Annotated in this window: 39 protein-coding genes; 13 read left to right on the forward strand and 26 right to left on the reverse strand. The window is 36.8% G+C overall.

Annotated elements, in window-relative coordinates; translation table 11 throughout:
* Window positions 1-234 (forward strand): F420-dependent methylenetetrahydromethanopterin dehydrogenase (locus ACJMML_RS08445; RefSeq protein WP_405306886.1); only part of this gene is annotated, 234 nt, incomplete at its 5' end.
* 169 nt (window positions 235-403) lie between these two features.
* Complete coding sequence (locus ACJMML_RS08450; RefSeq protein WP_405306887.1) at window positions 404-3,736, forward strand: hypothetical protein; 3,333 nt, start codon at window positions 404-406, stop codon at window positions 3,734-3,736.
* Between the two features lie 20 nt (window positions 3,737-3,756).
* On the opposite strand, the gene hisB is transcribed toward ACJMML_RS08450, so the two are convergent.
* From hisB to ACJMML_RS08505, 11 genes are all read right to left on the reverse strand, one after another.
* On the reverse strand, window positions 3,757-4,335 hold the full coding sequence (gene hisB / locus ACJMML_RS08455; RefSeq protein ID WP_405306888.1) for an imidazoleglycerol-phosphate dehydratase HisB: 579 nt from the start codon (window positions 4,333-4,335) through the stop codon (window positions 3,757-3,759).
* 39 nt (window positions 4,336-4,374) lie between these two features.
* Window positions 4,375-4,578, reverse strand: coding sequence for a 4Fe-4S binding protein (locus tag ACJMML_RS08460; RefSeq protein ID WP_292600098.1), 204 nt, complete (start codon window positions 4,576-4,578; stop codon window positions 4,375-4,377).
* Between the two features lie 9 nt (window positions 4,579-4,587).
* The gene (locus ACJMML_RS08465) at window positions 4,588-5,280 is read right to left on the reverse strand and encodes a TOBE domain-containing protein (protein ID WP_405306889.1); all 693 of its coding nucleotides are present in this window, start codon (window positions 5,278-5,280) and stop codon (window positions 4,588-4,590) included.
* 119 nt (window positions 5,281-5,399) lie between these two features.
* Window positions 5,400-6,959 (reverse strand): flippase, encoded by a 1,560-nt coding sequence (locus ACJMML_RS08470; RefSeq protein WP_405306890.1) that lies wholly within the window; start codon window positions 6,957-6,959, stop codon window positions 5,400-5,402.
* 49 nt (window positions 6,960-7,008) lie between these two features.
* The gene (locus ACJMML_RS08475) at window positions 7,009-7,593 is read right to left on the reverse strand and encodes a flavodoxin family protein (RefSeq protein ID WP_405306891.1); all 585 of its coding nucleotides are present in this window, start codon (window positions 7,591-7,593) and stop codon (window positions 7,009-7,011) included.
* A gap of 90 nt (window positions 7,594-7,683) precedes the next feature.
* Entirely contained in the window at window positions 7,684-11,685 is a 4,002-nt protein-coding gene (locus ACJMML_RS08480) for a DUF3344 domain-containing protein (protein WP_405306892.1), read from the reverse strand.
* 140 nt (window positions 11,686-11,825) lie between these two features.
* Window positions 11,826-19,022, reverse strand: a complete 7,197-nt coding sequence (locus ACJMML_RS08485) for a DUF3344 domain-containing protein (RefSeq protein ID WP_405306893.1) — start codon at window positions 19,020-19,022, stop codon at window positions 11,826-11,828.
* Between the two features lie 238 nt (window positions 19,023-19,260).
* Window positions 19,261-19,593 carry a DUF2149 domain-containing protein gene (locus tag ACJMML_RS08490; protein ID WP_303738583.1) on the reverse strand — a complete coding sequence of 111 codons (333 nt, stop codon included), beginning with the start codon at window positions 19,591-19,593 and terminating at the stop codon, window positions 19,261-19,263.
* A gap of 8 nt (window positions 19,594-19,601) precedes the next feature.
* The gene (locus ACJMML_RS08495) at window positions 19,602-20,243 is read right to left on the reverse strand and encodes a MotA/TolQ/ExbB proton channel family protein (RefSeq protein WP_405306894.1); all 642 of its coding nucleotides are present in this window, start codon (window positions 20,241-20,243) and stop codon (window positions 19,602-19,604) included.
* A gap of 7 nt (window positions 20,244-20,250) precedes the next feature.
* Entirely contained in the window at window positions 20,251-20,958 is a 708-nt protein-coding gene (locus ACJMML_RS08500) for a DUF2162 domain-containing protein (protein WP_303738585.1), read from the reverse strand.
* A gap of 9 nt (window positions 20,959-20,967) precedes the next feature.
* Complete coding sequence (locus tag ACJMML_RS08505; RefSeq protein WP_405306895.1) at window positions 20,968-26,112, reverse strand: cobaltochelatase subunit CobN; 5,145 nt, start codon at window positions 26,110-26,112, stop codon at window positions 20,968-20,970.
* A gap of 174 nt (window positions 26,113-26,286) precedes the next feature.
* On the opposite strand from ACJMML_RS08505, the gene ACJMML_RS08510 reads away from it, so the two are divergent.
* Complete coding sequence (locus ACJMML_RS08510) at window positions 26,287-27,138, forward strand: phosphoserine phosphatase (RefSeq protein WP_405306896.1); 852 nt, start codon at window positions 26,287-26,289, stop codon at window positions 27,136-27,138.
* On the opposite strand, the gene ACJMML_RS08515 is transcribed toward ACJMML_RS08510, so the two are convergent.
* From ACJMML_RS08515 to ACJMML_RS08530, 4 genes are all read right to left on the reverse strand, one after another.
* Window positions 27,135-27,416 (reverse strand): zinc ribbon domain-containing protein, encoded by a 282-nt coding sequence (locus ACJMML_RS08515; RefSeq protein WP_303738588.1) that lies wholly within the window; start codon window positions 27,414-27,416, stop codon window positions 27,135-27,137. The two genes, ACJMML_RS08510 and ACJMML_RS08515, sit on opposite strands and share 4 nt — an antisense overlap.
* Before the next feature lie 51 nt (window positions 27,417-27,467).
* Window positions 27,468-28,721 (reverse strand): bifunctional 5,6,7,8-tetrahydromethanopterin hydro-lyase/3-hexulose-6-phosphate synthase, encoded by a 1,254-nt coding sequence (locus ACJMML_RS08520; protein ID WP_405306926.1) that lies wholly within the window; start codon window positions 28,719-28,721, stop codon window positions 27,468-27,470.
* 52 nt (window positions 28,722-28,773) lie between these two features.
* Window positions 28,774-30,597 (reverse strand): threonine--tRNA ligase, encoded by a 1,824-nt coding sequence (locus tag ACJMML_RS08525; protein WP_405306897.1) that lies wholly within the window; start codon window positions 30,595-30,597, stop codon window positions 28,774-28,776.
* A 272-nt stretch (window positions 30,598-30,869) separates the two neighbouring features.
* Window positions 30,870-39,617, reverse strand: coding sequence for an Ig-like domain repeat protein (locus ACJMML_RS08530; RefSeq protein WP_405306898.1), 8,748 nt, complete (start codon window positions 39,615-39,617; stop codon window positions 30,870-30,872).
* Window positions 39,618-39,911: 294 nt separating this feature from the next.
* Here ACJMML_RS08530 and cfbB point away from each other — a divergent pair, with 294 nt between their 5' ends.
* Both cfbB and ACJMML_RS08540 read left to right on the forward strand, forming a co-directional pair.
* Window positions 39,912-41,261, forward strand: a complete 1,350-nt coding sequence (gene cfbB / locus ACJMML_RS08535; protein WP_405306899.1) for a Ni-sirohydrochlorin a,c-diamide synthase — start codon at window positions 39,912-39,914, stop codon at window positions 41,259-41,261.
* Window position 41,262: 1 nt separating this feature from the next.
* Window positions 41,263-42,321 (forward strand): oligosaccharide repeat unit polymerase family protein, encoded by a 1,059-nt coding sequence (locus ACJMML_RS08540; RefSeq protein ID WP_405306900.1) that lies wholly within the window; start codon window positions 41,263-41,265, stop codon window positions 42,319-42,321.
* A gap of 29 nt (window positions 42,322-42,350) precedes the next feature.
* Here ACJMML_RS08540 and ACJMML_RS08545 read toward each other — a convergent pair whose 3' ends face one another.
* Window positions 42,351-43,283 carry a restriction endonuclease gene (locus ACJMML_RS08545; protein ID WP_405306901.1) on the reverse strand — a complete coding sequence of 311 codons (933 nt, stop codon included), beginning with the start codon at window positions 43,281-43,283 and terminating at the stop codon, window positions 42,351-42,353.
* A 258-nt stretch (window positions 43,284-43,541) separates the two neighbouring features.
* Here ACJMML_RS08545 and surE point away from each other — a divergent pair, with 258 nt between their 5' ends.
* On the forward strand, window positions 43,542-44,318 hold the full coding sequence (gene surE, locus ACJMML_RS08550) for a 5'/3'-nucleotidase SurE (protein ID WP_405306902.1): 777 nt from the start codon (window positions 43,542-43,544) through the stop codon (window positions 44,316-44,318).
* Window positions 44,319-44,323: 5 nt separating this feature from the next.
* Here surE and ACJMML_RS08555 read toward each other — a convergent pair whose 3' ends face one another.
* Window positions 44,324-44,467 carry a hypothetical protein gene (locus ACJMML_RS08555; RefSeq protein ID WP_292600343.1) on the reverse strand — a complete coding sequence of 48 codons (144 nt, stop codon included), beginning with the start codon at window positions 44,465-44,467 and terminating at the stop codon, window positions 44,324-44,326.
* Window positions 44,468-44,543: 76 nt separating this feature from the next.
* Here ACJMML_RS08555 and ACJMML_RS08560 point away from each other — a divergent pair, with 76 nt between their 5' ends.
* Window positions 44,544-44,741, forward strand: coding sequence for an LSM domain-containing protein (locus ACJMML_RS08560; RefSeq protein ID WP_292600341.1), 198 nt, complete (start codon window positions 44,544-44,546; stop codon window positions 44,739-44,741).
* On the opposite strand, the gene ACJMML_RS08565 is transcribed toward ACJMML_RS08560, so the two are convergent.
* From ACJMML_RS08565 to ACJMML_RS08585, 5 genes are all read right to left on the reverse strand, one after another.
* Window positions 44,738-45,742, reverse strand: a complete 1,005-nt coding sequence (locus ACJMML_RS08565) for a methanogenesis marker 12 protein (RefSeq protein ID WP_405306903.1) — start codon at window positions 45,740-45,742, stop codon at window positions 44,738-44,740. The two genes, ACJMML_RS08560 and ACJMML_RS08565, sit on opposite strands and share 4 nt — an antisense overlap.
* A gap of 55 nt (window positions 45,743-45,797) precedes the next feature.
* Complete coding sequence (ilvC, locus tag ACJMML_RS08570; RefSeq protein ID WP_405306904.1) at window positions 45,798-46,790, reverse strand: ketol-acid reductoisomerase; 993 nt, start codon at window positions 46,788-46,790, stop codon at window positions 45,798-45,800.
* Window positions 46,791-46,910: 120 nt separating this feature from the next.
* The gene (locus ACJMML_RS08575) at window positions 46,911-47,438 is read right to left on the reverse strand and encodes a carbonic anhydrase (RefSeq protein WP_296784004.1); all 528 of its coding nucleotides are present in this window, start codon (window positions 47,436-47,438) and stop codon (window positions 46,911-46,913) included.
* Window positions 47,439-47,441: 3 nt separating this feature from the next.
* Window positions 47,442-47,927 carry an acetolactate synthase small subunit gene (gene ilvN / locus ACJMML_RS08580; RefSeq protein ID WP_405306905.1) on the reverse strand — a complete coding sequence of 162 codons (486 nt, stop codon included), beginning with the start codon at window positions 47,925-47,927 and terminating at the stop codon, window positions 47,442-47,444.
* Window positions 47,928-49,622: an acetolactate synthase large subunit gene (locus ACJMML_RS08585; RefSeq protein WP_405306906.1), complete on the reverse strand. Its 1,695-nt coding sequence runs from the start codon at window positions 49,620-49,622 to the stop codon at window positions 47,928-47,930.
* Window positions 49,623-49,722: 100 nt separating this feature from the next.
* On the opposite strand from ACJMML_RS08585, the gene ACJMML_RS08590 reads away from it, so the two are divergent.
* Both ACJMML_RS08590 and ACJMML_RS08595 read left to right on the forward strand, forming a co-directional pair.
* On the forward strand, window positions 49,723-50,055 hold the full coding sequence (locus ACJMML_RS08590) for a DUF2085 domain-containing protein (RefSeq protein WP_405306907.1): 333 nt from the start codon (window positions 49,723-49,725) through the stop codon (window positions 50,053-50,055).
* Window positions 50,045-50,290, forward strand: a complete 246-nt coding sequence (locus ACJMML_RS08595; protein WP_405306908.1) for a zinc-ribbon domain-containing protein — start codon at window positions 50,045-50,047, stop codon at window positions 50,288-50,290. The genes ACJMML_RS08590 and ACJMML_RS08595 overlap by 11 nt, the downstream gene beginning before the upstream one ends.
* Here ACJMML_RS08595 and argF read toward each other — a convergent pair.
* Window positions 50,287-51,195 carry an ornithine carbamoyltransferase gene (gene argF / locus ACJMML_RS08600; RefSeq protein ID WP_405306909.1) on the reverse strand — a complete coding sequence of 303 codons (909 nt, stop codon included), beginning with the start codon at window positions 51,193-51,195 and terminating at the stop codon, window positions 50,287-50,289. The two genes, ACJMML_RS08595 and argF, sit on opposite strands and share 4 nt — an antisense overlap.
* Before the next feature lie 127 nt (window positions 51,196-51,322).
* Window positions 51,323-52,633 carry a phosphoribosylamine--glycine ligase gene (gene purD / locus ACJMML_RS08605; RefSeq protein ID WP_405306910.1) on the reverse strand — a complete coding sequence of 437 codons (1,311 nt, stop codon included), beginning with the start codon at window positions 52,631-52,633 and terminating at the stop codon, window positions 51,323-51,325.
* A 209-nt stretch (window positions 52,634-52,842) separates the two neighbouring features.
* On the opposite strand from purD, the gene ACJMML_RS08610 reads away from it, so the two are divergent.
* The 4 genes from ACJMML_RS08610 (at window position 52,843) to ACJMML_RS08625 (ending at window position 55,938) form a co-directional block, all read left to right on the forward strand.
* Window positions 52,843-53,508, forward strand: coding sequence for an Ig-like domain-containing protein (locus ACJMML_RS08610; protein ID WP_330026426.1), 666 nt, complete (start codon window positions 52,843-52,845; stop codon window positions 53,506-53,508).
* A 129-nt stretch (window positions 53,509-53,637) separates the two neighbouring features.
* Window positions 53,638-55,008, forward strand: a complete 1,371-nt coding sequence (locus tag ACJMML_RS08615; protein ID WP_405306911.1) for an MATE family efflux transporter — start codon at window positions 53,638-53,640, stop codon at window positions 55,006-55,008.
* Complete coding sequence (locus tag ACJMML_RS08620; protein ID WP_405306912.1) at window positions 54,998-55,408, forward strand: MarR family winged helix-turn-helix transcriptional regulator; 411 nt, start codon at window positions 54,998-55,000, stop codon at window positions 55,406-55,408. Before ACJMML_RS08615 ends, ACJMML_RS08620 begins: the two co-directional genes overlap by 11 nt.
* Window positions 55,405-55,938, forward strand: a complete 534-nt coding sequence (locus tag ACJMML_RS08625) for a nitroreductase (RefSeq protein WP_405306913.1) — start codon at window positions 55,405-55,407, stop codon at window positions 55,936-55,938. Before ACJMML_RS08620 ends, ACJMML_RS08625 begins: the two co-directional genes overlap by 4 nt.
* A gap of 13 nt (window positions 55,939-55,951) precedes the next feature.
* Here the strand turns inward: ACJMML_RS08625 and ACJMML_RS08630 are convergent, their stop codons facing one another.
* Both ACJMML_RS08630 and ACJMML_RS08635 read right to left on the reverse strand, forming a co-directional pair.
* Entirely contained in the window at window positions 55,952-56,557 is a 606-nt protein-coding gene (locus tag ACJMML_RS08630) for a hypothetical protein (protein WP_405306914.1), read from the reverse strand.
* Window positions 56,547-57,596 carry a helix-turn-helix domain-containing protein gene (locus ACJMML_RS08635; RefSeq protein ID WP_405306915.1) on the reverse strand — a complete coding sequence of 350 codons (1,050 nt, stop codon included), beginning with the start codon at window positions 57,594-57,596 and terminating at the stop codon, window positions 56,547-56,549. The genes ACJMML_RS08630 and ACJMML_RS08635 overlap by 11 nt, the downstream gene beginning before the upstream one ends.
* Between the last annotated feature and the right edge of the window lie 75 nt (window positions 57,597-57,671).

A 57,671-nucleotide genomic window follows, 5' to 3' on the forward strand; every position in this document is an offset into this window, starting at 1 on the left:
TACGAAATGGCTGGATCCGTTGCTAACTTAGACATGAAAGGTTGTTTCATGACTAAAGGTTTCGAAAACTTCATCCCATTAGTAGCTGCTGCTCACGAAATTGCTGCATGCGCTGCTAAATTAGCACAAGAAGCAAGAGAAATCGAAAAAGCAAATGATACTGTTTTAAGAACCCCTCACATGAAAGAAGGAAACCCAGGTTGTAAAACAGACTTAATCTCAAAACCAGAATAAGTAGTTTAATTACTACTTTATTTTTTTCTTTTTTTTAACCGACCATCCAAACAGACCATCTTATCTACTGATTTTTAATATATTGCACCCTATCTGTAATTTACATTTAGATAATTTAATAACTATTGAATTAAAAAAATAGTATTAGTCTTGGATATGGGGTGTTATTTTGAAAATTTTTAAAATATTAATGGTTTTCATTCTGCTAATAATGATGATTAGCACCGTGAATGCAGCGGACAATGCCGTTCAAAATGACACTGAATCCATTGGTGAGTCGCCTGATGCATTAAACGGGGAATCCCGCAATGGAGATGATATTTATATAACTCCAAATGAAGGAGATGAAAACGCACTGAATTCAAACGGCACCGAAAATCATGAAGAGATCCCATATGACAACAAATACTATCTTTTCAGGGGCGACTGCTGGACCACAAACAACAATTTTGAATCAAGTGCATCAGTTACCAGCGAAACACCACATGACCTGACCGTTACCGGAACTTTCCGTACCGAAAATGACATTATCGGATTATACTGGAATTCAAAAGATCCCATTCAGCATCCATATATAAGCTATGGAAACCGCAGCAATTATTCTGGCGTGACATTGGACTTTGACTATGAGATGACCGGATGCATGGATTTCTCAAACAGCAGGATAAACATCATAATTGCGGCCAATACCGGAGAAACCTATTTCATCACAATGAACCGCTTTATTGAAAACCATCACGTCAGCATAGATTTCAATAATTTAACATTGCTGCCGGGAAATTCCTATCTGGACAGGAACGGGCAGGGAGTAATCGTTGACAGGGAAACAAAACTGGATGTGACAAACCTGAAATACATCATGCTTTCACTGCTTCCCGCAAATTTCGTTGAAAGCAGCACACAATATAGAATTACCGAAAATGAAAATTTCACCTGTAAAATATCCAACATAACCGTCGGCAATGGGGAAATCAGCAACGAACAGTTGCCGTTAAGCCCTCATCAGTACAGACTCTGTGAAGATTATGACGATATCTACAATCTTAATCCAATGAGGATCAGCAAGGAAATGAGAAAATTAGGCTATGTCGGATGGGCTGACCTATACATTGGCGCTTCATACTTTTATGAGAAAAGAGGCATTGTTGGAGACGTGATTTCTGATATGGGATTCAACCACAACAGAACCGAAAAAATGGTCTTAGATAAAAACGTGCCATTGAGCACTGCATTTAGATCCTGGTTGGACTGTTATTCCAGTGAATTGAAAAAGAATGGTGTTGAAAACCTCATCATAAGTCTTTCCATGGAGAATATGCAATGCCCTCAAAGCTGGAGGCAAATGGATGCAAACGGCAATTTTGCCATGACCGGATGGAGCCCGTCAACATTCTTTTACAGCCCATGCAATGAGGATGTCATTCAATATATGCAGATGGTAAGCGAAGCATGTCTGGACATTATTGTAAACAATGGATTCAGACCTATTCTGCAGATGGGCGAATCCTGGTGGTGGTGGAATGAAAATCAACAGCCAAACCAGTCCCCATGCTTCTATGACAATTCAACAAAAGCCAAATATTTAGCAGAACACAGCACTGCCCTACCTGAATATTACAATGCCAAGGACAGTGAATATAACCGGTCAGTCATGAACTGGCTGAATCAGCAGCTGGTACATTACAGCGATGCCCTTCGTGAAGTCGTCAAGGGCGAAAAGTATATCGACGGATTATATATGGCCTTGTTCTTCCCACCAAGCGTTACTGATACCGATAGAGTTCCTCCAATGATGATAGATGCAAATTACCTGGTTGATGCATATTCACCTTCCAAACTGGACATTCTCCAGATTGAGGATTACGATTGGGTAATCTCTGAAAATCCGCATCACCAAGAGGCATACACCATAGGGCAGGAATTGGGATTCAGTGCAGACAGACTGCATTATTTCGGAGGATTTGTTGAAAATCCCGAATATGCGGACCAATACTGGAAACTGATAAATCAGTCAATGGACGATGCACTGGAAAATGGATTTGAAGAGGTCTTTGTCTGGGCAGGGCTGCAGGTTCGAAGGGACAATAAAATCATCGGCCATGATGAGGATAAAATATTAAGCGGTTTAACATCCCCAACAGTAACTTCACCGGATTATGTGAGCGTTGACGAAAAATTCGCAATTACAATCCATGCAAACGAATGGGTCAACGGTACCTTAAATGTATATGACTACAGCAATGGCGAAAAAGGAATATTGCTGGCTTCAGATGCAATAACCAATGGAATCTCATCAATCGAATTGTCAAGCAAAACCACAGGTTTAAACAAATTTTACTTGGACTTTGATACTTCCGGCGGAGAATATCACCTGATTGAAGGGGTTTATGTAATTGAAAACTCAGAAAACATCACAGCCGACATTCCAACTGAAGTTGAAAGCGGATTCGGTGTGAACATTTCATTCAAAGCTCCTGACAGTCCATTTAACTCACTATCCATTTCCATTGATAGAAACCTGCCTACTTACTATCAAGTGGAAAACGGCAAATTCACAATAGCGATTTCAGACCTTCCGTCAGGATATCATAAAATTTCACTGAAATACAATGATAAAATCCAATTGGGAGAGGCATACTCCAATACCTTTACAGTCAATGTAGGTTCAAGAACACTCATTGAAGCGAATAACATGACCGTCACTTATAATTCAAATGAAAAACTGATTGTCTATTTAAAAGACAGCGAAGGCCATGCAGTACAAGGAAAGGAGATTTCAATTAATTTGAACGGAATAAATCATACTGCAGCTACCGATGACAACAGAAAGGCCACATTTATAATCGACCTGATTCCAGGCCATTACACCGCTGAAATATCATTCACCGGAGATGACGGTTATTTATCTTCATTGGCGAATGCCCACATTACCATAAATAAAATTGGCAGTCAGATAACAGCTCCTAGCATAAGCACCACATACAATGTTGCAAAAAACCTGGTTGTTACACTTAAAGATGACAAGGGCAATGCTTTAGCAGGACAAAACGTTGCTGTTAAGCTGAACGGCAAGGTTTACAATAAAATAACAGATGCAAAGGGACAGGTTAAGATATCCGTAAGTCTGCCTGTCAAGGAATATCCTGTAAAAATCACATTTGCAGGAAGCGCCATCTATAAATCTTCAGCAAGAACCGTCAAGGTAACGGTTGGGAAGGCAACTCCAAAGCTTACTGCATCTTCCAAAAAATTTAAGGCCAAAGCAAAAAGCAAAAAGATAACTGCGACATTCAAGAACAACAAAGGCAAGGCAATGAAAAAAGTAAAACTCACCTTGAAAGTTAAGGGCAAAACATACAAGGCAACCACAAACACCAAAGGCAAAGCAACATTTAACCTTAAAAAGTTAAGCAAAAAAGGAAAATACAGTGCAGTTTTCAAATATGCTGGAAATTCAAACTATAAGCCAGTAAGTAAAAAAATTAGAATAACTATAAAATAAAAAAAGAAAAGTATTATTGATTATAATACTCCTTTTGTAGAGGGAATCTGATCATGCTCTATCTTGATTGCCTCTTTTAAAGCTTTCGCAAATGCCTTGAAGACTGCCTCGGCCTTGTGGTGGTCGTTTGCACCTTCGACTGTTCCGTAAATATTCAATTTTGCGCTGGATGAGAATGATTCGAAAAAGTGAATTATGACATCGGAGGTCATGTCCCCTATCTTTTCATTCTTAAAATCAAGGCTCATGTTGCAGTAGCTGCGTCCGCTTATATCGATTGCAACTGTTGAAACTGATTCATCCATAGGAACTATGGCATGCGCCATCCTTTTTATGCCTTTCTTATCGCCAATTGCTTCAAGAAACGCTTCGCCCAAAAGGATTCCAACATCCTCTACTGTGTGGTGATCGTCTATTTCAATATCACCTGCAGCCTCAACATCCAAATCTATCATTGAATGTTTGGAAAATGATTCCAGCATGTGGTTGAAAAAGTTAACGCCTGTCTGGATGTTATACTTACCTTCTCCATCCAAATTCATACTTATTGCAATATCGGTTTCTGATGTTTTCCTTGAAACATTTGAAATTCTAGTCATAATCTAACCTACAAAATAATTAATTTTAGCTTCAATAATTTAGGCATCTTCGCCTGGACGTATAATTTTAATGCAGTCTGTAGGGCATTCCATGGCACATAGTGTACAAACATGACAATATCTTAAATCCAATATACGTGCAACCCTACCAACCTTCCAAATTTTAGCAGATTTGGGACAAATCTCAGCACAATTTCCACATCCAATACATTTATCTTCATCGACTAAAATTTGCAACGGCATAATATCACCTTATAATTTTAAAGTAGCAACTGACATTGCTTTAAATCCTATATAAACCTCTTTACCAATGTTAAGGCTCAATTCTTTTTCTGCAGACACTGTAATGTCACAGCACAAAGTAACTCCGCCGACATTTATTTTGACACGGATAATTTCACCCTCTAACCTCATTTCAACAATCTGCCCTTTCAGGATATTACGGATACTTGAGGTCTGCGGCTCCAACATCAAAAAGATGTTGTCATAACTTATCAAGGCCAATATCTCATCGCCGATTTTGTAATTCCTGTTCAATGGAGCATTGATTTCAAACTCCTCATTCTTGATGGTCATTACGCCTTTGGCATCATTGATGTCGACAATTGTGGCTTCGATTTCATTGACATCCTTGTGAAGCTCCATGATTGCATTGATCTTTTTGCATTCCTTTAAAATGGAGTATCCCTCATCGGTCAGGGAAGTTCCTCCGCCCCCACCTTTTCCGCCTTTGGTGGTGCTTACAACCTTAACGTCAAGAGTGGATTCAATCTTATCAATATAATTTAAAGCAGTCCTGTAGGAAACATTAATCTCCTTAGCAGCTGCTGTTAGAGAACCAGTCTCTAAAATAGACACAAGCAAGTTGTACTTTTTGCTGTCAAGCAAAAAGGAATTGCCATCCACATTAATTTTATATTCAACACCTGCACTAACATCAGTCATTATAAATCCCCCGAAATATAACAATAATATTTTTATTTATCATATTTAAATATGTTTTCTATTTAAATTAGATTGACATGTTCGAAAATAATTTCAAGAAAAAATTCACATCGCCGAAATCAGTCCCTAAACTCCAATCTTTCAACAAAATTCAGGAGTTTGTTAATGATTTTTGACAAAGGACCTAAATTGTTTGAAAAGTCCCTTAAACTTTCTATATCATCCTTTTGGAAGAACTTGACCAAAATCAATGCAAAGAAATAGACAACCATGCACACAACGATGCCTGGGAATAGCCATAATGTGCTTTTTGGAATGAAGAATGCAACTACACCCATTATCATTGCAGCAACTATTATTTTAACAATTGCCATGGTAGGAGCCTTTGTCTTTGTGAGTCTGAATACGAAAAATACACATGGAATCATCATAAACAAGCATGCAATAGTGGTTGCAAGGGCTCCACCTGCAATACCCATAGTCGGAACCATGGCCCAATTCAATACGCTTGTAACGATTGCTCCACCAATTAGAATATACATTGGAATTCTAGGATTTCCGATACCCTGAATGATACTGGTTGAAATTGAAAATATTGAATAAAAAGTCATACCTATTGACAAAATCGCCAAGGCTGATGCACCGGCAATGTAGGCAGGATTCTTAAAGTATAGAATCGCAAGGGTAGGAGTCGCAAACAATGCAAGGCCGACACACATCGGCACAACGAATAAGAGTGACAACTTATAAGCTTCAGAAACATATTTCTGCAGAGCGGAAATATCCTTGAGCTTAAAAGCTTCAGATGAAGCAGGCAAAATAGTAGTTGCAATGGAAATTGATATGATTAAAGGCAAACGGGAAATTGGATCTGCCGCTGCAAAAAATCCGATGTCGTTAAAAGTCAAAAACTTACCCATTACAATAGTACAAATGTTATAAATGAGCATTTCCGCAATGGCTGTGATGATAACAGGAATTGAAAACTTGACCAATGTTGTTGCAAGCTTCAACTCGTCCCGCCTTGTGAATATAAAGTCATCACTTGCTTTTGGAATGTATTTGCCCATGTGAAACTTAAAAATATAGATTGCCGCAACCACAGATAATGAATAGCCTAAAACAGTACCCCATAAAGCTCCGACAGTTGAAAGGCCTATCAAAACAAATGCGGTAGCAAACAAGATCATACCAAGCTGCTCAACAGCACGGGTATACACGATATACTCCATCTTATAGACGCCCTGAAACGCCCCTCTAAAAGCGCCCACAATTACGCTGAATGGAGTGATTAAACCAACAATCTGCAAAGGTATCAATGCAGCAGGCTTCTGCAAATAAGTATAAGCCAAAAAAGGAGCTACGACGAATATCATCATCACTCCAAAGAACAATCCTAGAAAAACCATTATCTTCAAGGCCGTATAAATAGTTTGACGGGCCATATCCTTTTCATCAACCGCCTCATATTCAGCGACATATTTTGCTATCGCTGGAGGAAGCCCACCTGCAGATAATGTCTGGAAAATTCCTTGAAAAGGCAGAGTGATTCCTAAAATACCATAGGCGGTAGGACCTAAAAGTATCGCCATTAAAAAACGATAAATATAACCTCCCAAACGGAAAATTATATTTCCTATGAAAATTATCAGACTCCCTCTTACCAACTTATTTGCCATAATATAACCTAAAAAGAGTTATTACATATATGTAACTTAATTTTACTATTTAAATGTACTTATTTAAGAAATTTTCAAACTCCCTAAGGGTCCTATCCAATGACTCCATGCCATATGAATCCCTCTTTATTTCATCAATTGAGTCCTGTGACCAGAAAGAAGCCCCCAGATTGGAACCGAAAGGCCCTCCGCTTACCGGGATTATTCCATGTATCATGAAATATGTGATGTTGGCCAGATGGGCAAAATCCTGCCCTCCTGTACGGTCGCCTCCGACTGCGATACTCATTCCAATCTTGCCTCTCAGGAGATTGTAGTCGATAGCTTCCAAAGCTCTTGTCCTATCCATTATTGCTGAAAGATTTGATGAAATGGATCCTGAATGAATCGGAGTGGCCAATATTATGCCGTCCGCATCCTGGAGATTCCTGTATACCCCATCCATATCGTCCTGGATGATGCATCTTTTGTTTTCCAAACAGTAATCACAATGCATACATGGCTTGATATCCTTCGCCTGACAGGTAAACATTTCAGTTTCAAAATCATGGCTTTTCAGTATGTGCAAAGCGTGTGTCAACACATAATGAGTTGTATCATTTCTCGGACTTGCGCAAATTCCAAAGATTTTCATAAAAATATTTTTGGTTTGGATAGTAAAAATATTTTAGCAATTTCTTGAAAAGGCTTTGAAAAAAGAAATGGAAAATAGAGAAATTAATCCCTATTTTTTAATTTTAATTGTAGATTTTTTATTAATTGCATATTTATTGTTTCCGGATGAAATTACAACTTTATGTTTGCCAATTTTTAGTTTTTTAGTATTTAATTTAGCAATACCTTTAGCATTTGTTTTAATTTTATAAGTTTTGGCCTTCTTACCTGTGAAAACCTTAACCTTAACAATGATGCCCTTAACTACTTTTTTTGTTGCCTTGTTTTTAACAGTGACTGTAAAGTATTTAGATTTTTTATAATTAGCAGTTAATTTTTTAGCAGAAACGATTGTATTTGCTTTAGAAACTTTAATTGAAGAAACAGTTTTTAAAATGCTGTATTCAGCATTTGATGAAGTAATTTCAACTTTATGATTACCAATATCCAATGTGGATGCTCCAGTGAATGTTGCAATACCTTTAGCATTAGTTTTCAAAGTTTTGGTTACATATTTACTGCCAGTGAAAATTTTAACTGTTAGTTTTAAATTATCAACAGGATTTTTATTAGCATCTAAAACCTTGATATCAAAAGTTTTGCCGGAACCATATGTGGTTGATACTGCTGTTGGAATTACAGTAGCTTTCATTGCCTCATCCCCACTATCCCCAGGAGCTTCTTTGGTGATTACAATAATCTGTTGTAATGCCAATAAATAAGAGTTTGTTGAAACAAAAGAAATCAAATTGGTATCCGCAATTGAATTGGTGATATCTAATGCATACAGATTTGTTGAATTGGTATTTCCATCCCATACGTCCTCATTTAATTGATTATTGAAAATAACATTACCTTCGCCTTTTTGAGCTCCTGCAGCAAAGATATATAGTTTAGCGCCCATTTTTCCACTTGAATTAACATTAAATACTGAATCTACTTTAGATTCCCTATTTAATTCATTGAAGTCAGTGAAAGAAAGTAAATCAGCATCATTTGAAATGTAAACTTCCTTGATGGTTTTGCTTCCAGTTGTATTGTACATGTAAATTAAGGTTGACGGATAAACAAATGGAATATTTGATTTCTTATTTAAAGCGAATGAATTGGAACCCTCCTTAATTGATTGGCTTACATCATAAACCAATACTCCGTATCCATAATCTGCCTCGCTTCCAAAGTTGATTTGATCCCTGTACAATAAAATAGGATTTATTTCAACATTATTGAATTTTGTTGAAAACATGTTTAAATCTTCATTTAAACCTTCATAAGGATTGAAATAACTATAAGGAACATAAATTAATGCTTTTACAAAGTTGGAATTAGCAGGTAAAGTTACAGTCCACCCATCTATTCTAGAAGTGGCGTAATTATCAAGATAGGAAGTGAAATCCTTGACATCAATAACAATATCCCCAGTTATTGTTCCATTAAAGAAAGGATTAAATGCATTTGAAGGATAAGAGAAATCTTTTCCCAAGTAACCATCATATAATATCGGAGCACTAATTGAATATGAACTAATCTTTTCTCCGTTGAATATTATTTCAGCAGTGTAGTTGACTTTATCATTGTCCCCACCATAAACTGTATTTGCATCAATAGGCCTGAGGGTTGGGTCTGCAAATGATATTGTAGTGCTTTTACCATTTAGAACAATGTCTTGTGAACCTATGAATGCACTATCAGCATAGAGATTAATTGTAAATTCACCACTTCTTGTGTTTTTAATTCCAATGTATACTTTGTTAGAAGTGCCCGCAAAGGCAACATTATCATATTCAGTGTTTATTGAAGAAACGGAAGTCTGTATTTTTTTAGTCAACACCATTATTTGCTGCAATGCAAAGAGTCTGTAGCCAGGCACATTTGAATAAGCGCCAACAGTGACATTGTTGATATCCTTAACTGTTCTTTTAATATCTAACTTTTTCAAAGAGGTTTGCCTGCCTTCAATTGTCCATTTGGTTCTTTCACCATTAAAAACAATGTATGCATCGTCCCCAGAATCATCTGTTGCAGCAAAAACGTAAAAGTCAGCAGATTGAACCAATTCAGAACTGACATTGAATCTGGTATTCAATTCGACTGGCCTATTGGCTACATTATAAGAATTTTCAAGAATATCCGCAGTATTATCGATATAAATAAATTTTAAGGTATCGCTACCGGTCTTGTTATACATATATATTAAAGTACTTGGATTTAATGCAGGATATTCGTCAAATTTCTTGAGGAACAATGTATTATCACCATTTCTAAGATATTCAGTCACATCATAAATGAAAACACCATATCCATATACTGCATAAGGATATTCAGTTGTAAATGCATGAAGAATATTGGATTGATCCCTATAATATCCGCATACGTTCAATTTGTTTCCGTTGAATGTGGCCTCAATCAGATTTTCATTTTCTGTAATGTTATTGAGATAATTTGGAATATAGTAATTATAAGGAACATAAATAAATGCCCTAACGAGATTAGACCCGCTAGGCAATTCCAGATTCCAAACATCGGTTCTGTTTAAATCTTTTCTATCCAAGTAGGTGGTCTCATCTTTAACCTTAACTACAATATCCCCAGTGATTGAAGCATTGTATGAGAATGGAATGTCATAACCTGTTTCATATGCAAAATCTTTACTTAAAAGACCATTGTAAAGAATAGGAATTAGACTGGAAAACGAATTGACCATTTCTCCATCATAATACAATAATAAAGTGTAATTAGTTTTATCATGATTTGCCTTATAATCAGTGTTTTTGTCAACAGCCCTGATTGTAGGGTCAGTGAGATGAACTGTTGTAGCCACCAATTTTTGCAAATTAACGTTAACGCTGTCCACTTCCACACCATCAACCAATAACTTAAGGTTATAAGTTCCTGCATTATTCACTTTAACGGAAGCGGTTATGGTATTATTGGTACCTGCATAAACAAGGATGATTGGAGTTGTTCCTAATGAAAACTCTGTTCTGAATGAGAGTTCCTCACCGCCGACGGACTCTCTAGAATAATAGCTGTTGTCAACGACCAAAAGGGACATGGCCTCTTTAAATGAAGCCCATCCGGAAGAACTGGCTGTGCATTCCAAATACAACTCAGAGTCAAACAATTCAGTCAAATCCCACTCATGATATTGATAATAACTTCCATCAATGTAAACATCCCCATAATCCTCCTGAGAAATTAGAGGCATACCGTTCAACTCATAAAACGCATCATTACTTGAAAGCCCAATATTTGTAAGAGTTGCTTTACCATATTCCCCAAGTTCAAATTCGCCGGCATCAAAAGAAACAGCAGTCTTGGCATTTGTCCATGCTTGACCTGCATTAAACTGGTAGAATACCTCATCATCATCACCGTCATCATATGCAAGAATTAGAGATACCAATTTAATCCTGCCGTCGAATTGCCTGTTTCCAGGCAGGGAAAGAACATCAACAGACACTGAAGTCCCATTCAATCCTTGAACCATATCCGTTATATTATAAAAGATCATATAATCAGAATAGACTTTGTCTATATAATCATTCAAAACAAATCTTGTGCCGTCAATCACTCCACTTGGATACCACAAATATTCTGAATGAGTGGAAGTGGCATTAACAGTGGCTATAGTAGTATTTGCAATTATATCATAAGTTGGCTGTGCAGTTCCCGCATAAACATTAACATAAACATATGCAAACTTAATGTCAGTAGCTTCTGACGGTATTAAATAAGTTATTCCTCCACGATTACCATTGACACTGTCACTAGGCGCCCATGGGTGTGTCGCTGTTAGATCCACACCTCCTGAAACAACACCCCTCTCAACAAGAGGGATGTCATCGCTTATGACAGTATCCTTTAAAATATCCTCATTAGAACCAGCTAATTTTCCATCGCCAGAAGACGATTCAACTTCCTGCAAGTCAACACTCTCATCATCAATAGATAATATGTCCGAATCACTGCAGGTTTGATTTAAATCATTAGTGTCTTCAGCAAAGACAATTCCTGCATTAACGATGATAATTAGTGTTAAAATAATCAGCAAAAATTTTTTATTAAACATTGTCTTTACCTTAATAATTTTTAATAATATTTTATTATTCAGATAATATATTTATTAAAAATAATAATATAAGTTTTTCCAAAAAGTTTAAAAAAATGAGCAAATTTTAAAAAAATAGATAAAAATAGAGAAATTAATCTCTATTTTTTGATTAAAATTTTACCTTTTTTACTGACTGCTTTGTAAGCTCCATCACCAGCAAATTTAACCTTGTACTTGAAAGTTCCTCGTTTATTGAGTTTAACTTTAATGGTAGCTACACCTTTTGAATTGGTTTTAGCTTTGAAAGTTTTACCTTTGACAGTTAGAGTAACTTTCTTTTTAGCCAAAGCTTTTCCTTCAGATTTTAAAGTTATTTTAACTTTTTTGGTTTTCTTTTTAACTTTAAATTTCTTTTTAGGAGCAGTGATTTTTGTAGCTTTTTTGGTTACAGTAATTTTACCGGTTGCTACAGTAGCTGCGTATGTTTTATCACCCATGTATGTGACTACAGCATTGTAAGTGCCTGCTTTTGAGTATTTGACTGACAATTTTGCAATACCCTTATCATCAGTGGTCACTTTTTTGGTTACGCCATTAATAATAATGGATACTGTTTTATTAGCTAAAACATTACCTTTACTATCTGTTAATGTAACTTGGAAGTTTCCACTGTTTAAAGCTTTGATTTTCAAAGCACTAACCGCAATATTTGTAGGAATTAATTCAGAAGTCATGTTCTGAATTTGTTTTTGAGCTTCAGCCAATTGAGCAGTTAAATTAGCAACTTTAGCTTCCGCAGCAGTCACATTAGCTTGAGCTTCAGCCAATTGAGCAGTTAAATTAGCAACTTTAGCTTCCGCAGCAGTTAAATTAGACTTAGCATCAGCAAGTTCACTAGCCAAACTAGTAGCATTAGCCTGAGCCTCAGCCAATTGAGCATTTGTATTAGCCAATTGTTCAGTTAAATTAGTAATGTTACTGTTAGCATTAGCCAATTGAGCAGTCAAATCAGTGACTTGTTGTTGAGCATCAGCAAGTTGACCTTCCAATGTAGCAATTTCAGCTTCCGCAGCAGTTAAATTAGATTTAACATTAGCAAGCTCATCAGCCAAAGCAGTAACATTAGCTTGAGCCTCAGCCAATTGAGCAGTCAAATCAGCAACTTCAGAAGTTTTATTATCTAATTGAGCAGTAATATCTGCTAATTGAGCAGTTAAATTAGCAACTTTTTCATTTGCTACAGCAAGATCACTTTCCAAACCGGCAATAGTTTCATTTGCAACAGTCAAATTAGCCTTAGCATCAGCAAGCTCATCAGCCAAAGCAGTAGCATTAGCCTGAGCCTCAGCCAATTGTGCCTCTAAATCAGAAATTGTTTTGTTGGTTTCTTCATCTGAAGCAATATCACTTAAAGTGATTGATTTGCTTGAAGCTAAAAATTCACCGTTTGCTTCGAAAATTATGTTGTTTACACCGTTTTTACCGACTATTGTAAATTCACCAGCATCATTAGTTACGGCAGTTGCAAAGTCTGCACCATCAACAGTCAATTTTATGGTTTGACCTGCTAAACCTAAACCAGCATTATCTTTTAGAATTCCTGAAATAGTGCCGTTACCTTGGATTGAAGTGATTTCTATGGAAGTTTCCACTGTTTCCATTTTAGTAATGACCAGAACTTGCTCATAAGCAACAGTAGTTGTAGACCGGGTGGTTGAAACAAACCATACCCTATTGTTTTCAGAAATACTGTCAGTTACATCTAATTCTAAAGCATAACAACTGTTAGAAGTACGTCCTATGAATGCATTTTCTACTTCCTTATCATTGAATAAAAGATTATTATACATTGAAGAGGAACCAGTGAATACATACCAGGTTGCTTCAGTCATATTTTCTAAATTCAATCCATTATAATCTACTACAAATTTAATTTTGTCATCAAAACCTTCCATATTATAATTTGGATAAAATACGTCACAAATATCGCTGAAGTAAACTTCTTTGGTTACGTGGCTATTTGGCATGTCATATAATACATATAAGGTAGATGGATATAATGCGCAATTGCCTGTTTTAGTAATGGCGAAATAATTTTCCTCATTTGCCTTATAATACTCACTTACATCAAATACTAGAAGACCATAGTCATATGCACCCCAACCACCGAGGTTGCCTCTATCTCTTTCAAAAGAGATATGATCGGAAGTTATTTCAACATCATTGAATATTAATGTCCATCCATTAGGGAAGAATGAAGTGTCCCAGTTATAGTTGAAGTATAAGAATGCCCTGATATTTTCTGCATCTTCAGGTGTTACAATGTTCCAGGTTTCATTTCTGAATCTTGAATATTGATCCATGTAAACGCTTTCATCTTGTGTAGCGATGATAATATCTCCAGTGACAGTGAAATTCCTGTTTATGATATTGTCATGGCCACCATAGGCATATGTTTTGTTTAGGTATCCGTTATATGCAAGTATTTTATCAACACTTCTTGTTGTAACCAAGTCTTGGCCTCTCATCAAATTAAATGTGAATCTGATTTTATTATTTTGTGCAGCAGGCCATACAGTCTGTTCTGTTATCGGACGGATTGTAGGATCAGTGATAGCAATTGTTGAAGTTCCGCTGATTAATGATTCGATTGTATAGCTAGCAATCAACTCACCAGATTCATCTGAATAAACTTCAAGAACTAATCCTTCAACAGTGCTTTCTCCAGCATTGTTTAAAGTAATGGTGAAAGTATTATTGACACCAGGGTAAATTCCATCGTTCCATTGAGTTTTTACATTAGTAATTTCCACTTCAGGCAATGTTTCTTTTACTGTAAATTTAATTTCGTTTTTGATTCCCAATACATCTACAGTAATTACTTCATCACCAAGGGTAGTAGCATTATAAGTAGATACAACACTATCAGTCATGGATGTTTCATTAGGAGTTATTTTACCTAAAATAGCATCAAATACTGCAGGCAATTGGACTACATTACCATTTAATGTAGTTGTGATAGTCACTAAATCGCCAGCATAAACATTTTCTTGACTTAAAGTAGAGGATAAAACTAAGTAAGATTCTACATCACCGTTTGTGTGTCCTAAGTCTTTAGGATTTATGTCTTTAGTAGTGTCATTGTTTCCCCACCAGTTATTTTCTAATGAAGCAACAGCATTGTTTCCAAGGTTAATGGTTAATAATCCTTCACCAATCAATATTGAATTGACAAGAACATGATTTCCTGCACCATAGTTAATTGCTTGACCAGCATTTGCTCTGGATTTATCGCCTAAACTATTATTGAAAAGAACTGATCTGTTAATTATGGAATCACCATAAATCATTAGTGCTCCACCCATAGCATAACCGGTGTTTAATGCTCTATTGTTAATGAATTGAGATTCCTGAATATTTACAAAAATATTACCGGATTGAGCGTTGATAGCACTACCGCCATACCATGCAGTATTGTTTTCAAAGTAGGAATTGGTAATTACAGCATTTGAAGTCATTAAATTGATAGCACCGGAATAGCTTCCACTAGTTCCAGCAGTATTGTTAATGAACTTACAATTATCGATGTTTAAAATTGAGTTAGTAACATAAAGTGCTCCACCACGTTTAATTGCAGCATTGGAAACATTTGCATTGACGAAAATTAAATTATTCAAATTAACTGTTAAACCATCAATATTAAATATTCTGCTTGTATTATTTGCATCGATGATTATTTCATCACCAAGACCAACAATGGAAATATTCTTATCAATGGTCAAACCTTCAACATCAACACCATCCAAATAATAGTGGCCATCAGCAAGGTAAATGGTTTTACCTTCTCCAACAATGCTTAATGCATGTTGAATGGTTTTTACAGCATTTTCCCAACTATCACCAGCATTAGTATCTAAACCGCCAGCGTAATTAACAAATACAGTTCCAGCTTCAGGAGCGACATTTAAGTCTAAAGTTCCAACAGGTGCATAAATATTTGCAGTGACGGAACCTTCACCCATTACGGCAGGAGTGTATGTGGTTGTTCCGATACCGTTTACAAGAGTGGTCTCTACAGGATTAACATTACCATTTACAGCAGCGAATGTTAAAGGAAGAGTGCTTGGAAGTGAGTCAATGTCTGCAGTTGCACCATTATTCAGTTTAGTTAAATCAACATTAATTACAATAGGTTCTCCGGCAACAGCGTTACCTTGTGCAGTAATGTCCAATACCAAATAATTGGTATAAGTTATAGCTCCATTAGACAAGGTACTGAAATCAGGAGTGTTTGTTCCCCAATAACAGTTATTAAGGGTTACTGGACGATTTGCATTTTGTTTTCCAATAGGACGACCATCATTATCAGTGTTATTGATGAATATACAATAACTACCGGTTCCTGAGTAACTGTTTCCAGCCAGATATAATGCTCCACCGGTTTTTGCTTTGTTATTAATGAATACATTAGCAGGTCCTATATCAAATCCATAACCACCTACTGTTCCATAACCATAGTTACCAGTTGCAACATTTCCATAGAATAGATTGTTTTTACCTGTGGTTATTTTTCCTTGAGCATAAATGGCGGAACCACGACCGTTAGCAGTGTTTTCTATGAATTTACAATTATCCCCAATTGTGATGGTTCCTTTTTGTTGTGAACCTAAAACACCGCCGGTAGGAGCGCTATTGCCTATGAATGTAACATTATTGATGTTATCGATAGATCCCCTATTTGTTCCAATAGCTCCTCCAGTATTAGCGGCATAAGAGTTTGAAATAATAGAATCAGAAATGATTAAATACCCTTGGCGGATAGGATTTGTATTTCCACCGTCTTCAATCTGAATTGCACCACCGTAAGAACCTCTACCATTGGTTAAAGTTAATCGGGTAATGTTTAATGTATAACCCACAGCAATAGTGAATATTCTTTTTGCGTTTTCACCGGAAATTACAGCATTTGTGCTTTCACCGATGATTTTAATATTTTTAGTTATTGAAATACCTGCTGCTGGGACAGAATCGCCTAATGTGTAGAAACCGTCAGCAACATAAATAGTTCCGTCTTCATCTACAGCACTTACCGCTTTTTCGATTGATTTGAAAGCTTTATCCCAACTATTTCCAGGATTTGAATCAGAACCTCCAGTTGCGTTTACATAAACAATTGCAGTTGAAACCACATCTTCAGAGGATAATGATACAGTATCTGTAAATCCTAAAATATCGGCAGTTACAGCATTATTTTCAGTTTCGGTGAGTGTATATGTGAGGGAAGCAGCGCCATTGACAAGATTAATGCTTTCAACACTGACAGTTCCGCCTGTAGCTGTAATGGTTGCAGGGAGATCTGGTACATCAAATTCGCTGCCATCACTTGAAAGCAAGTTAATGTTAACGGTTGCAGTATCTCCTACATTCATACCTGTCGCATACATTGTCATGTTAAGATATAAATATGATCCGTCAGCATTTGTGTATCCTAAGTCTTTAGGAGTTGTAGCCTTATTAGCATCATTGTTTCCCCACCAGTTATTTGCTAAAACGGCATTGGCAGGAGTTGCATGATAAACTGAGAGATCTCCATCAAGTAAAATAGAATTGGTTATGGTTAAAGCTCCAGTTGTGTATTGATTGATACTTCTTCCATTTTTACCGCTTGCCAATATATTTCCATAAAACATGGATCTGTCAATTATTACAGTTCCATATGAACAAATGGCGCCTCCAGTAGCCCAACCGGTATTTATAACTTCATTATTAGTAAATACGGTGTTGGAAATATTTAATAAGATATTATTATTTTCAGCATTAATTGCGGCACCGGTGTAAAAAGCAGAGTTTCCATCGAAATAGGAATTTGTTATGGTTGCAGTTGATGATTTTAAGTTGATAGCTCCACCGTAGGATGAACTTGCACCTGCAGTATTATTGATGAATTTACAATTATCGACTGTTAAGGTAGCTCCATTAACCCATAAGGCTCCTCCACGTTTGTCACTAGCACTGGCAACATTAGCATTTGCGAATACTATATTAGAGAAGTTTACAGTGTAGGCACCAATACTGAATATTCTACCATTATTATCGGCATCGATTACAGCATTATCACCCATACCTATAATAGAAACGTTTTTATCAATGGTTAGTCCATTAGCATCAATACCATCCAAGTAGTTGACACCGCTTAAATGAATAATTCCATTTGGTTCGATTACGCTTAATGCATGTTCAATTGTTTTAAATGGACTTCCTGCAGTTGTTCCAGGATAATCATCAGAACCGGTAGCATAATTAACATAAACTTCTGTTAAAGGTTCAGTTTCATATGGTTCACCGGCAACTAAAAGAGCAAGATTAGTCTTATAGGAACCGGAATTTTTTTCAAAGAAGAAATTGGTATCGCTTCCCAATTCAAATGCATAACCGATATTGTCCCACTTAATGTCCTGAGAATAATAACTACCCGGAGTTACGGTAGTAGGGGCAATTTCAACATTGTTGATTTTATAAGAATCTGCAAGTGTACTTGATAATGCAATTGTTCTTAAGGAAATACCATCTTTCCTACCATCATAGTTCTGAGTTGCAAAATTAAAATTACCAGTGCTTGAAGATCTCCATAACTGACCTAAATGTAGCCAATAAGTAAATTTGTCATCATCTCCATCGTCATAAGCATAAAACAGTCCAATTAACTTGATACTACCATCAAATTGTTTGTCTGGTATCTTGGTGTTTTCAAGACCAACGGTGATGGTATCACCCGGGCTCAAGTTTTTTACCTTGTCTGTAATATCATAAACCATTTGATAGTCGGAGTACTGTTTGGTAGTGTGGTCATTTACATAATAAACATTTGGATCGTTTGCGAGATTTGTATCGAATGTTAATGTTTCATATCCCAAAACTTCCAGTCCATTGTTTGTGTTTAATGTGACATTGGAATAAAGACCATAGCTTTCACTGCCACTGCCAGAATAGACATTTATAACGACTATTGCAGATTTAAGATCGGTTTGATTCTCCGGTACTGTATAAACTACACTACCAGTTGTAGTTCTACCATTAAATGTAGTTAAATCAACTCCCCCTGAAACAACACCCGTATCGACTTGAGGGATTGTTTCGACGACTTGACTTGAATCTTTTAGTTCTTCATTATTACTTTCACTGGATAAGTCATCTGACCCATCCTGACTTTCAATTACAACAGATTCGTCATTATCAATAGCCACTTCGCCATTATTTGAATCATCTAATTCTTGTGCGCTTACAAACGAAATAGATATCAATAATGTTAAAAGTAATGCAATCAATAATATCGAATTCTTTCTATTAATTTGCAAAATTATTTCCTCCTATTTTTTTGTAATACAAAAAATAATAAATTTATTAAAGGTAATAATAAAATTATAACCTTAATTATTACTATATATTATTGAATATTTAAAACTAACCAATTTATTACTAAATTCGAAAAATAAGTAAAAAAGTAATACTAAAATTAAATTTAACTTAAAAAACTATAAAATCAAAAGTAAAAAAAAGTATACAGCGATTTTTAAATAAATCGCTGGATAAAAATTAACCTTCAACCATTATCAATTTTCCCGTTGAAGGGTCCTTATAGACTTTACCCATTTCCATATATCCCTGTCCTGAGCTATTGGAAGTGTCAGGGGTTTCATTTAAAACCTGTCCTTCGCTGACTTCAGTCACGTCAGGTGACGATTCCTCAATAGCTTTTTGCTGATCTTGCGAATCCTGAAAGACAACACTTTGCATATTCCAGCTTATCACAACAAATATCAGCAATCCTACTGCAATAACAAGCATAGCATCAACAAGATTAGATGTTCCGGCCATCGGGTCCTCTTCACCCTCAGAAAATCTCTTATTATTTTTCCTTCTAACCATTAAAACACCTAATTATTTAATTTATCAAGTATTACATCAGTTAAGGCATCCAAATCTGACAGATATTCCTCATACCACCTGCGCCTTATTTTAGATACAACATAAGCAACTGCACCTGAACCAATACCGACCACAGTAGTATCAAATGCTACTATAATCGCATTTGCAAGAGTATTAACATCTCCTGCACCCAATGCGGCAAGTCCCGGACCCATTGGTATTAAAGTTCCCATCAATCCTAATGTTGGACCTATACGGGTAACAATATCTGTTTTTTCTATTTTTTTGGTAAACTTATTTTCTTCCGCTTCAATCAATTTTCTTGCCAAAGTATGCCTAGCCTCGCTGGACAATTCATTGGCACGTAAAACCTTAACCAGAATTACCTTCTGGGATTCATATATTCTTGCATTCTTAACGATGTTTAGAATTTCTTCATAGGATTCGGCATTTGAAATCGAATAGATAATCTTTTCAAGTGAATCAACTGAAATCTTTCTTCGAGAAGTGTATTCAGAAATGAGACCTCCCAATGTAATTACCGCAAAAATTGCGAAAATAACTAAAAATATTATAACTGGAATCTGTAAGCTCTGGGAAATCATGTTCAACCCAGAGGTTATAATTTCACTACCTGGAACTGTTGTCATTTAATAATCACCTAAAATTTGTATTTCTTTTTGAAATAATTCCACCTATCGCCATAATAGCCAAAATAACAATTATAGCAATGCTTACATAGTCAACAGAAGCGATTGTAATAGCATCCATCGGATTTTGAATCATTGCAGTTATGTTTGGAAGGAATAATGCAGACAGCAGGAAATAAATTCCCAAAAAGAACATGAAATTTCCTAAAACAATAGGATAAGGTTTGTTAATAAATCTAACAAGATAATTTGATGCAAAATAGGTCAATACAATTGTTAAAACCAATGCTGAAGCAACAATAACGCTTAAATTCATAAGTCCTAATCCCACAGTAGGGGCAACCAGCAATATGCTTACAAGAATTGATCCAAAACAACACGGACACGGTGCAACAATCGCCATGCATGTTGCTGCAGTAGTATTCCTTTCAAATACCTTATATTCCCTAATTGTGAAAATTCCCGCCAATATCATTATAACGGCCATTATCAAAAAGAATTCAAAATTGTATGTATAAATCAAATCTGTAATTTGAGTTGTGTAAAATGAAGCAATTTGAGTCAATATTAAAACTCCAGCTCCATATCCGATTGAAACCAAAGCAAGATACCTCTTTGACATATTTGCTAAACCAGTGGCCAATCCCAATTTAATTCCAAAGATTAAAACAGCCGATAAAATTCCTAATTGCCATAATATACTAATTGCATCCATTTTAACACCTTAAATTTTTTCGTTATATAATTTATCCAAATCTTTAATTTCTTCTTCTTCATCCCTATTTCTAAAGTAACCTAATGCGATTACTCCTATTAAGCATAATATTCCAATTACTGCAATTATTGATAATCCCACCTCACTTGCAGACTGTGAAGTGATTGGATTAATCTCAACTGATTTTTTAACGTCAGCACCTTCTACGGAAGAACTTCCCGCCTGTACTGACTCACTTCCTGCACCCACATTTGAAAATGCTTCTCCCTGTGCATTTTCACCGTTTTGTGCTGTAGCCTGATTGGTTGTTGTTGAACTTGAATTTGTTGCAATAGTGGCTGAGGATGTTGAACCTTCAACCGGATTGTTCGATGAAGCCTCCTTTGGATTTTGACTGTTATCAGGATTTTCCGGAGGAACGGTTGACTGAGTATTATCTGAAAATACAGGATTTTGGGTTGCTTGGTATAATTTAGGCAATAGCTGAGCCAATATATCTGGATTGACATACTGAACCGCCCATTGCATCATTGCAATGTTTCCGCAACTGCAGTCACAGCATGCAACACCGTTTTGAACTGTGGCCTGAGCCCATGTGTTTGCAATGTTTCTTATTGTACCCTCATTTGCATTCCAATAGCCTTCCTGAATGGCAGTCAGCATTGTTCCACTCATTGAAATAAGAGAATATGCATTATTTCCTGATTTCAACCAATCAGTAACTCCAATATTGTATTTATCATTATAGTAAGTATTATAAACTCTGTTCCATAAAGCATCACTGACAGCAGATGGTCTGGTAACCTGCCAACCATATAAATTAGTTACAAATTTGTTGGACATGTATCTTGCACCGCTGTATCCTTCAGCCATCATTCCCTTAATCCATTCAGGATTATCGTATCTTGAAGCTATTTCCTGATACATCACTTCCTCTAAGGATGCAATGTATGCCTTATCCTTATTTGCGTACATCAATACATTCATGTTAGGGGTTTTGCCGGATATCTTCTCGACGGTCATGGACAATCCTCCCCAGTAATCGAAGAAGTCATCGTTGTCGAGAACACCATATTGATTAGTGTTACGGCTGGTTACAATTGTATCAGAATTGGATAATGCCCTAAGGAATACCAATGGATTTGTATCCCCCCAATAGTTTTTGGAGTACATGTTTCCCATCCTTCCAAGGTAAAAATCGGCAAGCTCGCTTGTATCGTTCCAGGTCCATGACATGGATACCAATTTTGATATGCCCGCACCGTAATCACCGTTTGGTGGTGCAAAAATACGTGTAATTGCATATTCCCCAGCAGTTGTGGCATTATAACCCTGACTCAAGTAATATATGCAGTCTTCGACCCAATGCTTTGCAACATAATTGTCATCAAGCGATTCGGAACTGACACCATAATAGCCAATGCCTTCCATGACAAAATTAATGGCCTCTTTTATTTGCTTACCGTATTGACTTCTCATAAGAGTACTGTTTCGGACAATGGTATTGTAGGATCTTGCAAGTGCCACCCTAAATGCATTATCTAACAAAATAGATTGAGAAGAGTATAAATCCCTAAACAGACCACTAGTAATCACAGTTACATCAATTCTTTTCTTATCCCAACCTTCAGGACGGGTTAAGTCTTCCAAAAGAATATATTCGGGCATGGATTTGGTTTTTTGACCGATTTCCCCATGGTCATGGTCAGGATCATCTTCATCATCTATAAAATAACCTGCACTAGGGGAATCAGACCAGACCGGTTTCATTCCAAGAAGATATAAAACGGATGCAACCAAAGCTCCGTCATCCCTTGCGGTTTCAACACACCAGATACCCATTATGACCTTTTCGGTAGTATCATTCAAACCTGATAATGTCAAGAGCGCCAATGTTTTTGCGTAATTCCATGCATCCTGAGTTGGAAGTTCCTGTGATTGATCTTGATACATATTTCTACCTGTCGGAAGAACAATCGGGTTTAAAATTACTTCTCCACCGGCACTAATCGGAATATATTTACCATTTAAACCGTTGAGCATTGAATTCAACTCATTGGTTACACTTTCATTTATCAAACCTATGTATTTCTTGGCCAGTTGCAAACAGGCAAGAACCTTTGTATTCTCATATAAATTGTTGTCTGCAACCAATGTACTGTAAACGACATCCACATCCCAATAAATCAGGGCTCTGCAGATATCATAAGACTTATTTAAGATAACTTCTCTTTCAAAAGAGGATAAAGCATCATAATCTTTAGAATAATAAATGTGGGAAAGTTCATCGAATAAGTTAGTTTCACCCAGTTCGGTTTCGAAATCGAATGACAACATTACTGAAACCGTGCTTGCAAGGTCTTTTTCAGTCCAATATTGTCCCAAAGCATGAAGACCCAATGGATACAGCACATCCTGAAGCGATTTTAAAAATGTATCCAGCTTCTTGACAAGGACATCATCGGTAAGATTTGCCACTTCATCTACACTTAATCCCAAATTCCTTGAGTAATCCTGGTCAATGATAAAATTGCGTATTTGCTGAGCAAATTCGGCTTTCAATTCTGCATTTTCTGTATTGTAATAATAATTAATCAGATTAACCGAAATTGTCAAGTTTCCATATAAATGAGTATAAGACATTGGAGAAGTCAAATGTGAAATCAATACGGCAAATCCTCTCCTTTTAGCCTGAATAGCTTCTCCCAAACCATCGGAAATGTAGAAATACAATTGAGGCACATCTCCAACAACAACAGATCCGTAATCAGTTGCTGACAATAGGATTTCTTTTCCAGGCAACCATTCATGAGTTGCGTGTCTTCCAACAAAAACCATTGCATTTGAGTAATATTTTTGCATATAGTAATATGCAGCAAGATACTGGTGTGTTGGAGCGACAGCTGTACAGTGATAGAGATTTGAAATGTCCGCCTCCCAACCTCTCTGAGGTTCTGGAGCAATGAAAATATTTCCAAATGTCAAACCCGGAATAACAAAGTAGTCTACTCCATTTCTGTTGACAACCATTACAGTGCCCGGTGAATCGCCCCATCCGTTAAGTCCTGAAACATTCAACTGTTTGAATTCAGCAAAGTACTGTTGGAACAGTTGGAAGTATTTAATATCATGAGTGTTAGTATAGTTTTTCAGGGCCCCTACAATCTTATTTAAAACTATTTTCGCATCGGCCGCCTTATCATCCGGAAGCAATGAGGTAACCTGATTTAGCCAATCATCGATTGTGTCTCCGATAGTCACGGTATAGTTTAACTCGACTGACCTTCTTGCCAGCTCTCCAATGTATGCGACCGGACCTTCACGAACCTGAAGCTTAATGATGTCCTCCAGTGAATTGAACCATTCTGTGTATTCACTGACAGGAAGCAATGTTACGCCAGATTGGTTGGCCAGTTTTTCAAGTTCACCAGGCGCCCAATTAGCGACATTGATTCCACATCTTAAAATCATGTCTTCAAGTTCTGAAACGTTGTTCGGCAAGTCTTCGACAGTGTAGCCTGCAGCCTTTAAAGTATAGAGCATATTATAAATACTGGTAATTGTATCCAAATAACTTGATCCAATATTCTGTTTTCCCGGAGGATAGTTATAATAGATGATGGACAATACCTTTTCACCATTTTCGGCATATTTCAAATCCACCCATGAATCGACCCTATCGGTTAACAGGTCAATGTTTCTTTCATGGGGAATATATGTAACGATTCTTGCACCTGTCAAATTAGAGATATATGATGATATTCCTCCGATGAAAGTCGCGTCAATGATACCCTGAGCTTCTGCAATGGCAACATGCCACCATTTGTCACTTTTTTCTGTAGTCAAACCTGTGCTTCCAAGCTCCCACTGTTCATTAGAAACATAATCTGAATGAACCGCCCTGAAAACTGGAACATTAAGCTCTTCAAAAAAGTCTATTGTTTTTGTGAAATTCTCTCCTCCAACACCATATGCCACCATAGAGATAATGGCATCCACATACATTTCATAATTTGAGGAATTCGCTAAGAATCCTGAAATATCGCTGCCGGCACTTGTGAAAGACTCAACCATGACCCTTAACTGTTCAGCAGTACCACCTGCAGCAAACACTGGAATGACATTATATCCCTTGTCTTCCAATGATTTAATTATTGCATATGTCGGATGCAACTGTTGGGATGAAACATACATCGTACTTTCCAATATTCCTACCGTGCGGGTATTTGAAGAGTTGAAATAAGTCGCAATATATTCATCTAAGGAAAACCACCTTTCCCTATAGATTCCATATAGGTAAGAACCAGTGAAATTCGGTCCCTCATAATTAACATCCGCCCCAAGATAATTCAAAAGATATAAAATTTGATTTTTCATGCTGTTCTTGTCATTGATATCCTTATACAATACCAAATCATTTAACATCTTATTGAATACTGCACCATCGCCCCTTATATATCTTTCAATGTCTTCATAACTTGTTCCTCTTTGGGTATTTGAAAAATATGTTATGATGTCTTCTGTTGTGAATGAGGAAAAAATCTTATTGTAATTAATTGTATTTTGCTTAATCAAGTTAATGGAAGAAGATCCGGAATTAAGATTTCCTGAAGGTGGCTCCAATATTAAAAACACTTGCTTTTGTGCAACGTCAGGATATTTCTCTACAGCACTTGTCAAAACTGCATCAACATCGGTACTAATCCATTCACCGATGAATGCATCAGATTTATAAAGTAAATTTACCAGTTCCAATTCATCCATTGTCTTTATCTGTTCACCACTTCTGACGATTATATTTACATTTTTAAAATCGCTCCCATTGAAAAGTTCCTGACTGGCGGCATCTAAAATATTAGTGCCGGGGTTGTCACTAATAAAAAACAATGTATAATTTTTTTGTGAAGAAACTGTGTTCTCGGATGTGGATTCGAGGAGATTATCTGAATTTAACCCATCTGAAGTATGACCTCCGCTTTCAGTGCAATCTTCAACAACAATATCATCATCAATTAAATCATTATCGCTTCCAATAAATTGGTTGTCCTCAATACTTGTATCTGTATCATTTTCTAGAGCAAAAACAACTTGAGAAGATAAAATAATGATTAAAATTGCAAATATTGCCAAATAAAATCTTTTATTTTTAAACATTTTAATCCCCTACTTTTAATAATAATTATATTTCATTAATTTTATTAATAAATGTTATTAAAGTATTACTAATTTGAGAATTTTATATAAAAAAGTAATACAAAAAATTTAAGGCCTACAAAATATTTATTAAATCAAAAAAACAAAAGTATATTATTAGAAATAGGGGATAATATGAAAGTAGGGAATGGTATTGTAAAGAAGTATTCTAGAGAGTATAATAGAACATTAAAAAATGGTGAAAGGAAGAAATATACTACAGAGCAGATACAAATTACAGTGCCGAAAAATGAAGACATCTATGAAAACAAGGAAGAAGTTCTTATTATCCCAAATTCAGAAATTGAAAAATTCAAAAGTAGAGAGGAAGAGATAATAGTATTGAGAATAGCTAATTATTTACATGTTGAGGAAGTGAAAAAATTGGAAGAACAACTTAAAAATACTAATCAGGCACCTACTTTGGAATTTGAAAAGGAAATCAATGAACTTAAAGCTGAAATTGCACGTAAAGATGAAGCGTTAAGTGAAATGGAAAACAAATACCAAAATTTACATCAGGACAATATTGATTCACTTAAAAAAGAAAATGAAAACATCAAAGACAAACATTCCAAATTAATCGTTGAAAACGAAAACCTCAAAACCAAGTTTGTCAACATCAAAACCGAAAATGAAAACCTCAAAACCAAGTATTCAAGCATCAAGGAAGAAAATAAAAACCTGAAAACAAAATGTTCCAATTTAAAAGAAGAGCACTCCTCAATTCGTGAAAGCTATAATCAGGTTTCCATAAAATATGACCATCTAAAACAGGAAAATCTCAACACCAAAACCAGCTATGCTGAAATCTATGAAATAAATGAAAGTCTGGAAAAAGATTACGATTCACTTTTAGACGAATACAATGATTTGGTTGATAAGTTCAATGACATGCAGGATGAGCTGTATAACCTCAAAACCCATCAATCCCGCGATGATTATATCGCTAACAGAGTTAAAGAATTTATGTTAAACAGATCCTAAAGAGTTTTGTAGTCATCCTGAAACTCTGGATTCCACCTTTTTAGACTTGGAATGAAAAATGCAGTGATTCCAGTCGCTTGAGTTTCTGCAAGTCTAGGATTTTTTTCCATCATCTCTTTTGTTTTTCGAACAATCATCTCTTCCAAAGTTATGTCCGGTTCTGTATACTCGCCGTTCTGATAGCAGTCCTTACAAAACTCAGGATTTAGACTGCCGTCCTTATTTGTTCCATAATCTTCTTTTACAATAGGTTGTCCGCAAGAATTACAAAATCCCATAAAAAAAACTCCTTTAAAAAAAAATAGTTGTAAATTAGAGATTAATCTAATTTACTTTTTTTCGTCTTCATCAGTTACATTGATGTTTTCATCTTCATCCATTGCAAGTCTCATGTTGTCTGGGTCTGGCTCGAAATGTTCTAAGAAGTCTTGAGCAGCTCTTCTTACATCTCTTGAACCGATAATGTATCTACCTGCAATAATGATGTCTGCACCTAAATTAATTGCTTCTTCAGCATTGGAAGGTTTAATACCTCCAGCAACAGCAATAAGGCCTTTGTCACCAAGAACTTTCTTGATATTTTTGATATTACCCCATTCAGTCATGTCTTTAGGATCTCCACCTTGTTCTTTCAACATGGTTTCCTTATCGACATTCCTGTGCAATAAGACGATGTCCGGTTTTAAATCATCAGGAAGTTTTGATAATTTATCTACAAATCCTTTAACATTCATCATGTCTAAAATTGAGTAGATACCTTGTTTTTGAGTTTCGTGAATTGCTTTTGCAATAGATTCGATAGTACCGAGACCTGAAATTGCAACAGCATCAGCAGTTTCATCAGCAGCCATCTTAACTTCAACACGGCCTACATCCAAGGTTTTTAAATCAGCAATGATGAAAGCATCAGGTCTGAGTTGACGGATTTTACCAATGATTCCAACACCGAATTTTTTAACCAAAGGAGTTCCCGCTTCGAGAAGGATTCTGTCATTGTCAGGCAAGTCGTTGATGATTCTTTCCATTGCAGCCTCATTGTCAAGGTCAAGTGCAACTTGCAAGTATGGTGGGCTCCATAATTTTTTGACTTTGAATCCCATAATTGGGTGAGTTCCACGGTCTTTTTCTGCAAGTACTTTTTCAATGTCTGGATATCCTTCCATCGCTCTTCTGATTGCGAGTTTGGTTGCTCCATAATTGTATTGATAGATTTTTCTGAAATCTTTTGCGGAAGGGTCGATGAATACGCTTACATTAATTACAATGTCTTCAACGATTTTTTTATCAATGTATCCTTCCTCTACCGCATCAGCCACTGCTCTTGCAACAGCAGTCTGTGCAGGTCCAAATATTTTACTTGCATCTTCCAAATCTCCAACAGTTACTTTAGGAATGATTAAAGTAGCCGGTTTGGTCATTAAGTTAGGTCTGATTACACTTGTTAGTGGAGTGTGGCCTATAGATAAATTGGATAAACCGTTTGCAAATGCTTGACCGACTGGTCCTTGCTTGTCTCCAATTAATAAATCGATATGTGCTAATTCAGGGCCGTCTCCAATAAGAGCTTCTCCTATATTATACATTGGGTCCATTAAATTTCCTCCATATTATACTATAAATTTCATTTTTAATAAACTATTGGAAGTTAATCCTCTTTGAGATATCCTTAGGCAAAGGCAATCTTCTGAAAGGTTTTCCTTCACATTTAGCATTAATTTCATCAATTAATTCATCGACTGTCATGTCGACTTTTTCACCGGTTTCACGTACAGTAACTTGGAATTTACCGGTTTCAGCTTCCTTGTCACCAACGACAAAAATGTATGGAATCCATTCTTTTGCTGCGTTTCTTATTTTCTTACCTACGCTTTCATCCCTGTCGTCAATGTCAACACGAATGTTGGAAGCGTTGATTTTTGAGTACAGCTCTTCTGCGAATTCCTTGTGATTCTCTCCAACTGTCAATATTCTTGCCTGAATTGGGCTTAACCAGGTCGGAAGCATTGGTGCGCGTTCATTAATCTCAAGTGCGGTCTTTTCAAGCATCGCACATAATACCCTTTCGATACTTCCGGTTGGGGAGGTGTGCAATATTGTAGGATTGTGCTGCTCGCCGTCTTCACCGAGATAGGTGATGTCAAACCTTTTACCGCTTTCAACATCGATTTGAACAGTAGGGTTTTCAATAGGACGGCCTAATGCGTCGATGTTTGCAAGGTCGATTTTGCATACCCAGTAATGGTGTCTTTCAGGTAAGATTTCCAATAGAATCGGTTTTTTGAACTTGTCAGCAATCTCATACATCCACTCTTCGTTTTCATCAAAGAAGTCCTGGGTTGCCCTGAAGATAACTTCAAAGTCCAAGTTCAAGTCCACACCGGTTTGCATACACATGTCGGTCTGTTGGGAGAATTCCTCAAGGGATGCCTGAACATCTGTACAGAATGAGTGGCAATCAGGCATTGTGAATGCCCTTAACCTTTTAAGTCCGACAACTTCACCTTTTTTCTCATAACGGAAACTGTATCTTGTCAGCTCAAAAATCTTTGCAGGGAAATTTTTCCATGTGAGATATGAATCGGACATCAATCTGAATGCACCGAAACAGGCTGCAAATCTAAGCATCAGTTTCTTTTTGGTGTCTGTTCTGTATTGCCTTTCGCCGAACTTGTATGCATGCTCATATATTGCCTGGTTGTCCAAATCGTAAAAGATTGGGGTTTCGACAGGCATTGCACCACGCTCAACAGTCAAGTCATAAACGTAATCTGCAAGAAGATCCCTGATTAATTTACCTTTAGGGTACCATCTGAGGTTACCTACATCTGATGCAGGTTCATAGTCACATATTTCCTTTTCCCTCATCAGCTTGACGTGAGGAGGTTCGCCTTCGTCAGACGCTCCGCATCCGAGCTCATAGTCAACCAATTGCTTGAAGGCATGGTTTGTGAATTCAAAATCTTCGATTTGGGTAATCTTGTTTCCTTCAAGAATTTGCCATTTGGAAGGTTTTCTTTCAACTTTTTCCTCTTCGGCATCGGCTGTGATTGTTCTTGAAAGTTCACTTAAAGGGTGTCCTTTACAGGAGATTTCAAACGCCTTATACCATCCGAAAGGTACTCTTTTTACAGTTAAGTTTTCAGCCAAAAGCGCTTCTTCTGCATCTTTTAAAATTTGAACAGCAACTTTTGGAGACCCTAATGAAGAAGACAAGTGTGCATATGGATATAACACTATGTTTTCAGCTTTAACTTGATCATTAGTTTTTATGACTTCTTTAACTAGATTTTTAACAATACCTTCTGGGTTATCTTCGTCGTCTTTTTCAACAGCTGTAAATACTACTAAAGAATCATCAAAGGAGCCTTCTTTTTTAGCTTCTTCAATATCTTCGGCTACAGGTGTCTCTTTTTTCACATTGTAGTTTAAATAATCAGAATGAATAAGAAGTATTCTCATTTAATCACCATATATTAGTGATTGAATTTATATTTTTAATATTATATATAAATTAGGAAAAGGCGATTTTAACCCATTTATTGGTCATGAAATAACTTTGATTAAAATGATTATAAGCACTATAAAAATAATTAGTGTATGCAATACATAGAGAATTATTAACTATGGATTCAATTTAATTAATTCATTATAAAAAATAGCAACAATTGATTTTGTTAATCTATACGTGATGCTGTAAAAAAATAAAAAAAGAAAATAAGGATGTTTAATCCTTATCTTTTTATGACTAATTTTTTAGATACTTTGTCTTTTCCATAAGCTACAATGTATTTGTATTTTTTACCAACAGTGTGTTTCCTGAGCATGGATTTTTTGACTTTCCATATTGCTTTTCCTTTTTTGTTGGTTTTTACTTTGTATTTTTTGCCGTTGAATTTGATAGTAATTTTTTTACCCTTGAGGTATTTTTTATTTACTTTCTTCAAGGCGATTGTTACTTTTGTAACTCTATTGGATTTTTTGACATTCCTGTTTTTGGCTTTAATCACGTGTTTGATTGTAACTTTGTTGGTTACTTTTACACCTTTGTATACAGCGGTTATGGTGTATTTTTTAACTTTAACTTTTGTGTTAAGTTTCAAGGTTGCATAACCCAACTTACCAGTTTTAACAATGTATGTTTTGCCGTTGTATTTGAAAGTAACATTTTCACCAGCACCAACTGCCTTACCGTCTTTTGTTACAAGAACTCTGTAGTATGCTTTAGCTGAGTAAAGAGCATTGACATTCTTGTTGTTTTCAATCTTGTAAACAGGTTTTTTGACAGTTAAATTGCTTGATTTGGAAGCACTGGAGTATTTGCCATCACCGGTGTAAATAACAGTTACATTGTGTTGGCCTTCAGACAAAGCAGGCACTTTTACACTAGCAGATCCGTTTTCTAAAGCTGCAGCATATTTGGTTCCGTCAACATCCACTATGAGGAAACCGGTAGCATCTGCCGGTAAGCTAATTGAATAGGTAGCAGGTGCATCGGTATCAGCGCTTTCAGGAATAGTCAATGCATTTTCAGGCAGGTTTGAAGGTATAGAAACATCTTTGGTTGTAGTTGCGTTGACGTATTTGTCATCACCAGTGTATGAAACGGTTGCGGTGTAGTTTCCAGGAGCCAATCCAGGAACAACGATAGTTGCAGTACCATTTTTAACTGGAGCGTAATAATGTTGACCGTCAATATCAACTAACAGATATCCTTCAGCATCTTTAGGCATGCTGATTGAAAATACGCTATCAGTACTGTTTTCCGGGAAGGTGACATTGAAATCCAGTGTTGGGGTTTCAGATACTGTGAACTGAAGAGTTGCTGAAGATTCGGTGAACATGTCATTCTCAGCATTGGTAATAGTGACTGTGTAGTCGCCGACACTTAATCCGGATAAGACAAGTATGCCGTCTATGATGTCATATGCCTGTTCAACGCCGCTTTCATTCACTACAGAATATGTTACAGCAGTTTCATTTTCAACGGTGTATGAAATTTCAACAGGGTATCCGAAAATTGCGTAAGAAACAGGATCAATAGTGACTTTTGAACCGGCTTTAGCAACAGTTACGGTTGTACTTACAATATCAGATGCGTTATAATGGTCGTTACCATTGTATTTTACGCCAATGGTGTGTGTGCCTGCACCTAAACCAGGGATGCTTACGGTTGCATTAGCATATTCGTCACCAAGCACGACAGTTGCAAATTCAGTACCATTAATATAGATGGTTACATTACCGTTTGCGGAATCAGGGTTCATATTAACTGTGAATGTAGCGTTCTGTCCGCCTAAAATGTTTGCAGTGACATCAGTGATTTCAACAGTTGCTGCACGTTTAGACACAGTGAACTCTGTGCTGTTGGTTGCATTGTTGAAGTTATCATCACCTAAGTAGGTAACAGTGATTTCATAATCTCCAGGAACAATGTCAATTAAATCTAAAGTGTAGATACCATCTTCAAGATTTACTAAGCGTGCAACGCCATAACCTTCAATCAAGATTTGACCGGTTGCCCTAGCAACTGTTAGACCACCAGAAATATTGCTGACGAAAATTGAAACAGCAACAGGCTCTTTAGTGTCTAAATTCTCAATAACATACATAACAACCATAGGATCAGCTTTGCTTACTGCAAATTGTTTATTAGCATCAGCAGAAGTGTAGTTAGCATCACCATCGTATCTTACATAGTATGAGTGTTTGCCCGCAGTCAATAAATCGGATGGAACAGCGATGTTTGCAGTACCATTAATCAATTCGTAACCGGTTATGCTAACGATTTCACCATCAATTGAAAGCATTACATTACCGGTAGCGTTTTCAGGTAAAACCACTTTAATTACAACACCTTCATCACCAACCTTAATATCTGGAGTGATTTCGGTTTGCATTGTAGTTTCTGCCTTATTGACAGTGAATTTTCTAGAATCAGCACTGGAAGCATAGTAATCATTGCCATCATTTCCGACTACAACAACATACTTGCCAGCGGCTAAGTTAGGCAATACAATGGAACCCTCGTATTCACTATCATTAACGACAATAGTGGCACCATAAACCGGTTCTAATCCTGCATCAGTAGCAACATTAATATACACAGTAGTTGCATTTAAAACACTGAATCTGATGCTCACATTATTTCCATAGACTACATCCTCGATATGTTGAACATCAACAAAGGATTTAGCTTTATCAACAGTGAAATTCGCAGAAGTAGAACTGAACTCATAGTTATCATTATCCTCATTGTAGAGTACAACAACATAATTGCCAGGAACTACATTAGACAATACAAGAGAATCAGCGTATTCACTATCATTTACCTCAATAGTAACATTATAAACAGGCTGTAAATCCTCAGTAGCAACATTAATAAACACAGTAGTTGCATTTAAAACAGTGAATCCGATACTTACATTATTTCCATAGGTTACATTCTCAATAGGTTTAATTTCAACAGAAGATTTAGCCTTATCAACAGTGAAATTCGCAGAAGTAGAACTGAACTCATAGTTATCATTATCCTCATTGTAGAGTACAACAATGTAATTGCCAGGAACTACATTAGACAATACAAGAGAATCAGCGTATTCACTATCATTTACAACAATAGTAGTATTATAAACAGGTTGTAAATCCTCAGTAGCAACATTAATAAACACAGTAGTTGCATTAACAACTGTAAATCCAATGCTTACATCATTTCCATAGGTAACATTGTTAACAGGTTCAATAGTAACTTTAGAAAGTGCTTTTCCAACAGTTATAGCATTAGGTACCACTCCAGTTCTGGCATTATAGTTATCATCACCGTTGTAAGTTAAGGTAATGTTATGTGTACCGACAGCTAAACCTGAGAGAGTCAGTGTTACATTTGCATTTTCATCAAGGGCGAATGTTCCACATTCAGCATCATCAACAAAGACTGTTACATTACCGGTAGCAAAGTCAGGACTAATATCGACAGTAATAGTGGCATTTTCACCATATCTGATTTCCGGAGTCACGGTTTCACAAACAATGCTAACATCGGCCTTAGCCACTTTTACTGTTTCGGTGTCATTCATTGTATTCAAATGTTCTTCATCGCCTAGATAGTATACTGTAATAGCCCAACCGCTTTCATTAACAGGCAAATTAGGAACAGGTATTGAGGCAAAACCAATAATAGTGGTATCCATTGAGAATTTTCCACCAACATTAATACCGATCCTGCCATCTATTGGAGTGCCATCAGCTTCTGTTAAATTAATGTTAATGACAGCATCTTCACCGTAGGTGATGTCCTCAGCAGTCACATTCAAGATTGGGAGTGGATATAATACAGTGAACAATCCAGTTGCGTAAGCACCATTGTAATTATCATTTCCAGGGAAGATTCCTAAAGCGGAGTAATGACCAGGAGCCAATCCGGATATGTTGAATGAACCGGTTCCGTTAGCAACTGTAACGGCGTATTCAGTGTTGTTTACGACCACATTAAATGTTTCGTTTAATCCTTCGCCGTTGAGGCCTAATAAGGTTACATCTAGGGTAACATTTTCGCCGAATCGAATTTTAGGTAAAACTTCAACTGTGAATTCGGAAATGTTTACTTTTGGAACATCTAGGATACCAGTGTATTTTACCAAATTAGATAAATCCAAATTAGTAGAAATTATGTTAGAACCTGCAGTTTGAATAGTATAGTCTGCAGTGTATACTCCGGTGTTTTCGTCAAAGAAAATACCCTCAATAGTTTCACCATTAACTGAGAATCTGAAATCAGCGTCATAAATGACATTTCCGTTTTCATCAGTTAATGTTGCATTAAGTGTGACGGTATCTCTAAATTCAGCAGGAATGGTTTGATTTCCTAAGAATGTAGCTTTCAATTGGCTAACAATATCAATTCCAGATTGAACAAAGATTTGTACGTCACTACCTGTGATTGTATTGTTGGATAACTCTAATGTTGCATCAGGATACCAAAGATAAATAGCGTTGGTATCGCCTGGAGCTTCATTATCTATGAATACAGAATCAGAAACGCTTGTACTGCCTGATGAAATAATTGCTCCACCTGCTAAGGATGCAGTGTTTTCAACAAAGGTAGAACCATCAACCACTAAGTCACCTAAACCTTCATTTTCAATGGCACCACCATAAGAAGCATTGTTGCCGATGAATTCTGAATCAGATACAGTCACTTCAGCATCATTACTCCATAAGTATACAGCACCACCATCAAGTTCTGCAACGTTGTCAATGAAAGTACAATTGTCAATAAGGGAATCCTCAGCAACGCCAGCAAGACTTACAGCTCCACCAACTTTAGCGGAGTTTCTATTGAATTTGGAATTGGTAATTTTTGCAGATGAACCATCGTTCATGACCAATATTGCTGCTCCTTGAGTATTTTCTGTGCCTGAACTACCTATTCCTACAGCAGCATTATCATTGAAGGTACAATTATCAACAACAAGCATTCCACCTTCATTGTAAATTGCTGAACCGAAAGTAGCATTGTTTCCTTCAAATACGGTATTATAAGCTTCTAATACAGAATCTTCATTTTGGTATATTCCAGCTCCCCAAGAACCGGTGTTGTTTGCAACGTAAGAGTTTTTAATTGTTATGCCTCCACCAAAATTAAAGATCACAGCATTGATTAAGTGACCGTCATTACCATCACGAATAACAATGTCTTTCAAGTTATTTGTGACAGCTGTATCATTTATATGAACAATTCCACCTTTATTGTAGATGGCTGCTCCACCGTTATCATCATTTTCAGCACGGTAGGTAATGTCATTACTGTCAATTACACAACCATCAATTTCCACTAAGCCTTCTGTGTAAATTGCTCCACCACGGTAGGTAGCGGTGTTATTGAGGAAGTTTACATTATAAGCGATGAAAATTTCACCTTTATTAATGTATAGTCCAGCACCTTTATCGGCTTTACCATCACGAATTGTCATATTAGATAAAGTTATCAAGTTGGAAGTGATATTAAAGACTCTAGCTTGATTATTACCGCTAATGGTGTGACCTTTACCGTCAATGGAAATTCCTGGGCCAATTTTAATACCATTTACTAAAGCGGAATCTACTGTTTCGCTGTAAGTGAAGTCGTATGGTAATTCAAATGTATCTCCTTCAAGGTTGTCAAGCCGATATTGCAAGTCTGTGAAGGAGCCTTTTTTGATTACAACAATTGTACCGGTTGTAATGGTTAAGTTATTTGAATCGGATGTGACAGTGACTGTGTAAGTTCCAGGAGTTGCATTTGCAATTGAACTCTCATATCTACCGGATGTTGAATTGTAAATAGCTTCATAAGATGTAGCCAATTCATCAAGGTAGAATTTTAAAGTATGATCCATAACTAAATTACCATTGTCATCAGTGAGAACAGCATATAAACTTACATCATTGTAAAAAGTATGAGTTTCACCATCTAAAACTGTAACCATTAATTCAGAAGTAATGGAACCGCCCCAGTTACCTATTGCTGTAGCATCGCCAGTAATAGTGTTATTTGATAATTTTAAATCACCATCGGTTGAAATAGCACTACCCCAACCTGCAGTGTTTCCTTCAAATTCGGAGTTTTCCACGGTTACAGCAGCATCGCTTTGAGTCCAGAGGTATACTGCTCCACCATCATTAGCAGCGTTATCGATGAATGTACAATTATCTACAAGACTATCGCCATCAACACCAGCAAAACTTACGGCACCACCAGTATTAGCGGAGTTACCAATGAAAGTAGAATCGATGATGTCTGCAGAAGCGCCATCAGGGAATACGACAATTGCTCCACCATGAGTGTTAGAAGTTCCTGAACTTCCTACACCTACGCCTTTGTTGTTTTCAAAGGTACAGTTTTTAACGTCTAAGTTTGAAGATTCTATAAATATTGCACCACCGAATGTAGCGTTGTTTCCTTCAAATCTGGAATTAACAACATTTAAAACATATTCTTCAGTGTTTAAGTATCCAAGGGAACTTATTGCTCCACCCCATGATCCGGTGTTGTTTGCAAAGTAAGAATCTTTAATTAAAGTATCGCCGGAAGTTACAACGACACCAACCAATAAATCTCCATTGTTTCCATCACGAATAACAATGTCTTTGAGGTTATTGGTAATCTTGGAATCTGAAATGGTTAAAACACCTTTTAAGTTGTAAATTGCAGCTCCACCGTTATCATCGTTAGCAGTACGGAAAGTAATGTCGTTGCTGTCAAATACACAGTCTTTGACATCTGCAGTACCTTCAGAGTAGATTGCTCCACCACGATAAACAGCAGTGTTATTAATGAAGTCTACAGTTTGAGCAATTAAGCCGTTAGCGGCTTCCACATAAACAGCACCACCTTTTTCAGCATTACCATTCTTTAAAATAATCTTATTTAAGGTTAATGTGGCACCATCATTTACAGAAAAGATTCTGCCTGAATTAGCTGCATCTAAATATGTGCTAATTTCACCTTTATAATTTACAAATCCAGTAATTGTTAAATCTTTTTCAACAATAATACCATCTGCAAATGTTGCTTTTTCATCGTCCGCTTTGGTGATTTTAGATGAACCAATACTGATTTCCCCACCATTAACCAAAGCAATTAAATCACTTAATTGGGTAAAAGTGGTCATACTATCTTGATAAAGAGTACCTTGATTGTCTATTGCAAATTCACCCACATTTGTGAAAGTGGAAGGATTAGCTACCTTTAAAGTAACTCTACCATTGTTAACTATAGCACTAGTGCCGTCACCAACCACATTAGCCTTATCTAAAGTTAATGTAGCACCTTCATTAACTGTGAATACTTTACCAGTATTAGCGGTGATTGTGTGGTCTTGTGCATAAATAGAAACAGAATGACTAATAAGAATACCATTTGCAAAAGTCTGTTCCTCTTCATCTGATTTCAAAACATTTCCGGTTAATGTAATTGCTGCATTTCCAGCATCAACAATGTCTTGTAAATCCTGGAAAGTTAAGTCACCATCAAAGATAATGGTTCCGGAAGTCACATAAGGAACTTCTCCATTTCCAACAGTGACAGCAACTGTACAGCCGCTACTTGAAGAAATATCTTTTCCGTCATTATCATATACATTATCGCTAACAGTGACAGTTCCGCGATTATTAACGTTTATGATTGTATTGGTGAATGATGAACCGCTGATGTCTGCATTTTTAAGATCCAATCCTCTTCCACGACCTATGCTATCTGTGAAATTAGAGTCTTCAATGGTTATGGTATTATCATTAAATATCGCTCCGCCAAATCCTCCTCTATTATTGGTTTTACCATTATAACTTTCGGAATTAGATGCAAGAGCAGTGTTATTTGTGAAAGTACATCCAGTTACTTGAGCGATTTGAGTGGTGATTGCACCACCAATGGCTGCTGTGTTATCTTCGAAAGTACAATCAGATATTAAACCATCATCATTATCGTTTTCTTGTGCACAAATGGCTCCGCCATTAGCATAATTACTTGTACTACTACCTGTACCTTTAGCATCGTTTCCTCTAAAAGTAGAGTTAGAAATAGTATATTTACTGGATACTATGTTAATAGCTCCTCCATTAAATGCAAAGTTATCTTCAAATGTGGATCCGACAACATTTAAAACTGCATTGTCACCTTGACTTAATATAGCACCACCATATGATCCACTATTCTTTCCAAAGTATGAATCAGATACGGTTAAAGCACCGTTTTTACTTGTTACAGCAGCACCTGATAAATCACCGGTGTATTGTCCGGTTCCTCCACGGTGTACAATGTTTTTTAAGTTATTGGTTATTGTAGATGTGGATATGGTCACATCACCAGCAGCACTGTATATTGCTGCCCCTCCATAACCGTTTACGCTACGGTCGGTTAAGTCATTTCCATCAAAAGTAGAACCAGTTACATCCAGAGTTCCGCCATTATTGTATATTGCACCACCGCTTTTGGTAGCGGTGTTGTTAATGAAATATGAATCACTAATGGACAGTGTTCCTCCGTTATTGTAAACAGCTCCACCGTTTTCAGCATTACCGTTTATCAGTGTTACACCTATTAAAGTTAAGGTATAGCCTGAATTAACATTAAAAATTCCACCAAGATTGTTTGCATCAATCTTATGACTGTTACCTTCTATAGTAACGTCTCTTGAAATTGATATGTCATTTTCGCCTTCAACACGGGTGTAGTCCTTATCCATTACGACCATGCCTGTGTTGACAGAGGTTTGAAGCTCAGTGAAATTACCGTCTCCATCTGCAGCCAATACATCCGCATTATTTTCAGCCGTTTGAATATCATCAACGGCATCTGTTGAAACCACTTCATCTATAGCGGTTTTTTCAATGGATTGTATTGATGAGTCTGAAGAATCGTCAATGTCTGCTGCTGAAACAGCAGAAATTGATAATATTATTGTTATCATTACTAATATTATTGCCTTTTTCGATTTCTTCATTTTAGCAACCTCAATTCAATGAATCTGCTTTTTAAATAAAGTTATGGTTGATAGTTTTAAAGTGTTAATCAACGATAATATATAACTTACACATAATATATAAACTATTCTAAATGATATTCAGATATTTGAACTATTTTAAAAATGATTATAAGTAATAAATAAAAATTAGTATCATATGTATAAAAAAATAGTACAATTTTTAAATGATGTTTATAAATATTGACAAATATATTAAAAAACGTTAAAAAACAATACATTAAAGATATATTAAACACGATATAATATATTATCATGAGAATTATTTTAGCGGGAACCGGAAGTGCAGTTGGAAAGACCACAATCGCCACAGGAATAATGAAGGCCTTAAGCGAAAAATACGATGTTCAGCCATTTAAGGTCGGACCGGACTATATTGATCCGTCATACCACACATTAGCGACCGGCAACACCTCAAGAAACCTGGATTCCTTTTTCATGAAGGAAGGACAAGTCAGAGATTCATTTTTAAAGGGAATGGAAGGAAAGGACATTGCAGTCATTGAAGGCGTTAGGGGACTGTATGAAGGAATAGATTCAATAAACGATATCGGAAGCACAGCTTCAGTGGCAAAGGCGCTGAAGGCACCGGTAATCCTAATCATCAATTCAAGAAGCCTTGTAAAAAGTGCAGCGGCACTGGTATTGGGCTTTAAAAGCCTTGATCCTGAAATCAACATTGCCGGAGTCATCCTGAACAAGGTCAAGAACAAGGCACACTACGAGAAAACCAAAAGGTCGATAGAGGAGATTACAAAAACAGAGGTCATCGGCGGAATTGTAAGGGATGACAACATCTCAATCGAGCAGAGGCATCTGGGCCTTGTTCCTGCACGTGAAAGGGAAACCTCAATTAAATTCATTGACATCTGGTCAAAAACTATCCAGGAATCAATCGATTTGGACAGACTGGTGGAAATCGCAAAATCAGCACCAAAAATCACTTCCGAAACAATTCCAATCTGGAACAAGCTGAACAAACAGCCGGTGAAGATTGGTGTCGCCTATGACGAGGTGTTCAATTTCTATTATAAGGAAAACATTGAATCCCTGGAAGCCAACAACGCCAAAATAGAATATTTCTCACCGCTAAATGATGAATGCCTGCCGGACATTGACGCTTTATATATAGGGGGAGGATATCCTGAACTTTTCTCAAAGGAACTGGCCGCCAATTCTCAAATGCTAAAAGATATCAAGCAGTTCCACAACGAGTCCAGGCCTATCTTTGCGGAGTGCGGAGGTCTGATGTATCTCATGAACTCCATTCATGACGATAAGGTGGTTGACATCTACCCATACAAGGCTGTCTTGACAGACCGTGTTCAAGCCCTTAAATACACAATAGCTGAGGTACAGGAAGACAATATAATTTCCAAAAAGGGAGAAGTCTTCCATGGCCATGAATTCCACTATTCAAAGGTCATTGTCAACGAACTTAAAAATCCTCTTGCATTCAAAATCACGAGGGGAAAAGGCTCATACGACCTGCAGGACGGTTTTATGGAAAAGAACACCCTTGCAAGCTATGTTCACACACATGTTGCAGCAATGCCTAATTTTGCAGGTAATCTATGCATTTCAGCCAAAGAATTAGGAGAGTAATATGAAAAGATATGATTTCTTTAATCCGTTGATTGTGGTTGTCGCAATCCTTGCCTTTCTTGCAATGGGCTATGTCGGATCATTCAACTACAGGTTTGAAGATCCGCTTGACGCAGAAGTGATTCTGACAATTATTTTTGCATGCGCCGTTTTTGCAGCCGGTTATCTGGCCGTCAAATACAAGGCAAATATTGAAACAAAAGAAACAAATTACTTAAGTGAAAGACTGCTTTTGATATTGACAATCATAGCTTTAATCCTACAAAGCCTAAATCTAGTGCTTTTAGGTGGAATTCCGCTTTTCAACTCTACCCTAAAGGCAAATGCAACAACAAATATTTGGAGAATTGCATATCCACTCTTTTTGATAACAATAAATTTCCTGCTTGCAAAATACTATGACAGGAAATATCTGATTTTAATTATTATAGGGGCTTTGATATTTGGCCTTAACGGCTACAGAACCTCAGTACTGGGGATTTTAGGCAGCTCCTTTATCACATTATACTATTTGGATAAGATTTCAAGAAAATTCGGAATAGTTTTCATAGCAATAATCGTTGTCGGACTGATGGCTGTCGGCTACATCGCTTCCCAGTCAATTTCAGGTCAGCACTGGACATTGAACCCATTGGAACTCATATTTTATCGTGCTGCATTCACATTGGAAGTGTTTGAAAGAATCCTGCCTCTTGCAGGCACAACCCACGGCAAGATACTGGCAATGATATTCTCATCAGGAAGCCCAAGGACATTCATCGGCGAATATGTCCTTCACTACAACGTATGTCTCACATCAACACTATTCGGCCCGGTAATGCTTGATTTCGGATATATAGGTCTGACAATACAGATGCTCTTTATAGGAGCATTTATGGGATTGATCCATAAAATAAAAAAAGGTGTCGGAATCGGAATATATGCTTTCATCCTGACACATACAATAATCTGGATAGAAACAGGCCCAACAGATATAATGATTTGGTTCCTATATCTGATTGGATTAATCTACATTCTAATGGTGTTGTTTAAAAAAAATACAGGCAGCAATGAGATTTGAATCCCATCACCGAAAACCACAATCCCAACCTATACAAAGATTAGGATAATCAATATAATTAATGAAATGAAGAATACGAATGTTCCTTTCACAATGAAGTCAGCATTTCTGTCTGCATAGAATGACAATCCATAAGCCAGAGCCAGAGCAACAAACATTTCTATTAAACCGGTGATTCCTGAATCCATTTTAAGCAGATTTCCTGCAATGAATGAAATCAAATAGGAAACAACCACTACCATAAGAATCAAACCGATTGGGTTGCTTATGATTCTAAAGAATAAAGAATTTGTTCCGAAATGACTTAATCCATAATTGTTTGCTCTTGAATCATAGTTATACAAGTTTGTCTGTTGGGAATAAGGACTTAAACTGCCAGTGCTCTGTTGGTGACGACGCCTATTCAAAAGTGAAGACAATCCCCTAACCTGTGGTTCATCAACCTGCCTATACAAAGTGTTCTTATAGACATGAGGATGAGCATCTCTTCTCTGCATGATATATTCCATATCGGAAGCGTCATAATTGTATTCAGGGTATTCCTCTTCGATATAGGCAGATGCACCGCCATCATAAGAAGTGTTGTCAAGAGTTGTCTGATTGGTACGGTCCTGATATTTCTTAGCCAGTTCAAGCAGATTGTTTCTGTCAACCAATTTGATGTTCTTTCTGATTGCATAGTTCTTAGCCTGCTCGGAGAAATATGATGAAGTCACTATAGTAACTTTAGAGGCCTTAAGGCTTGCCTGGACCTCTTCCATTTCCCTCAATACATCAACGCCGACCTGAAACTCCTTATCATAATTCAGACATGCTACAACTACCCCAAAGTCCCCAATAGTTGTGGGTAGAATAGCATAGATGTCAATGACTTTCTGTGAGGTTTTAAAATTCTTATAAACCTTAAAACCTGAATCCTCCATTACTTTCGCTATAAAATTAATTAATTGTGGTTTTTCCAAGTTTCCACCCGCATGTATTTTTTTTACAATAATATTATATTTTATGGATTAAATTGTTATTAAAGTTTTTTATAGATGCATTTAATCAATTTTAAAAAATTGCTTAAATCTATTTGTTTTCAATCAAAAAGCAATATCTATGCCAATTTATAAAATCAACATTATTAAATTCAGATAAAAGCAATCAACAGCTTTTTTATGAATTAAAAATAATTCAAAAACAAAAATTATTTAAAAATTAACACCTAATTAATGTATATGAAAGCATTAATCAGTAATGACGATGGAATAACCGCTTCAGGAATACTTGCCTCCAAAAAGGCAGTTGAAAATTTATGCCAAACATATGTTGTGGCTCCTGAAACCCAGCAAAGCGGAATAGGCCATGCATTAACATTATATGAACCATTGAGAGTTAATGAACATATTCTTAAGGATGGAAGCATAGGCTATGGCGTTGGAGGAACACCGACAGATGCGGTGACAATAGCCCTGTTTGAAATAATGGATGAAAAACCGGACATCATGATTTCAGGAATAAATACCGGATTTAATCTAGGCCAAGCCGAATTGACAACATCCGGAACTTTAGGCGCCGCAATTGAAGCCGCCAGCTTTGGAATTCCAACCATTGCAATATCAAAGGAAGTTACAAGGGACGACATCAAGTTTGAAAACGGCCATGTCGAAATCGATTTTGAATTTTCAAAAAAAATGCTTAACAAACTAACTAAAATCGTTTTAAAAAAAGGTTTGCCTGAAGGAATTGACTTGCTGAATGTCAACATTCCGGAAAATCCTTCAGATGATGAGTTTGAAGTCGTCAAACTTGGAAAACGGATGTATACTCCCGTCATTGAAAAACGTCTGGATCCGAGAAACAAGCCATATTACTGGATTGGCGGTGAGCCATATGAGTTTGACGAACCCGGAAGCGATGGTTATGAACTAAAAAAAATGCAAAAAACTACAATAACACCATTAAAAATAGATTTAACAAGTGATATGAGTTTATTGAAAGAATGGTTAAGATAAGATACCTATAAGTTTAAGTCTTTAAGTATCTTTTCCCTTTCAGCCCTAAGTTCGCCTAAAATCTTTTCGTCAGTACATCCGTCTTTTTTAAGTTGAGCTATTGTGCGAGTAATAGCTTCCAAATTGCTTTCTAATTGATTAATTGCCATACTATATACTATAAACATTAAAGTATTTAAAGTTGAAAGACTAATGTAAAAGTAGAATATTCAAGGATTTGAAACAATGAGCGAAGATAATGTAAACAAACTTTTTACTCAATTTAAAAATAAATATGTAAGTGTTGATTTAAGAGGAGATTATCAAACCGAAGGTAAAGTAATAGCTATTGACAATTACCTGAATCTCGTTTTAGAAAATGAAAATGGTATTGAAACACTTAAAGGCGGAAATATAATTTTTATAAGCTTAAAAGAAGATTAGATATTAACTTTAATACCTAATATCTCTTTTTCACCATTAAAGACATCCATCGCTATTTGAGCAGCTCCAATAGCTCCAGAATCAAATGAAATTACTTTCAAGTCATATTTGCCTTTGAAGTATTTGTCAATCTCTTTTTTAAAGTCAAAGGGTTCGGTTGATGATCCGATAGAACCTGTAAGGACTATGCCTTCAATATCGTTTTCGCATACCACATCAAGACCTGCAATCTCCATTGCAACTGTCATTATCAATGTGTCTATTGCGAGCTTTGCCTTCTCATCGCCCTGGCGATAATTGTCCAAAAGCTGATTTTTCATATTGGCAACTTTTCCATCAATTCCGGCAATCTTAACGGCTCCAGCATTTGAAAAGCAACCGTTTGCTGATGCGCCGTTCTCATCAATGTCCCTAATCATTTCCAAGTCAAGCGGTCCATGCACAACGCCCATAGCGCCCAGACATGCATCGATGGCGCCTTTGATCTTGCCGTCTTCGATTAAGATATCCACACTGTTTGAGGAGATGTCGGCAACTATGAAATTGCTCCATCCGGTTTCCTTTACTGCATTATATGATATGCTGACCTTTTCGGGACTTGCCTGGTGAGAATAGGCTGCCCTAAACAATTTATCTAAAGATTCTGAGTCCTTATGAAGGCCCGGAATCATTATTGACGGCAGATTCAATTCTTCAAGCTCATCGAAAACGCTTGTTCCTCCACCGGTAACCTTGCCTGCGCCGTTGATTGATAATATTCCACGGTCCCTGACTTTATCGGTTGGTAAAATTTGGCTAATGCCATCGCCCATTGCGTATGTTATTGCCATTAATTTAACATCTTCTAAATTAACACGTTTTTTCAGTTCTTCTGAGGCAGAAACTAGACCCTGTTTACTTTCCTCCCTTCCGATTTTAAATACATCGACAACTTCCCCCTCATCGGACATTATGCAAAAAGAGATTCCGGTTGTACCATGGTCCATTCCAATAAATACCATTATTACCACACTAAAAAATATTAAAAATTAAAATAAAAAAAGAAAAAAGACGTGTTTAATCGTCTTTTTGTAATCCACAAGCTTTTCTGAGTCTTTCACCGACAATTTCGATTTCCATTTGACTTTCAGCAGCTCTCATTTCTTTTAGGTTAGCGCCGTCGGTAGCGTTTTCATCAGCCCATTGTTTTTTGAAGGTGCCGTCTTGGATTTCTTTTAAGGTTTTTCTCATACCTTCTTTTGCTTCTTCAGTAATGACAGCTTTACCTTTGGTTAATCCACCAAATTCAGCAGTGTTACTTACATCATGCCACATTCCGGCAAAACCTTTTTCATAGATTAAGTCTACAATGAGTTTTACTTCGTGACAGGTTTCAAAGTAAGCGATTTCAGGTTGGTAACCTGCTTCAACCAAGGTAGTGAATCCTGCATTGATCAATTCGGTAAGACCGCCACATAAAACGGTTTGTTCACCGAACAAGTCGGTTTCGGTTTCTTCCTTGAAAGTGGTTTCCAATACGCCTGCTTTGGTTAAACCGCAAGCTTTTGCCATACATAATGCTAATTGGAATGCGTCGCCTGTTGCATCTTGCTCGACTGCAACTAAACCAGGGATACCGAATCCTTCTTCATAGGTTCTTCTAACCATGGATCCTGGTCCTTTTGGTGCAAACATTACAATGTTTACGCTTTCATCAGGTTTGATTAATCCGAAGTGGATGTTGTAACCGTGAGAGAATGAAATAGTGTTTCCAGCTTCAACGTATTCTGCAATTTGATTATTGTACACTTTTTCCTGGATTTCATCAGGAAGCAAAATGTGAATGATGTCTGCTTCTTTTGCAGCATCTTCTATGGTTTTTACAGTCATTCCATCTTCTTTTGCTAAATTCCAGGAACTACCGTTTTCTCTTAAACCTACAATAACGTTAGCTCCACTATCAGCCATGTTTCTAGATTGTGCTCTTCCTTGTGAACCATAACCGATTACTGCTATGGTTTTACCTTCAAGAGCATCTGTAGTTACATCGTCGTCGTAATACATTTTCATTTAAAATCATCTCTTAAATTAATTAATAAAAATTAAGATATCATATAAAATATCACTTAATAATATGATTTTCTATATTAATAAAAGTAACTTAAAAAAAGAAAAAAATTATAGATGGAATCAGTAACCATCTACTAAAACTTTCAACTCACCGGTGACGATATCAATTATGAGACCGTGCACAGGCACATCAGGTATTAACGGGTGGTTTTTAATCTTTTCGACAACGTCTTTTACGTTTTGTTCTTCTGATTCGAATCCGCCAATCCATTCTGCAAGGTCATATTTTGCAATGTCCTCTTCGGCAATGCCTCTTGCAATCATTTTTTCCTTTAAAGCTTCAGCATCAGCACCGGCCATACCACATTCTGTGTGGCCAACAACCATCACTTCTTCAGCACCAAGGTTGTATAAAGCTGCGCCGATTGATCTTATTGCGTCTTCGCCTACAATGGAGTTTCCTGCATTTCTAACGATTTTTGCATCCCCTCTTTTAAGGCCGAGCGCAGGTTCGAAAAAGTCGATTAGTCTGCAGTCCATACAGGTTAGGATAGCTAACTTTTTAGCAGCATGGTGAGACATTTCTTCGCCTTCAAAGTTTTCCACAAATTCCTTATTGTCTTTTAATACGTCTTCTAATATAGTCATAATTTATACTCCCCTTGACATAGCTGTAAGGCCAGTACGGGCTATTCTTTTTATTCCATAGCCCTCTACTAAAGATATGAATGCATTAATCTTTTCCTTATCTCCAGTCAGCTCAATCAGTAGTGTCTGGTCTGTGACATCCAATATATGTGCCCTGAAGATATTTGAATATTGCATTATTTCTGCTCTTGCTTTAGCGTTAGGAATGTTTACCTTGATAAGGCACAATTCCCTTTTAACAGCAGTTTTAGTGATATCTTTAATCTTGATAACGTCAACCAATTTATTCAGTTGCTTTGTAACTTGTTCCAAACCCTTTTCATCCGCATGCACTGAAATGACCATACGGGATTGTCCTTCCACTTCTGAGCTTCCGACAGTTATGCTGTCAATGTTGAATCCTCTTCTGTTGAACATTCCAGCCACTTTCTGCAGGACCCCCGGCTTATCCTCAACGAGTGTTGATATAACGTGATAATTTGATTCCATTTAAATCACATCCTTTTCGAGTTTATATTCCCCGATCATCTCATTAATTCCTGCTCCCGGCGGAAGCATAGGAAGGGCTTCCTCGGAGTCTATTACAACATTTAATAAGACCGGTTCATTATCTTTTATTGCACTTGATAGGGCTTCATTAGTCTCGCCCGGTTTTGTAATCCTAACTGCATTCACTCCAAAACTTTCTGCGAGCTTTACAAAATCAGGACTGTTGCCCAATAGGGTTTGAGAATGTCTGTTATTATATAGTAAGCTTTGCCATTGGTATACCATTCCAAGGGTTCTGTTTTCCAAAACAACGGCAATGACCGGCAAGTCGTATTCACGAACGGTAGCCAGTTCCTGACACACCATCAAGAATCCGCCGTCACCATTGATTGATACAACAGGGTCTTCAGGACAGGCAACTTTGGCTCCAATAGCTGCAGGGAATCCGAATCCCATTGTTCCAAGACCTCCTGATGATATGAATTTGCGCGGCTTTTGGGTGTCAAAGAAATGTGCCGCCCACATCTGATTCTGACCTACATCAGTTGTCAATATTGATTCAGGTGTTAAAACCTCTGCAATTTCCTTTATGACAGTTTGAGGTTTTAAAGGAACATCATCATAAGTTACACGTGGTAGCAATTCCTGCTTTTTGACCTTAATCATGTCTGTCCAATCATTCACTTCGTTTGATGGAGTGTATTCATTCAACACTTTATTCAATGATTTTAAAACATTTTTGGCATCTCCAACAATTGGCAAATCAACTTCCACATTCTTGCCGATTTCAGCAGGATCAATGTCAATGTGAATGACCTTGGTGTCAGGTACGAAACTGTCCAGTCTTCCGGTGGTTCTGTCTGAAAACCTTATACCGATAGCAATCAATAAATCTGATTCGTTAATGTAATCGTTTGAAACTTTTCTTCCGTGCATACCAAGCATTCCCAATGCCAAATCGTCAGTTTCATCAAAAGCACCTTTACCTAAAAGTGAAGTCATTACCGGTGCGTTAATGGTTTCAGCCAATTTCTTTAGCTCACAGCATGCATTGGCTATGATGACTCCTGCACCCGCCAAAATCATTGGCCTTTTAGATTCCTTAATTAAATCGCGTGCCTTCTTGATCTGCTTGATGTTGCCTTTAACGGTCGGATTGTAACCAGGTGTTTGAATCAGGTCATCCCTGAATTCTGTCAATTCTCCTTCCTGAACTTCCTTTGGAACATCTATCAAAACAGGACCCGGCCTTCCAGTTGAAGCAATTTCAAAACTTGATTTAATCATTGAAGGTATTAAATCAGGGTCTTTAGGTTGGTAGCTATGTTTAGTAATAGGCATTGTTATTCCAATAATGTCCGCTTCTTGGAATGCATCATTTCCGATTAAATGAGTAGGAACTTGACCTGTAATTGCCACAATTGGAGAAGAATCCATGTAAGCTGTTCCTATACCAGTTACAAGATTGGTTGCTCCAGGACCTGAAGTTGCCAAACACACTCCCACACGACCAGATGCCCTTGCATAACCGTCAGCCGCATGAGCAGCAGCCTGTTCGTGTCTAACCAGTATATGATTCATGTCTGCATCATATAGCATGTCATAGAATGGTATGGTCTGTCCGCCAGGATAACCAAATATTGTTTTTACCCCCATATTTTTGAGGGATTCTATTATCGCTTCTCCGCCTCTCATTGTAAAAACCTTTTTTCATATATTATACAATAACTTATGAATACAAAAATATATATAATTATTGAAATCATATTAAGGTTAGCAAATTGTGTGTGAAAATATGAACTTTACAAAATATTTATGTCACAGAAAACCGGAGAGAAGTTTCTTCATCAAAGGCCACCAATTTCCAGTTTGCGCAAGATGCACCGGCTTTTATACCGGCCTGGTTGTTTACTTAATCCTAAACATCTTTTACAGGCATCCATATAATCTGGAAATGCTGTTCGTTTCAATGATTCTTATGATCCCTACAGCAATTGACGGATTGACACAATATTTTGGACCAAGAGAAAGCACAAACAATTTAAGATTCGTTACAGGTTTTATTGGAGGCATGGGCCTCATAATCTTTTTAAAAATAATAATAAGGTGGATTATTAATGTTTTGTAGAAATTGTGGTGAAGAAAACCCTGACAATGCAGTTTTCTGTAGAAACTGCGGTGAAAGACTAGAAAAAGAGGAAATCAAAAAAGCGGAAGTAATTGAAAATACCGTAAATACACACAATCAAAGTACAACAACAGGCACCTCCTCAAGCAAGGATAACGACTGGGTTAACTGCTGTATATGCATTGTTGTTATTTTTATTGCATTTGCGATTTTTGGAGCAATATTCCGTATCTAATCTTTTAGATAATAATATAAAACAGCCTTTTGAGCATGCAGTCTGTTTTCGGCCTCATCAAAAACCACTGATTGAGGTCCGTCAATTACCTCAGCGGACACTTCCTGACCTCTAATTGCAGGCAAACAATGCATGAAAATAGCTCCATCATTAGCCAAGCTCATTAAATCAGAAGTGACTTGGAATGGTGCGAAATCTATTTCCCTTTTGGCTTTTTCGGCCTCATCGCCCATACTTACCCAGACATCGGTGAAAACCGCATCGACATTCTGCAATGCCAAGCCGATATCATCAGTTATTGTTATTTCAGTATTGTTTTCATCCGCATATTCAAGGGCGGTCTTTAAAATATCTTCACATGGTTCATAGCCTTTTGGACAAGCAACAGACATGTCCATTCCCAAAAGGGGAGCAATCAATAAAAGGGAATTGGATACGTTATTTCCATCACCGACAAAACAGATTTTCTTGCCTTCCCACTCGCCCAGATGTTCCTTGATTGTCAGAACATCAGCAAGGGCCTGGCAAGGGTGTTCGAGATCTGTCAATCCGTTGATGACCGGCACATCGGAATGTTCGGCCAGTTCCACAACATCGGAGTGTTTGATAGCCCTTATCATTATTCCATCAACGAAACGGCTTAAAACCTTTGCAGTGTCTGAAATCGGTTCGCCTCTGCCCATCTGCAAGTCATTTGAAGACAGAAAGATTGCCCTTCCACCTAACTGATACATTCCAACATCAAAAGAAACTCTGGTTCTTGTTGATGATTTCTGGAAAATCATGGCCAATGTCTTGCCTTCAAGAGGCTTTTCTTCCATCTCACCCGCTTTGATTTTAACAGCCAAATCCAAAATGTATTTAACATCATCCTTGATGTCTGTTATTGATAATAAACTATCCATTATAATCCCCTTTAAATAGTATAAAAAAAGATATTTGTAAAAAATGTATATTAAATGTTTCTATGAAAAATTCAATATCAAAATTGAAGATTTTTTCAAATTATTAACAAAAAAAAGAAAAAGAAATTTAGTTTAAAATTTCTTTCATGTGTTCGACACGCTTGTTTACAAGTTCTGTTGTACCCACATCCCTTCTGTGGTAAACATTACCTTTAACAAACTCGCATGCCTTTTCAGCTATTTTTTCAGCCTCTTCAATGGAATCGCCACTGGCTACAATGCCCAATGCCCTTGAACCTGACAGGTGAATTCCGTCATCTTCCTCGGACACTGCCGCATAAAATACCTTAGCGCCCATATCTTCAATGGCTGCCTCATCAACTTCAATCAGTTCACCGGCATACTGGGTTTCAGGATATCCGTCAGGCACGATGTATTTGCATACGCTGGCCTTGTCTTCGAACTCCACCTCACCAAGATTGCCGTCAACAATGGACTGGCAAACATCAGCCAATGGAGTTTTTAAAAGCGGCAATACGTTCATAGCTTCAGGATCTCCGAATCTTGCATTGTATTCAATCAATTTAGGTCCGTCAGCGGTAAGCATGAACTGTCCATATAGGATGCCTTTGTAAGGTTCTGCCTCTTCAGCAATAGCTTTGAGGGTTGCCTTCATGATGTCAACAGCCTTATCATAATCTTCCTGGCTTAAGAACGGCAGCAATCCTCCAACATCAGAGTATGATCCCATTCCTCCGGTGATTGCACCGACGTCACCTTCAAATGCATGAGGATGGTCCTGTGCTGCAGGCATTGGTGCCAAATTTTCACCGTCACAGAAAGCCTGGATGGTGAATTCCTCACCGATTAATCTTTCTTCAATAATAACTTGGGCAAAACCACCCATTACATTGTCAATAACTTCACATGAGTATTCCTTTGCCTCTTCATTGTCTTTTAGATGGTCACCGACAATTTTTACTCCTTTACCGCCTGTCAATCCAACAGGTTTCACTACAACATCACGGTCAAACTCATCCAAAAATGCTGACACGTCATCTGAGTTGTCAAACACCTTGTAAACGAGTGACCCTTCGATTTTGTAGTCTTCAAAGAGTTTTCTCATAAATGACTTGTCGGTTTCGATTCTTGCCGCACTTTGGGTAGGTCCGACACACTTTATTCCGTTCTTTTGAAGCTCATCCACGATTCCTTTTCCAAGCGGAGCTTCAGGGCCGATGAATGCAATGTCAATGTCATTTTCGACCGCATATTCGGCAACCTTTTCCACTTCCCCTTCATCTCCTTGCTTAAACTCAGCAATCTTGCTCATTCCAGGGTTGACTTTACTCATGTAAACGTATAATTCCACATCATCCTTAAGGGCGTCAGCGATAGCATGCTCACGGGCACCGGTTCCAACAACTAAAACTTTCATGATAAAATTCTCCTTTAATCATATTATATTCCTAAAAATATTTAAATCATTTCAAATTTCTAAGTCATTCTAAAAATCATTAGAACATAATTTAAATGAATGTATGTACTTGCATTCAAAAACAATTATATATTGATAAAATCATAGTATAAATTGGATGCTAATCTAATGAAAATAAAAGGTCCTTTAAGATATAATCGGTGATTAAAATGAACAAAAATATTATTATTGCAATATTGATTGTTATCATCATTGCAGTTGTTGGATTTACTGTTTTCTCACACCAACAACCAGTAACCCAAGATGGTAAAATCAGCACCCAAATCAATTTTTTAAGTCAAACAACCTTAAAAAATGGAGACCAAGTACAATTCGAACTTAAAGATGCACAAGGAGCTGTAATTGCTGGTCAACCTGTTACAATCTCATACAAGGACGGTTCCGGAAATGTCCAAAACTACACCGTCAACACTGACCAAAACGGTAAAGGATACCTCACCCTTAACGGTGAAGAAGCAGGAAATTATGATATAACTGTTAATTATGCTGGAAACGACAAATACAGTCCATGTACTGCAAAACAAACCATAACTATTGAAGAAGGTACCTCCACTGCAGAAGAAACAGTTTCAGGAAACTCAACTGCAAATACCGTAATGTATAACAATGGTACATCCTCTTCATCCTCATCTTCAGATTCTGGCAGCGGTTCCCAACAAACATCATCCGCATCATACTACGATGCTGATTTGAACGTATACTACGATTCAAACGGTAATGTTATTGGCGGTCAAAGTGCTGGATCCAGCATATATGAACTCAGACAACAATATAACAATCCAGATATGATTGATGAAGACGGTAACCTGCAATAAAATTTAAATAAGTATTTTTTAATACTTATTTCCTTATTTTTTTTTGAAAATTATTTTTCTTTCCATTACCTTTATATACCAACACTTGCATATACAAGAGTATAATTGCATATGCAAGAGAGGTATATTATGGAAAAGAATGAAAACATTGAAATGATAACAGGAGACCCTAAAAAGGCAATAAACAAATTATCACTGCCAATTATAGCAAGCATGTTCCTGATATTTGCAAACAACATCATCGACAGCATTTGGGTAGCGGGACTTGGTGCAGAACCGTTAGCTGCACTTGGATATATCACACCATTATTCATGATAATGGTAGGATTTGGAAACGGTCTTGGAGCCGGTGGTAACTCACTTATTTCAAGATACATCGGAGCTGAAGACAAGCATTCGGCAAACAATGCCGCAATACACAATCTGATTTTAAGTGTAGTTGTGTCAATTATCATTACAATAATTTTCATAGCCTTTCTTAAGCCATTGCTGATTTCAATGGGGGCAGCATCTGTCATAGACTATGCAATGGAATATGGACTGATCATCTTCGCATGGACATTTGGACTTCTGATGCCGCCGATTGTCGGAGGAGCATTCAGGGCAGAAGGAGATATCAAAAGGGCAACAGTTCCAATAGCATTAGCTGCTATAATAAACATGATTCTGGACCCTATTTTCATCTACACATTCAATATGGGAATTGCAGGAGCGGCATGGGCCACAGCCCTTGGACCATTCATAAGCCTGCTTATGATGTTTTACTGGATATTCGTCAAAAAGGACACATACCTCTCATACAACAGGAAAGACTTCCACAATGACCTTAACATGTATAAGGACATATTGGTTGTAGGTATCCCGGCAAGTCTGGAGCAGCTGGTGCTGTCAGTTTTAACAATATTTGTCAACTACATGCTTACAATCGTATCCGGCCCTGTAGCGGTAGCCGTCTATACCGCAGGATGGAGAATAGTCAACATCGGAATGCTTCCGGCAATAGGTGTTGGAACAGCGGCAATATCCGTGGCAGGAGTGGCATTCGGATCCAGAAAATATGAAAACTTGAGGGTGACTGCAAGATATGCCGTTAAAGTGGCTTTAATAGCTTCAATAATAGTGTGCATTATCCTATATGTATTCTCAAATCAGATTGCATTTATCTTCTCATATTCAGAAAACAGTGCAGATTTGGCGCCTAGAATAGCAAGCTTCCTCCAGATAATGTGCCTGTTCATCCTATATGTTCCATTCGGAGCAAGTGCAGGTAACGTTTTCCAGGGAGTCGGCAAGGGAACAATATCCTTTTTCCTGACAACATTCAGGGAATTCATATTGGTGCTGATATTCGCATATATTCTGGGTTTCACATTCAATATGGGAGAAACAGGAATATATTACGGAATGCTTCTTGGAGGAGGAATAGGGTCCCTAATCTGTTATGCATGCATTGAGCTGTATATAAACAAACTGATAAGGAGTAGAGACAATGCCGTTTGATAAGGACATGCCCACTGCCCCATTCATATCCATAATCTACCGGGAGCATGCAAAATACATCAATGAAATCGTGAAGGAAGACGACCTGAGTTTTGGCCTTCATCCGCTATTAATCAAGATTTACAGAAACAGGGGCATAAGCCAGGAGGAACTGGCTGAAGCATTCCATCTAAACGAAAGCACAATTACCAGAAACCTCAAAAAGCTGGAGGATAAGGGATTCATCAAAAGGATTAAAGATAAAAGGAAAAAAATAATCGAGGCAACATCAAAAGGCGAAAAGACCGCCTTAAAAATAATGGACTATGATGAGAAATGGGATGAACAGCTCAATTTAACAGAAGAGGAATATAACGATTTTTTAAAAATACTTAAAAAGATTAGTGAGGAATTGACATGAACGAAACTATCGAAAACCTAAAGACAAGAAGAAGCATCAGAAAATTCAAGGACGAGCAAATCACTGACGAGGAACTGAAAACAATTCTTGAAGCGGGAACATACGCCCCAACAGGAAGAGGACTGCAGTCACCAAAAATTGTTGTAATACAAAATCCTGAAACAATCAAGGAATTGTCAGCGTGGAACAGAAGTTTCTTTCCTGTAGACGTCCCGGATGACATGGACCCGTTCTACGGTGCAAAAACATTGCTGATTGTTTTGGCTGACGGTGAAATTCCAACATGGAAAGAGGACGGTTCAAGCGTATTGGCAGTGCTTGTAAATGCTGCACATGCAGTAGGTGTCGGATCATGCTGGATTCACAGGGCATATGATGAATTCCAAAGCGAAAAGGGAAAAGAGCTTCTAAAAGAATGGGGAATTCCTGAAAGCTATGAAGGAATCGGTCATGTCGTTTTAGGATATCCTGACATGGAAGCGCCGGAGCCTTTGCCTAGAAAAGAAGATTATATCTGTTTTGTTGATTAAATCTTTGATTTTTTTATTTTTTAGAGTTGATGTAATGTTTTTTGAAATCATAACTTTTCAATAACTCATTACAATCATCTTCAAATAATTCGATATAATATTCATCAAATGTTTGTTTAGGTAAAATTTGATAGGTTTCCTGCAAAATCCTATTCCAAATACAATTAATTTCGGATTTTGTGTAAATTCCTAACTCAAAAGCAAAAGCCAACATTAATGAAGCAGTGAGAATAGGAATTTCATATCTATCACAAATTTCAAATACATCGCTTAGATTATTGCTTGCAACAATCCCCTCATTTTCAATAGCAAATGCTAAAACTGCAGATTCACCTCGTCCAATAGGGCGCCCATCTGTCCAATATCCTTCTGAAATGCATTTATTTTTAACATATTCCCCTGAAGCAAATTCAACCTCCCTAACTTCAACAAAATTTTCAGAAATTAAATCTTTCAAATTATTTTTAACATTAACAGGAGCGTTATTCACATTCAACTCCACAAAAACTGCTTCAGGTATGATGACCTTTGAAAACATATTCTTTAAAAATTCAATTTCATCAATTTCTAAAAAACATATTAAAGCATCTGAATCGTGAAAAATTAACTTATTCTTCATTAGAATCCCTTAAAGTCTTATAAAGTAAGTCCTGTCTGAAAAGGTCATTTAGAATATCTCTTCTAACTCCACCAGTCAATTTTTTTTCAGTGAATAGCTTTTCTGTAAGTGGAATCATATGCCCAATGGAATAGTGTGAACTATCATTAATCGTTGGTTCATATAATGAAGTACCATAACCTAAACTGGCAGATTTTTCAATGATTTTAAATGAAAATTCAGCAAATTGATTTCCATCGATTAATCCCTCTTTATGCAAACGGCCGATAAATTGTCTGTGGTCTAACTGAAAATACTGTTCGCATTTAACAATATCAGCAATAGTCCACTCATTTATATTATTAGATTCGATGAAATCCTCCAATGCTAACGGACTCAACAAAAAAGTAGATGCAAAATTATCAGCCCTTATTTCAACATCTTCATTGAAATCCTCAGAACAAATGAAAAAATTTTCATCATCATCAAGCAGATGATATAATTCATGGGCTAGGGTAAAATTTTGGCGCCCCCTTGAATGAGAAGAATTAAGTAGGATAATAGAGTCAATGCCCTCTTTAAAACAACATCCACTTACATTCATTTTCATAGGAAACCAGGAAATAGTTAAATTAGGAATTTTAATTTGTAAAAGATTAAAAACATTAATAGGACAATATTCATCAAGACCCCATTTCCTTTTTAAATTCGAACTTGGTTTCGGCATTTCAATTTCATGATAATCATCATTGAATTTTCTTAATATGCTTAAATCCTTGGCAAGTATATTAATTCTTGAAATAACATTTAAGTCCATATTTTTACCTGATTTAAATGCAATTTCTCTTTTTTCATAACTATCCTCTTTTCCTAAAAGATATTCTGGAGTACAATTGTATAATGAGAGTATTTTTTCAGATAACGTCCAATTTAATTTTCGTTTATTGTTTTCAATTTTTGAAAGGTTGCTTTGATCTATTTCAAGATATTCAGCAATTTGTCTTTGTGAATATCCATTTTCTTCTCTTAATTTCTTTAATATAGCGCCAACTGTAGTCATGAACAATCACCTTTTCAATTGTATATACCATTTGTCATCAAATACATATAATATTTTCCTATTTTTAAGGTCAAA

Source organism: Methanobrevibacter sp. (assembly GCF_045130115.1).
In the GTDB taxonomy this organism is placed as follows: Archaea; Methanobacteriota; Methanobacteria; order Methanobacteriales; family Methanobacteriaceae; genus Methanocatella.

Coding starts and splice junctions, on each gene's coding strand:
- argF (WP_405306909.1), bottom strand. CDS start 51,195: ATGGATAGTTTATTATCAATAACAGACATCAAGGATGATGTTAAATAC.
- ACJMML_RS08530 (WP_405306898.1), bottom strand. CDS start 39,617: ATGAAGAAATCGAAAAAGGCAATAATATTAGTAATGATAACAATAATA.
- ilvC (WP_405306904.1), bottom strand. CDS start 46,790: ATGAAAATGTATTACGACGACGATGTAACTACAGATGCTCTTGAAGGT.
- ACJMML_RS08525 (WP_405306897.1), bottom strand. CDS start 30,597: ATGAGAATACTTCTTATTCATTCTGATTATTTAAACTACAATGTGAAA.
- ACJMML_RS08575 (WP_296784004.1), bottom strand. CDS start 47,438: ATGACTATATTAGAAGACGTATTAAAAGACAATAAGGAATTTGTGGAA.
- ACJMML_RS08490 (WP_303738583.1), bottom strand. CDS start 19,593: ATGGTTAGAAGGAAAAATAATAAGAGATTTTCTGAGGGTGAAGAGGAC.
- ACJMML_RS08505 (WP_405306895.1), bottom strand. CDS start 26,112: ATGTTTAAAAATAAAAGATTTTATTTGGCAATATTTGCAATTTTAATC.
- ACJMML_RS08610 (WP_330026426.1), top strand. CDS start 52,843: ATGAACAAAAATATTATTATTGCAATATTGATTGTTATCATCATTGCA.
- ACJMML_RS08500 (WP_303738585.1), bottom strand. CDS start 20,958: ATGGATGCAATTAGTATATTATGGCAATTAGGAATTTTATCGGCTGTT.
- hisB (WP_405306888.1), bottom strand. CDS start 4,335: ATGACTAGAATTTCAAATGTTTCAAGGAAAACATCAGAAACCGATATT.
- ACJMML_RS08555 (WP_292600343.1), bottom strand. CDS start 44,467: ATGGCAATTAATCAATTAGAAAGCAATTTGGAAGCTATTACTCGCACA.
- ACJMML_RS08460 (WP_292600098.1), bottom strand. CDS start 4,578: ATGCCGTTGCAAATTTTAGTCGATGAAGATAAATGTATTGGATGTGGA.
- ACJMML_RS08470 (WP_405306890.1), bottom strand. CDS start 6,959: ATGGCAAATAAGTTGGTAAGAGGGAGTCTGATAATTTTCATAGGAAAT.
- ACJMML_RS08585 (WP_405306906.1), bottom strand. CDS start 49,622: ATGAGAGGCGGAGAAGCGATAATAGAATCCCTCAAAAATATGGGGGTA.
- cfbB (WP_405306899.1), top strand. CDS start 39,912: ATGAGAATTATTTTAGCGGGAACCGGAAGTGCAGTTGGAAAGACCACA.
- ACJMML_RS08565 (WP_405306903.1), bottom strand. CDS start 45,742: ATGGTATTTATTGGAATGGACCATGGTACAACCGGAATCTCTTTTTGC.
- surE (WP_405306902.1), top strand. CDS start 43,542: ATGAAAGCATTAATCAGTAATGACGATGGAATAACCGCTTCAGGAATA.
- ACJMML_RS08510 (WP_405306896.1), top strand. CDS start 26,287: ATGAAAGTAGGGAATGGTATTGTAAAGAAGTATTCTAGAGAGTATAAT.
- ACJMML_RS08590 (WP_405306907.1), top strand. CDS start 49,723: ATGAACTTTACAAAATATTTATGTCACAGAAAACCGGAGAGAAGTTTC.
- ACJMML_RS08465 (WP_405306889.1), bottom strand. CDS start 5,280: ATGACTGATGTTAGTGCAGGTGTTGAATATAAAATTAATGTGGATGGC.
- ilvN (WP_405306905.1), bottom strand. CDS start 47,927: ATGGAATCAAATTATCACGTTATATCAACACTCGTTGAGGATAAGCCG.
- ACJMML_RS08520 (WP_405306926.1), bottom strand. CDS start 28,721: ATGTATAATATAGGAGAAGCTCTTATTGGAGACGGCCCTGAATTAGCA.
- ACJMML_RS08475 (WP_405306891.1), bottom strand. CDS start 7,593: ATGAAAATCTTTGGAATTTGCGCAAGTCCGAGAAATGATACAACTCAT.
- ACJMML_RS08540 (WP_405306900.1), top strand. CDS start 41,263: ATGAAAAGATATGATTTCTTTAATCCGTTGATTGTGGTTGTCGCAATC.
- ACJMML_RS08495 (WP_405306894.1), bottom strand. CDS start 20,243: ATGACAACAGTTCCAGGTAGTGAAATTATAACCTCTGGGTTGAACATG.
- ACJMML_RS08625 (WP_405306913.1), top strand. CDS start 55,405: ATGAACGAAACTATCGAAAACCTAAAGACAAGAAGAAGCATCAGAAAA.
- ACJMML_RS08480 (WP_405306892.1), bottom strand. CDS start 11,685: ATGTTTAATAAAAAATTTTTGCTGATTATTTTAACACTAATTATCATC.
- ACJMML_RS08560 (WP_292600341.1), top strand. CDS start 44,544: ATGAGCGAAGATAATGTAAACAAACTTTTTACTCAATTTAAAAATAAA.
- ACJMML_RS08615 (WP_405306911.1), top strand. CDS start 53,638: ATGGAAAAGAATGAAAACATTGAAATGATAACAGGAGACCCTAAAAAG.
- ACJMML_RS08630 (WP_405306914.1), bottom strand. CDS start 56,557: ATGAAGAATAAGTTAATTTTTCACGATTCAGATGCTTTAATATGTTTT.
- ACJMML_RS08595 (WP_405306908.1), top strand. CDS start 50,045: ATGTTTTGTAGAAATTGTGGTGAAGAAAACCCTGACAATGCAGTTTTC.
- ACJMML_RS08620 (WP_405306912.1), top strand. CDS start 54,998: ATGCCGTTTGATAAGGACATGCCCACTGCCCCATTCATATCCATAATC.
- purD (WP_405306910.1), bottom strand. CDS start 52,633: ATGAAAGTTTTAGTTGTTGGAACCGGTGCCCGTGAGCATGCTATCGCT.
- ACJMML_RS08515 (WP_303738588.1), bottom strand. CDS start 27,416: ATGGGATTTTGTAATTCTTGCGGACAACCTATTGTAAAAGAAGATTAT.
- ACJMML_RS08635 (WP_405306915.1), bottom strand. CDS start 57,596: ATGACTACAGTTGGCGCTATATTAAAGAAATTAAGAGAAGAAAATGGA.